Annotated in this window: 39 protein-coding genes, 1 tRNA gene and 1 riboswitch (1 of these 41 running past the window's edge); of the genes, 13 read left to right on the top strand and 27 right to left on the bottom strand. The window is 42.6% G+C overall.

Annotation, left to right across the window (positions count from 1 at the left end):
• Positions 1-464, top strand: partial view of a DUF4301 family protein gene (locus IH597_14180; GenBank protein MBE0663600.1) — the 3' portion only. It extends 1,090 nt beyond the left edge of the window; 464 of the gene's 1,554 nt are visible here — the last part of the coding sequence; the start codon falls outside the window, past its left edge; it ends in the stop codon at positions 462-464.
• Positions 465-552: 88 nt separating this feature from the next.
• Positions 553-774 (top strand): DUF1858 domain-containing protein, encoded by a 222-nt coding sequence (locus IH597_14185; protein ID MBE0663601.1) that lies wholly within the window; start codon positions 553-555, stop codon positions 772-774.
• On the opposite strand, the gene pdxH is transcribed toward IH597_14185, so the two are convergent.
• The 7 genes from pdxH to IH597_14220 all read right to left on the bottom strand — a co-directional run bounded on the left by pdxH (position 771) and on the right by IH597_14220 (position 7,412).
• Complete coding sequence (gene pdxH / locus IH597_14190) at positions 771-1,409, bottom strand: pyridoxamine 5'-phosphate oxidase (GenBank protein ID MBE0663602.1); 639 nt, start codon at positions 1,407-1,409, stop codon at positions 771-773. The genes IH597_14185 and pdxH overlap by 4 nt on opposite strands.
• Positions 1,410-1,708: 299 nt before the next feature.
• Positions 1,709-2,056, bottom strand: a complete 348-nt coding sequence (gene rplT, locus IH597_14195; protein MBE0663603.1) for a 50S ribosomal protein L20 — start codon at positions 2,054-2,056, stop codon at positions 1,709-1,711.
• A gap of 77 nt (positions 2,057-2,133) precedes the next feature.
• Positions 2,134-2,328: a 50S ribosomal protein L35 gene (rpmI, locus tag IH597_14200; GenBank protein ID MBE0663604.1), complete on the bottom strand. Its 195-nt coding sequence runs from the start codon at positions 2,326-2,328 to the stop codon at positions 2,134-2,136.
• A gap of 50 nt (positions 2,329-2,378) precedes the next feature.
• Positions 2,379-2,936, bottom strand: a complete 558-nt coding sequence (locus IH597_14205) for a translation initiation factor IF-3 (GenBank protein ID MBE0663605.1) — start codon at positions 2,934-2,936, stop codon at positions 2,379-2,381.
• Positions 2,937-2,968: 32 nt separating this feature from the next.
• On the bottom strand, positions 2,969-4,915 hold the full coding sequence (thrS, locus tag IH597_14210; protein ID MBE0663606.1) for a threonine--tRNA ligase: 1,947 nt from the start codon (positions 4,913-4,915) through the stop codon (positions 2,969-2,971).
• A 147-nt stretch (positions 4,916-5,062) separates the two neighbouring features.
• Positions 5,063-6,424, bottom strand: coding sequence for a 1-acyl-sn-glycerol-3-phosphate acyltransferase (locus IH597_14215; GenBank protein MBE0663607.1), 1,362 nt, complete (start codon positions 6,422-6,424; stop codon positions 5,063-5,065).
• A gap of 19 nt (positions 6,425-6,443) precedes the next feature.
• Positions 6,444-7,412 carry a bile acid:sodium symporter family protein gene (locus IH597_14220; GenBank protein MBE0663608.1) on the bottom strand — a complete coding sequence of 323 codons (969 nt, stop codon included), beginning with the start codon at positions 7,410-7,412 and terminating at the stop codon, positions 6,444-6,446.
• Between the two features lie 627 nt (positions 7,413-8,039).
• Between IH597_14220 and IH597_14225 the strand changes: the two genes are divergently transcribed.
• Both IH597_14225 and IH597_14230 read left to right on the top strand, forming a co-directional pair.
• Complete coding sequence (locus IH597_14225) at positions 8,040-9,635, top strand: T9SS type A sorting domain-containing protein (protein ID MBE0663609.1); 1,596 nt, start codon at positions 8,040-8,042, stop codon at positions 9,633-9,635.
• A 141-nt stretch (positions 9,636-9,776) separates the two neighbouring features.
• Positions 9,777-10,988 (top strand): helix-turn-helix transcriptional regulator, encoded by a 1,212-nt coding sequence (locus IH597_14230; protein ID MBE0663610.1) that lies wholly within the window; start codon positions 9,777-9,779, stop codon positions 10,986-10,988.
• 555 nt (positions 10,989-11,543) lie between these two features.
• Here IH597_14230 and IH597_14235 read toward each other — a convergent pair.
• The 6 genes from IH597_14235 to IH597_14260 all read right to left on the bottom strand — a co-directional run bounded on the left by IH597_14235 (position 11,544) and on the right by IH597_14260 (position 18,232).
• A complete protein-coding gene (locus tag IH597_14235; protein MBE0663611.1) occupies positions 11,544-12,467 on the bottom strand; it encodes a choice-of-anchor L domain-containing protein in 924 nt (307 codons plus the stop codon).
• Between the two features lie 271 nt (positions 12,468-12,738).
• Positions 12,739-13,794 carry a hypothetical protein gene (locus IH597_14240; protein MBE0663612.1) on the bottom strand — a complete coding sequence of 352 codons (1,056 nt, stop codon included), beginning with the start codon at positions 13,792-13,794 and terminating at the stop codon, positions 12,739-12,741.
• Positions 13,794-14,258, bottom strand: coding sequence for a hypothetical protein (locus tag IH597_14245; protein MBE0663613.1), 465 nt, complete (start codon positions 14,256-14,258; stop codon positions 13,794-13,796). The genes IH597_14240 and IH597_14245 overlap by 1 nt, the downstream gene beginning before the upstream one ends.
• A gap of 272 nt (positions 14,259-14,530) precedes the next feature.
• Positions 14,531-16,207, bottom strand: coding sequence for a hypothetical protein (locus tag IH597_14250; GenBank protein MBE0663614.1), 1,677 nt, complete (start codon positions 16,205-16,207; stop codon positions 14,531-14,533).
• A 37-nt stretch (positions 16,208-16,244) separates the two neighbouring features.
• Positions 16,245-16,670, bottom strand: a complete 426-nt coding sequence (locus tag IH597_14255) for a hypothetical protein (protein ID MBE0663615.1) — start codon at positions 16,668-16,670, stop codon at positions 16,245-16,247.
• A 290-nt stretch (positions 16,671-16,960) separates the two neighbouring features.
• Complete coding sequence (locus tag IH597_14260) at positions 16,961-18,232, bottom strand: hypothetical protein (protein ID MBE0663616.1); 1,272 nt, start codon at positions 18,230-18,232, stop codon at positions 16,961-16,963.
• Between the two features lie 284 nt (positions 18,233-18,516).
• Between IH597_14260 and IH597_14265 the strand changes: the two genes are divergently transcribed.
• A complete protein-coding gene (locus tag IH597_14265) occupies positions 18,517-19,563 on the top strand; it encodes a fibrobacter succinogenes major paralogous domain-containing protein (GenBank protein ID MBE0663617.1) in 1,047 nt (348 codons plus the stop codon).
• Positions 19,564-19,618: 55 nt separating this feature from the next.
• Here IH597_14265 and IH597_14270 read toward each other — a convergent pair.
• From IH597_14270 to IH597_14285, 4 genes are all read right to left on the bottom strand, one after another.
• Positions 19,619-19,692: transfer RNA gene (locus tag IH597_14270), tRNA-Arg, on the bottom strand.
• A 123-nt stretch (positions 19,693-19,815) separates the two neighbouring features.
• Positions 19,816-20,418 (bottom strand): thioredoxin family protein, encoded by a 603-nt coding sequence (locus tag IH597_14275; protein MBE0663618.1) that lies wholly within the window; start codon positions 20,416-20,418, stop codon positions 19,816-19,818.
• Positions 20,419-20,442: 24 nt separating this feature from the next.
• Complete coding sequence (locus IH597_14280) at positions 20,443-20,928, bottom strand: TlpA family protein disulfide reductase (protein MBE0663619.1); 486 nt, start codon at positions 20,926-20,928, stop codon at positions 20,443-20,445.
• Positions 20,929-21,024: 96 nt separating this feature from the next.
• Positions 21,025-22,668 (bottom strand): amidohydrolase, encoded by a 1,644-nt coding sequence (locus tag IH597_14285; protein MBE0663620.1) that lies wholly within the window; start codon positions 22,666-22,668, stop codon positions 21,025-21,027.
• Between the two features lie 189 nt (positions 22,669-22,857).
• Here IH597_14285 and IH597_14290 point away from each other — a divergent pair, with 189 nt between their 5' ends.
• Positions 22,858-23,385 (top strand): hypothetical protein, encoded by a 528-nt coding sequence (locus IH597_14290; protein ID MBE0663621.1) that lies wholly within the window; start codon positions 22,858-22,860, stop codon positions 23,383-23,385.
• 89 nt (positions 23,386-23,474) lie between these two features.
• Here IH597_14290 and IH597_14295 read toward each other — a convergent pair whose 3' ends face one another.
• Complete coding sequence (locus tag IH597_14295; GenBank protein ID MBE0663622.1) at positions 23,475-24,359, bottom strand: 4-hydroxy-3-methylbut-2-enyl diphosphate reductase; 885 nt, start codon at positions 24,357-24,359, stop codon at positions 23,475-23,477.
• Between the two features lie 218 nt (positions 24,360-24,577).
• Between IH597_14295 and IH597_14300 the strand changes: the two genes are divergently transcribed.
• Positions 24,578-25,111, top strand: coding sequence for a hypothetical protein (locus IH597_14300; protein ID MBE0663623.1), 534 nt, complete (start codon positions 24,578-24,580; stop codon positions 25,109-25,111).
• A 24-nt stretch (positions 25,112-25,135) separates the two neighbouring features.
• Here the strand turns inward: IH597_14300 and porQ are convergent, their stop codons facing one another.
• Positions 25,136-26,179 (bottom strand): type IX secretion system protein PorQ, encoded by a 1,044-nt coding sequence (porQ, locus tag IH597_14305; protein ID MBE0663624.1) that lies wholly within the window; start codon positions 26,177-26,179, stop codon positions 25,136-25,138.
• A gap of 180 nt (positions 26,180-26,359) precedes the next feature.
• Positions 26,360-26,488, top strand: a riboswitch (FMN riboswitch).
• Positions 26,489-26,593: 105 nt separating this feature from the next.
• Here porQ and IH597_14310 point away from each other — a divergent pair.
• The 3 genes from IH597_14310 (at position 26,594) to IH597_14320 (ending at position 31,540) form a co-directional block, all read left to right on the top strand.
• On the top strand, positions 26,594-29,161 hold the full coding sequence (locus IH597_14310; GenBank protein MBE0663625.1) for a TonB-dependent receptor: 2,568 nt from the start codon (positions 26,594-26,596) through the stop codon (positions 29,159-29,161).
• Positions 29,162-29,505: 344 nt separating this feature from the next.
• The gene (locus tag IH597_14315; GenBank protein MBE0663626.1) at positions 29,506-30,123 is read left to right on the top strand and encodes an ABC transporter ATP-binding protein; all 618 of its coding nucleotides are present in this window, start codon (positions 29,506-29,508) and stop codon (positions 30,121-30,123) included.
• On the top strand, positions 30,113-31,540 hold the full coding sequence (locus IH597_14320; GenBank protein MBE0663627.1) for an ABC transporter permease: 1,428 nt from the start codon (positions 30,113-30,115) through the stop codon (positions 31,538-31,540). The genes IH597_14315 and IH597_14320 overlap by 11 nt, the downstream gene beginning before the upstream one ends.
• 118 nt (positions 31,541-31,658) lie before the next feature.
• On the opposite strand, the gene gdhA is transcribed toward IH597_14320, so the two are convergent.
• From gdhA to rmuC, 5 genes are all read right to left on the bottom strand, one after another.
• Positions 31,659-32,996 carry an NADP-specific glutamate dehydrogenase gene (gene gdhA, locus IH597_14325; GenBank protein ID MBE0663628.1) on the bottom strand — a complete coding sequence of 446 codons (1,338 nt, stop codon included), beginning with the start codon at positions 32,994-32,996 and terminating at the stop codon, positions 31,659-31,661.
• A 172-nt stretch (positions 32,997-33,168) separates the two neighbouring features.
• Positions 33,169-35,088 carry a glycosyltransferase family 39 protein gene (locus IH597_14330; protein MBE0663629.1) on the bottom strand — a complete coding sequence of 640 codons (1,920 nt, stop codon included), beginning with the start codon at positions 35,086-35,088 and terminating at the stop codon, positions 33,169-33,171.
• Positions 35,089-35,137: 49 nt separating this feature from the next.
• Complete coding sequence (locus IH597_14335) at positions 35,138-37,849, bottom strand: hypothetical protein (protein ID MBE0663630.1); 2,712 nt, start codon at positions 37,847-37,849, stop codon at positions 35,138-35,140.
• Between the two features lie 18 nt (positions 37,850-37,867).
• On the bottom strand, positions 37,868-38,632 hold the full coding sequence (gene rlmB / locus IH597_14340; protein ID MBE0663631.1) for a 23S rRNA (guanosine(2251)-2'-O)-methyltransferase RlmB: 765 nt from the start codon (positions 38,630-38,632) through the stop codon (positions 37,868-37,870).
• Positions 38,595-39,983 (bottom strand): DNA recombination protein RmuC, encoded by a 1,389-nt coding sequence (rmuC, locus tag IH597_14345; protein ID MBE0663632.1) that lies wholly within the window; start codon positions 39,981-39,983, stop codon positions 38,595-38,597. Before rmuC ends, rlmB begins: the two co-directional genes overlap by 38 nt.
• Positions 39,984-40,366: 383 nt before the next feature.
• Here rmuC and recR point away from each other — a divergent pair, with 383 nt between their 5' ends.
• Positions 40,367-40,987, top strand: coding sequence for a recombination protein RecR (gene recR / locus IH597_14350; protein ID MBE0663633.1), 621 nt, complete (start codon positions 40,367-40,369; stop codon positions 40,985-40,987).
• 379 nt (positions 40,988-41,366) lie between these two features.
• Here recR and IH597_14355 read toward each other — a convergent pair whose 3' ends face one another.
• The 3 genes from IH597_14355 to IH597_14365 form a co-directional block, all read right to left on the bottom strand.
• On the bottom strand, positions 41,367-41,630 hold the full coding sequence (locus IH597_14355; GenBank protein MBE0663634.1) for a hypothetical protein: 264 nt from the start codon (positions 41,628-41,630) through the stop codon (positions 41,367-41,369).
• Positions 41,631-41,652: 22 nt separating this feature from the next.
• On the bottom strand, positions 41,653-43,053 hold the full coding sequence (gene glmM, locus IH597_14360; GenBank protein MBE0663635.1) for a phosphoglucosamine mutase: 1,401 nt from the start codon (positions 43,051-43,053) through the stop codon (positions 41,653-41,655).
• 118 nt (positions 43,054-43,171) lie between these two features.
• Positions 43,172-43,873, bottom strand: a complete 702-nt coding sequence (locus IH597_14365) for a Crp/Fnr family transcriptional regulator (protein ID MBE0663636.1) — start codon at positions 43,871-43,873, stop codon at positions 43,172-43,174.
• A gap of 227 nt (positions 43,874-44,100) precedes the next feature.
• On the opposite strand from IH597_14365, the gene IH597_14370 reads away from it, so the two are divergent.
• On the top strand, positions 44,101-47,541 hold the full coding sequence (locus IH597_14370; protein ID MBE0663637.1) for a T9SS type A sorting domain-containing protein: 3,441 nt from the start codon (positions 44,101-44,103) through the stop codon (positions 47,539-47,541).
• A 236-nt stretch (positions 47,542-47,777) separates the two neighbouring features.
• Positions 47,778-48,076: transposase (locus tag IH597_14375; protein MBE0663638.1), on the top strand; the 299-nt coding region annotated here is incomplete at its 3' end.

Raw genomic sequence — 48,076 nt, forward strand, 5'->3', positions numbered from 1 at the left:
GCAATAATAAAATAGAATTATTAAGGCGTAAATTGAACAGGCCCATACGGGTTTGCGGAATGGTGAAAAATGAAGGCGAACCCGGAGGCGGGCCTTTTTGGGTTTCGGACAAGGATGGAAACATTTCACTTCAAATTGTTGAGTCATCGCAGATTGATCTTGCTGATGAAGGTCAAAAACAAATATTCAGTAAATCCACACATTTTAACCCGGTTGACCTGGTTTGTAGCCTGAAAAACTACAAAGGCGAATCATTCAACCTTCCCGACTTTGTGGACCCGGCAACGGGGTTTATCTCAGAGAAATCAAAAGATGGCAAAAGACTTAAAGCACAGGAACTGCCTGGATTATGGAACGGCGCAATGGCCGATTGGATCACATTATTTGTGGAGGTTCCTGTGATAACTTTTAACCCGGTGAAGGTGATCAACGACTTGCTCAGAAAAGAGCATCTCGCTATTTAATTGAATAAGGCAAACGCTCTAAAGTTTTTCACAAGAATTTACAATGAAGGAATCTGTTATCCCTGAATTTGCAGGTAGTTAAATGCCTATGTTAATTCAAAGAGAAATAACCATTGAGGAATTAGTGGATCGTTTTCCAGGAACAATTCAATTTCTTTCTGATCATGGAATCCGCTGCATCCGTTGTGGGGAACCTATTTGGGGAACGCTCGAAGAAGCAGCCCTGGAAAAAGGGTTTAGTACAGAGAAAATTGATGAAATGCTTTTTCTCCTGAATGATTTTATTTCAAATGTAGATCGCCGGGATTAAGGAGCCAATCGTTCTTTTAGCCAAACTGAATCTTTCAGTCTATACTGAACACGATCGTGCAAACGATGCTCACGGCCCTGCCAGAATTCGAACAACACTGGCTTCAGGATGAAACCGCCCCAATACTCAGGCCGGGCAAGCGTTTGATTTTCATCTTCAATCATTCTTTTAAAATCTTCTTCTAACTTTTCCCGTGAGTTCAGTTTCGCGCTCTGGTGCGAAATAATAGCCCCTACCCTGCTTTCGAAAGGCCGGTTCAGGAAGTATTCATCCGAATATTCTTCTGTGGTTCTTGCAACCTTGCCTTCTATTCTTACCTGGCGCTGCAATTCATTCCAAAAAAACAGCATTCCGCCTTTGGCATTATTTGATAAGTGGATTCCTTTTCGACTGTAATAGTTTGTGAAAAATACAAAACCATCTGCTTCAATTGCTTTTAAAAGCATCATCCTTATTGAAGGCATTCCGTCCGGACTGGCTGTTGCAAAGGCCATCGCGTTTGGTTCCTGAATGCCGCTGTCAATCGCTTCGTTGAACCATAGACTGAATTGATCAAAAGGATCGGATGAAGTATTTGGTTCGGAAAGACTGAGAAGGCTGTATTCCTTGCGGAATTGTTCCATATCTTGATTCATAAAATGGTGCTGAATTTTAAACATCAACAATTTTAAGGGCTAAAGGTTGAGTCCACTCCGAAAAGTCGAAAATTGCTGATTTTTATCGTTTTTAACCCTTGATCCGCCGCGGCGGAGAAACGCTAAAAATCAGCAATTTGTGGAAGTCCCCTTTAGGGAACTTAGCGAAGCGATCTCACGAACGAAGTGAGTAATTTAGGGGCTTATTGACTTTTCAGAAGGGACTCAAGGTTGCCGCTTGCAACCAATAAAAAAGGCTACCGGTATACGATAGCCTTTAAATAGAAATTGTGGTAAAACTATTCCTTTACCTGCTCAACAATCACCTTGAATGCATCGGGATTGTTCATGGCTAAATCAGCCAGCACTTTGCGGTTGATATCAATATTCTTAGCTTTCATCCCTCCCATAAACTCTGAATAGCTCATACCGTGAGAACGCACTGCGGCGTTGATGCGGTTAATCCAAAGACTTCTGAAAGTCCTTTTCTTGTTCCGCCTGTCACGATAGGCATATTTCAAACCCTTTTCAAGAGAGTTTTTTGCAACTGTGTGAACGTTTTTACGTCGGCCAAACTGTCCTTTTGTTTGGTTTAGAACCTTTTTTCTGCGTGCCCTCGAGGCAACATGATTTACTGATCTTGGCATTTTTTCATTTTTTCACTTGAGCGCCCTCAATATTAATGAGGAACTTTACTGGCTGCAAGTAAGGTTAAACATAATTGTTATTTACAAAGCATGAGCTTTACATTTTTCTCATCTGCCGAATGAACGGTGGCTGAATAAGTAAGATTTCTCTTCCTCTTCGTCGTTTTCTTGGTCAGAATGTGACTTTTGTATGCATGCTTCCTCTTCACTTTACCGCTTCCTGTAAGGGTGAACCTCTTTTTGGCAGCGGATTTTGTCTTCATCTTCGGCATTACAAATCAATTGTTAAGTTACTATAAACGATATAATTATCAGAAGTTTATTATTTTTTTGGAGTCACAATCATTATCATGCGCTTTCCTTCAAGTTTTGGCAATTGTTCAACTTTTCCAATTTCTTCCAGTTCCTGTGCGAACCGCAACAACATCAGCTCTCCTTTATCCTTGTAAACGATTGTCCTGCCTTTGAAGAACACTTCAACCTTTACCTTGGCGCCTTCTTTTAAAAAGTTGGAGGCATGTTTGAGCTTGAAATCAAAGTCATGCTCGTCAGTATTGGGCCCCAAACGTATTTCCTTTACAACGATCTTGGCCGATTTGGCCTTCATTTCCTTTTGTTTCTTTTTGAGGTCGTAAAGAAATTTCCTGTAATCAATCACTTTGCATACAGGTGGATTGGCTGTAGGTGAAATCTCAACAAGATCAAGATCCTGGCTTCTTGCGATATCCAACGCTTCACGCAGGTTAAAAATTCCTGGTTCAACATTCTCGCCAACAACCCTCACCACTGGTGCAGTAATATACTGATTGATTTTGTGCGGGTCTTCCTGTCTTTTTCTTGGGGCAAATCCCCCTCTGGGGCGCTTAAACGGTGTTGCTATAACTTGGTCCTCCGTGTTAGTGAAACATATTTTTAAGAATTCATTGCAATATCAATTTCTTCCTGAACCATTGTAACAAAATCCTGAATTGAAAAAGTTCCCACATCGCCTTGTCCATGTTTACGTAACGACAATGACTGAGTGCTTTCTTCTTTTTCACCTACAATGATCATGTATGGAATTTTCTTTAACTCTGCGTCCCTGATCTTCTTACCGGTTTTCTCATTCCGGTCGTCAATTTGGGCGCGAATTTCGGAAATATTCAGTAATTCTAAAACTTTTTCAGCATAATTCTGATATTTTTCGCTGATTGGCAGAATGATAGCCTGTTCAGGTGCGAGCCACAACGGGAATCTACCTCCACAATGTTCAATTAAAACAGCAACAAAACGCTCCATGCTGCCAAATGGCGCCCGATGGATCATTACTGGCCGGTGTTTCTCGTTGTCACTTCCGGTGTATTCCATTTCGAACCGCTCAGGAAGATTATAGTCAACCTGAATTGTACCCAATTGCCAGCTTCTGCCCAGTGCATCTTTCACCATAAAGTCCATTTTTGGACCATAAAAAGCGGCTTCACCGTATTTTATAACAGTGTTGGCAAGTGCGCGCTCTTCGGCAACTTCAATAATGGCTCTTTCGGCTTTTTCCCAATTCTCTTCGCTGCCAATGTATTTTTCATGATTGTTAGGATCGCGCAATGAAATCTGAACAGTGAAATTTTCAAAGTCCAGCGCCTTGAAAATAATCATCACAATATCCATCACTCCTTTAAACTCATCTTTTACCTGGTCGGGACGGCAGAAGATGTGGGCATCATCCTGTGTGAACCCACGTACACGGGTAAGACCATGAAGTTCTCCACTTTGTTCGTAACGGTAAACGGTTCCAAACTCGGCATAGCGTATGGGCAAATCCTTGTATGAATGTGGCTTGCTCTTGTATATTTCGCAATGGTGGGGGCAGTTCATGGGTTTCAGAAAGAACTCTTCGCCAGGAATTGGAGTTTTGATTGGCTGAAATGAATCCTGTCCGTATTTTTCATAATGCCCCGAAGTTTTGTAAAGATCAATGTGGCCGATATGCGGTGTTATTACCTGTTCATAGCCGGCTTTGCGCTGCACTTTTTTGAGGAATTGTTCAAGTTTTTCCCGAAGGATAGCACCTTTGGGAAGCCAGAGCGGCAGCCCCTGCCCTACTTTCTGGGAGAAGGCAAACAATTCAAGTTCTTTCCCAACTTTTCTGTGATCGCGCTTTTTTGCTTCTTCAAGTAACTCAAGATATTCAGTGAGTTCTTTTTGTTTTGGGAATGTGATCCCGTAGATGCGTGTAAGTTGCTTACGGTTGATATCACCACGCCAGTAGGCTCCTGCAATATTGAGGAGTTTTACAGCTTTAATCGGGCTGGTGTCGGGCATATGAGGGCCACGGCACAAATCAGTGAAATGACCAGATTCATAAAAAGTAATCTCACCATCCTGTAATTCAGTGATCAGCTCTACTTTATACTCATCCTTTTTGGTTGTGAAATATTCAAGGGCTTCTGATTTTGAAACTTCGCGACGTTTATAAGTTTGCTTTTCTTTGGCCAACTCTAGCATTTTTTGCTCAATCTTTTCGAGATCATCGGCTGAAATGGTATAGTCCATGAAATCAATATCATAGTAGAAGCCATTTTCAATATCAGGCCCGATCCCAAACTTTACGCCAGGATAAAGCAGTTCAACTGCTTCAGCCAGGAGATGCGCTGATGAATGCCACATGGTTGCTTTACCTTCAGCATCATTCCACGTAAGGAGTTGCAGGGTAGCATTGGTATTGATGGGGCGTGTGGCATCCTGTACATCACCATTAACTTTGGCAGATAAAACATTGCGTGCCAGTCCTTCGCTGATGCTGGATGCAATTTCAAGGGCAGTGGTTCCTGAAGGATATTGCCTTACAGAATTATCGGGCAATGTTATATTAATTGTACTCATGAGATAGCTTTTCAAAAAGAGTTTGCAAAAGTAAGTAAATTTTTGCCAGGTATATCCCTGAACACTCAATTTTTACAATAGTTTTAGGTTAAATCACCACTTCAAAGGTTCACACTGCCTGACCATTGAATAATAATCACGCAAGAATTATTGCGAATGAGATTTGGATGAAAAGGAATAAGTTTCTACAATTCCGTCAAGTTGGTTCTTTAATTCATTAAATATCTGTTGTTTAAAAAGTTGCAAAGTGATAACTTTTAGTTTGACACAACAACTATAGAAAATTCTACGCCAGCGATATACAACGGCTAAACTCACAACCAAACTTACAAAGTAAATCACTGCATTTATATTGAATCCGAAAACAATACAGAAGCCAAGGGTTTGCAACAGGAAAAGTAACGGAAATGCTACAAGTCCAACCACCAGCCGTACAGAAGCGTGAAAGTCGCGGTCTTTGAACCGGGAACCCATATATTTTGACAAGCTAATGGGCAACGCCAGGTTAACAAAAGAGTAAACAAATAAAGGCAATGTCAGGAATAAGAAAAAGCTCTGAACCATGGTGAGGAATACGTTGGCATCAAGCTGTTCAATGTTTTTATGGCTGAGATTATTCTGATGTAACAGAACCTTCAGTTTCCTGGTCTTTTCAATCAAATCAAAATAGATTGGCAATTGATCTTCCCAAAGTTTATTAAGCTTAGTAATCAATGCTTTCTTCTTTTCGAAAATGTTGTATGCGTTGGAATGTCTTGTTGGTTTTCCTGTTTGATAGAAAGAGATAATGTCAGCAAGCAATAATACTTCATCATGATTTGCTTCATCCTTGAAATTAAGCATTACTGAATCAAGGCCTTCAGCAATATCATTCATAAGTGCATTATAAGCCAACGCAGGGTTTTCGCGGTATAATGCAAGATATGGTTCAACCGGTACAGGTTTTCCAAAACTCACCAACAGATTGCTACCAATGATTTTATAGTCTTCATAATCCAAACCAACGGGTACAATTTTGATTCCCAGATTATAGCCTGAAGCTTCTTCGGCCTGGAATGCGATCCGGGCAATACCTTTCTTTAATGGCCGCAAACGTTTTTTAGCCAAATGGCTACCTTCCGGAAGAATTACAAGGCCATTGCGATTATTAATAACATCCATGGTTTGCCTAAAGGTAGCGTCGTTCTGCTGGAGCGTTGAGAATCCATCGCGCATCCTGTAAACTGGAAGCATCTTTATAAAATTCAGTGCTTTGACCAGAAGCCTCCCGTTGAAGATATCACTTCGGGCAAGGAAAACTGGCTGCCAGTTCCAACTGCAAAGCACTGCCAATGCATCCATCAGGGCGTTTTGATGGTTCGGGGCAAATATCAACGGTTCTATAAGGTTTATACGTTCTTTCTCTATAAACCTGACCCGGTAATAGCACTTAAACGCGCAGTCAACATAATATTTTAAAAGGTGGTAAGCCAGCGACCACTTTTCAATCTTTTCTCTGTTAGCAGGCATAGCGGAGTCAGATCAGCGGTTAAATTGTTTCCAACTCCGGCAACGGTTTTTTCGACCAGAAATAGGCTATCAGCAAGCCTGATAAGATATGCCATATTCCCCACCACGCAGCAATAAATGCCATTCCTCCGAGTCCATCGAACAATCGCGGATTAAAGATCAGTACCAATGCGATCCCTGAATTCTGAATACCAGTTTCTATGGATAATGTTCGGCGGTCCTTTCGAGCAACTTTCCCTAATGAGGCAATTGAAAAACCAGTGAGCAACGCAAGTGCATTATGCAAGAGCACAATGAGCAAAATTAAATGAATGTACTTGAGAAAATAGCTGAAATTGGATGAAAATGCTGCCACAATAAAACCAAGAAACAGTAAAAGGGAAATTGTCCTGAAAGGTTTCATTATTTTCAGGGTTATCATCGGAAAACGATTTGCAAAGGCAATTCCGAGAACCACAGGAATCCCAAGCAGGATCACCACGGTTCGCAACATTTCAAGAGGATCAATACTGATGGGGATCACTAGGGTTGATGCTTCGGCGTACAGCCGACCCCATAGAGCAAAGTTAAAAGGGGTCATAAAAATTGCTGTAATAGTTGCAAATGCAGTTAATGTAATTGACAAGGCAACGTTTCCTTTGGCCATTGATGAAATAAAGTTTGAAATGTTGCCCCCCGGACAGGCTGCAACCAGTATCATTCCCATTGCAACGCTTGGAGTAGGCCTGATAAGAATAACCAGCAGAAAAGTGAGCGCTGGCAGTGCAATAAACTGAGAGAAAATACCCAACAGAACAGGTTTGGGTTTCGAAAAGAGAAGTTTAAAATGTTCAAGTTTGATGCCCAATGCTACACCAAACATGATAAAGGCTAAAGTAATGTTCATAAACAAGAGGCCTCCGGAACTGAAGTTTAGCCTCACCCAATCAAGGGTTTCAAGGCTTGCTTTAAGATGAAGTTCTGCGACCCGAAAACGACCTTCAACCATCTCAACACGTTGCCGTGAACTATAAACCCAGTCCTCGCCTGGCAATATTTCGACTGGTTGCCCTGAAATCTCAATTGCTTCCGAAGCCGGCATGCCAATTCGTAACATTCTGATTGCCTCATCGGGAAGGTGGATATGCTGCTCGTTCCGGAAACTGATCCTTCTGTCGCGGATTTCAGGATTGAGACGGATATCCGAAATTCTTTCTTCCACCACTACAACCTGATTATTGTTTGGGTAGAGCCACCTGCTAACGGATATAATCTCTTCAGGGTTACCGGCAACCGAAACGACTTCCTCGTTGCTCATTCCGGGCGTAAGTTTCTTTAAGCGCTGGTTCAGGTTATCGGCCTTAAGTAATTGAGGCATGAACACAAACAATGCTGCCATGATCACCAGCAATTGACCGGAGATCATCAATTTTCTGTTTTGCTTCATAAAGGGGTGATTTAATGAAGGCGTGAAAATATAAAAAATCCATCAGGTAATGTTCAAAAAAAGATTTTGATCGTATGCGAATAATTCCCGGGAAGGTCATACATTTGAACCGCTGAATCTGAAAGTTCATGATCCTGGATATTCGCCCGCATATTTCTGTTTCCATAACAACCTTCAAACCCCTTTTGTATGAACCACAGTATGGATTTCAAGTTTTTAAACATTTTTGTGCTACTTTTTTTTCTTTCCCCGTTATTCATTGATGCATCAACAGCATCAGAAATCCGCACTATGGGCGATACACTTTACATTGAAAGTGATATTCTGATCCCTGAAAATGATTCGTTGATTATTGACCCCGGAAAAATCGTTTTGTTTATGGGGCATTATTCTATTCATGTACAAGGTAAGCTGGTAGCGAGTGGAACCCAGTCCGATACTATTGTTTTCACTGTAGCAGATACCACGGGATTTTCGGACATACATAGTAATGCCGGCGGATGGAATGGAATAAGGTTCGAAGATACGCCTGCGACAAATGATAGTTCGTTGTTCGACTTTTGCCGGTTCGAATACGGGAAGGCTGTAGGCGATTCTGCCAACCGTTATGGCGGCGCTATCAGGCTGATCAATTTCAACAATGTCAGAATATCAAACTCTGAATTTTCAAATAACTATTCTTTTTTCTGGGGCGGAAGCGTTTACGCGCAAAAGGCAGATATAATAATTGATCATTGCCTGTTTACAAACAATTACAGCGGCAACGATAGCCTCGTTTATGGCTATGGTGGTGCCGTTTGTTTTGTGAGTTCTAACCCATTTATCAGCCATAGCAGGTTTAACAACAATACTTCAACTGGGATTGGAGGAGGAATTTCGTTTGAGTTTTCGAATCCCCGGATGATCAATTGCATTTTTGACCAGAATTACAGCGGCCTTGGTGGTGGGATAGGTTTCCTGCGTTGCAGCCCCGACCGTGGTATTGCCAATATTCTTGTTTATGATAATTTTGCGCAATTCTTTGGTGGGGGCATTGCTGTGGTTGCAGCTTCACCACTAATGACTAACCTTACTGTTTTCGGAAACTACGCTTCCATGGGTGGAGGGTATTATTGCAACGATTACTCCGATCCTAAGCTTTATAATAGCATACTGTGGGGCAATCTGAGTGCCGATGGTGTTTTTGGTTCTCAAGTCTGGATATGGGATGTTAATTCCGAGCCAGGATTTTATCACTGTAATATTGAATATGGACCCAGTCAATTTGGAGGAAGCACATTTATTGGGCAATACATAAACAATATCAGCAGCATCCCAGGATTGAGTAACCCACAGGACAACGATTTTTCACTGCTTCAATCAAGTCCGTGTATCAATTCGGGAACACCGGATACCGCAGGTTTGCTCCTACCTGATTTTGATCTTGCCATGAACCAGCGAATTATGCATACCATTATAGATATGGGCGCTTATGAGTATGATGGCCCATTGGGGAGTCCAATTCTAAAGATGTTGGTTTCTAAGGTAGAAGTCAGCCCAAATCCGGTGACTGATCATTCAAGGATAATTTTTCATACAGACCTGCCTGGAATAGTATCCATTTCAATTCGCTCAGCAAAAGGAGATGTAATTGAAACTTTCAATTTTCGTGCGAACCATTCTGGAAATCATCAGGTAGAACTAGGATCACTTATGAAGAATCAGGAAAACGTACCAGCAGGTATTTACTTCGTGGAAATCAGGACTAAAACCCAATCCGGATCAGCAAAAGTTCTGATCCAATAGGTTAGTTTAGAACCCAAAAACTAAGGCCAATCAGTGCAACTCCTGATAGGATCATAAATGACTTGGTCTGATTTGAAAATTCATTTTACGCTTTAACAAATCGGTTTTATATTTGTTGTCCAGATCAAAACCACCAGAAGCATGCTAACACAGAACAACATCATCATCATTCTCTATTCACTTCCAATTTATCAACTGCTTTTTTACACCATACAGCTCATATCATTTAAGAAGTCAAATCCTTCGCGAAAGTATCTTGGGTTATTATTGTTGACCATGACGCTGTTTTTATTGGTAAACGCTATCTACCATCTTGGCTACATTAACATGATGACGAAATTGTATTATCTGTATATACCGTTAATCATGGCCTTGCTACCGGTTTTTTATCTTTACATAAACTCACTCACAAATAAGAATTACGAGATACTTTGGTTCTCAAGATTTGTTTTATTTATCCCGCCTTTATTCGTCTTAGTGCTGAACCTTCTAACCTATGGCTTGCTTACTTCCCACCGACGGCAAATGTTTTTTAATGACGACCACACTATTTTCGGAGCTTCATTGGGTTCAGCAGGATTGCCATTGCTAGTTCTTTGGTTGAGCTTGCTGGTGTTGCTGGCTTTACAAATAATCCTTGCAGTTTCGAAATTCAGGTCGCTCATTGATACCGAAAAAGCGCTGATTAAGCAACAGCCTGGCTATCTTGCTCATTTGCAGTTTAAATGGTTAAATATAATTACAGCAAGCTTGCTGGTTTTTATTGTCGCCGGTGCATTGCAAATACTCCTTTCAGGTCCAAAGGATCTTCCATCTTCAGTTGCCTTTAACATACTCATGCTCATCAGTGGCGGTCTTGCCGGTTATTATGGCATGAAGCAGGATATTTTACTCACCGAGGTTGCCGGAGTTGGTTCAGTTGGCAGGCCAATCGTTCTCACAGCATCTAACAGCGAAAATATAAATGATACGCTGAACACCAATGAAAGGTCAGTTTCTGACGAAGAAGCAGAAGAAGTGATTAAAAAGGTTGAAACACTCTTTCAGAATGAGAAGCCATATCTTGATAAGCGATACAGCATAGATGATTTGTGTCGGCAAATAAACACACGCCGGAGTAAGGTTACGCCTGTTATTAATGAGGTAATAGGCAAGAATTTTCACAGCCTGATTAATGATTACCGGGTCAGAGAAGCCATACGCATAATGGAGACCGATGAATCGAACCTGACTATGGATACCATTGGCGATATGGTTGGATTTCACTCAAGGTCAACATTTTATGCATGTTTCAAGAAATATACCGGGCAAACACCTAAGGAATTTATCATCAGTGGTAAAACAGGTAGGTAGCAGATGTATTAATCCGGTTCCGGGTCTATCAGTTATTGTAATATAGTGTTGCAGTGATACAGTGATACAGTTCCAGAACCAATTGGTTCCCGTGATTTCGTTTCTTTAAAGGGGCAGTTTTGCTGTACTTGACCGCTGAAATCATCGTATAGAGCGCAGCTAACCAAATTGTTTCTCCCCTCTGCTTTCTCCTATCCCTAAGTCCCTAAGTCTCATCATATCATCATCTCACTTTCCCTATGTCTCTCATTCCCAAACCCTCCATCTCCATGCCATTTCTCGAACAACCAACATTGAGTCCACTCCGAAAAGTATATGTGCCCCTAAATTACTCACTTCGTTCGTGAGATCGCTTCGCTAAGTTTCCTAAAGGTGACTTCCACAAAGTGCTGATTTTTAGCGTTTCCCCTTTAGGGGTCAGGGGTCAAAAACGATAAAAATCAGCAATTTGTGACTTTTTGGAGTGGGCTCAACATTGTGTTCTAAAAAAAATGGCAATAAAAAAGCCGCTTCCATAACGAAAGCAGCCTTTTGGTTTGTTGGTTAATCTAAGTATCAAATCATCCTTCTGAAGCGGATAACTACAAAAGTGATCATAAGGAAAATACCTAAGTAGAGTGCCCAGTTAGAGATGGGAACTTCAGGATTTACGGTTGAGAAACTTTCAGCTTTAACGAATACCCAGGAATCCCAAACACTGTCACCAGCATCAGCTATGGCAATCCTGATGGTATTGGTCACCCCAGGTGTTACAACTGCTGTACCAGTTAATACGGTAGTCATAGCATCAGCTTCAATGTTATAAGCATTACCCATATTATCTCTGAAGTATTCACAGTTCATGCAAGGACCAGCAGAAAGACCTGGCCAATTACCATTGTTAACAGTGTTTATTGAAATCGGGGTGGCTGCACCAGGTATAAGGGCTATGTTTTGGCCGTTTACAAAAAATGCAAAAACATCATTAACATTAGAGTTTACATATTCATTGTACTCTTCCGAACCGAAAACGTACTGAATAAATACATTGTTTGCAGTTGGAACAAATTCGAATTGTAACCAGGTGGCATCAAAGGTAGGATTTCCAGATAAAGTCGTCAAATCGGCATCTCCGGGTAAGCCAAGGGATGCACTCGTGGAAGATGAGCTGTTTGGGCCTACAGCATTTGCAAGAGTTCCTGAGGACAGGATAATACCTGCATCAAATCCAAGGGCTACGCAGTCAGCACCACTGAAATTACCAATGGAAGCCACGGCAGCATTCCCAAGATTGGCCTGGTAAGTAACATTGCTGTATGAAACACCAGCACCCAAAAGGGAAGTTACCAATACGTCAACAGCTGCTGCATCAACGGCACCTGTAACTGAAATACAGCGACCCTGAATATCTTCCATAGTTTTAGCGGGACCAGCTTTACGCTCTTCAGCCACAGCCACTATCATAACGAAGCTTAATAAAATTGTCAGAATTTTTTTCATAAGTAAAAGTTTTTTGGTTCGTAATTGCAACAAAAATACATCCTCGAACTACTATGTCAATATAATGTGAGGGCAAAGATGTCCGATTAAAATTTATTTATACAAAATAAATGAAAACAAACGCATAACCTGCAATTTAAACCGCGGTTCAAGATGTCCGGAATAAGTTTATTAATACAATTCCTTGCTTAAAGTCTTAAATCGAGACATACAACTAATAAAAAAGCCACCTCATGTGAAGTGGCTTTTCGTCCCAATAATTGTATGAATACTACATCATCCTCTTAAAGCGGATAACTACAAAGGTGATCATAAGTAAAATACCAAGGTAAATCGCCCAATCTGAGAGGGGAACCAAAGGAGTACCAGTGCTAAAGCTTACCTGGCCGCCATAATAAGTATCTACCGAATTTGTTGCATACGCTCTTACATAATATGTCTGATCTGCAACGAGGCCTGTAAGCTGGCTCACAAAAGCACCGAACCCAGAGCCATCAACCGTAAAATTATCTGCAAGGGTGGGTACACCAGTTGTATTCCAGACAATTCCACGTGCTGTAATAGGTGGAGTATTTAATCCAGTGGCCACATTACCGCCTGACATTGCAGTAGGAGGAAAAATTGAAGTGACAGCAACAGTTGTGACAATTGGTTCACCAGGTGCTGAGGTACCGCCGGGTGCATTATCAAGCATGACCCATGGATCTAAAATTTGATCACTGATGTTAAATCCTGAAAACCCAACCCTATACAACCCAGCCGCAGGGGCTGTAAGAGTAATTGGATACCAGCCTGAACTGCCGTAATCGCCAACAACTATCGCATTTGGGTCGCCATAAGCGTTTGATGTTACTGAAAGAACATGTATTTCCTGATGCCCTGGGCCAGTAAACGAGGCAAAACAACCATCATTAAAAGGTGCGTAGTCAGTAGAAATAAAATTCCAGTACATTGTAACACTTTCTCCGGCTGCAAGCAGCACATCCTGATAGATCACAGAAAAGTTAGTTGTACTGGAAAACAGGCCATTGTTATGGGCCACCAGAGCGCCAGCGGTTAAGTTCAAAAGTATTTCCGCGCCAGCTCTGGCTGGACCTCCGGGAGGTATAATTCGCCCCATGTAATTGTCTGCAGGATTCACAATCCAGGCATTGTATGTAACTCCCGTTGAGGCTTCACTAAAACCAGCAGCAGTCCAACCTGTGATGTCGCCGGTCTCAAAACCCGGGTTTACAAGTTGCGCATTTGAATTAAAGGTAAATCCAAGCATGATAATCAGCACTGTAGCCAGGCTAAAGGTCTTTGTAATGTTTATTAGATTTTTCATTATTCTACTCCTTTCACATTAGCGTTTACAATCATCCATTCTGAACCTGTTTTTTGCAGGTCGGCTGTAATTGCTATAATCTCTGATTTGTTGGTAGCAGAGTTATAGTTGTAGAAATAATGACCTACCACCTTGGCGGTGTTTTGGTTCACCTCAATGCTTCTAAACATAAAGTAGCCGTTAGTTGCACTTCTCTGGAGGTTTTCCCTATCAGTAAGAACAATGGTTTTTCCTGGTGCAGAAATATCTGAGGGTACTGCAACCGGGAACTGTACGATGGTAACCTGCTTTGCATTATCGCCCGGAACCACTGGATAAAATTGCTGCAAATCAGGGAGATTGATGATTTTTTCAACAATCTGTGATTGATTGCCCTTTTGTGCCATTGTTTGCTGAGGCAGAAACATAGCTAACAAAAGCAATCCTGCAAATGCCATTGTTAAAATTTTTGCTTTTTCTTTCATAGTGTTTAAATATTAGTTGGTAATCGTGGCAAAAATATTCACACATCCTTATTTTTGATTATGAATCATCGAAAATCTTGTCCGTTTAAATTTTTTTTGTACTAAATAGATGACACCATGCCCAGAATGTGTTAATTAATTATCAATTTAAGATGTCCGGAATTATTTAATTTATACATTTTATTGTCAAAATTCTGTAATTAAAGTCCTCCGGTAAATTAAAAAAGCCACCTCATGTGAAGTGGCTTTTATTCAAATAATAAATGTCTGCACTAAATCATTCTTCTGAACCTAATAACTACAAAAGTAAGCATGAGTAATATGCCGAGATAAATTGCCCAATCAGAAAGAGGAACTGAAATAAGATCAGTCCAGGTAAATGATGCTGTATCGTTTAATGCACCAACAACAGCTACAATTGTATCAATACCCTGGTTTGGTCCGGCATAGCAGAAAGTTGCTATCCCGCTGGCATTGGTGAAGGCAAAGCCTGAACTTGCACTGTTTGGCCCGGTGATGTTAAAGTCAACCCTGACACCTGAAACCGGATCACCAAAATTATCAAGCAGGAGGGCTTCCCAACATTTGTTGGTGTTTACAGGGGCTGATCCTGTTTTTGGAGTGATTGTCAACGAAGTAACTGTGGCAACTGCACCAAAAGCCTGTCCGCCCAAGTAACCATAGGAATCGTAACTACCAAAACCATAAACCATCAGGCCAATAGGCAAAACACTGTTAACGGTATGAACACCGTTTGCAACAGGTACACGAGCTCCTGAAAAAGTGGTTCCGGGAATAACTGTCCAGGCGCCGGCGGCAACAGTAGCGCCATCAACCTGAACATTTCCGGTATTTGCTGTGGGTGAAGTAATATTCAAAAAGTTAATTGGAATATTTGATGTTCCGGCTGAAACAATATAACTGTTAAGGAATTGCTCATCGGGTGGTAAGAGTGTAAAGAAAGGGTCTGAAGTCACGCCATCAGCTCCACTACTCTTCGAATATTGTCCAACAAGAATCGGCTTGTTGGCAACTATCCTGTTATAGGAAGTGCTTGCAAGGCTTACTTCATGAAAAGCGCCTGCAGCCAGGTTGGCAACAACAGCACCATTAATAGTTACTTCAGTATTAGCTTCCTGCGCCATAATCCTGAAGATGTCTCCCCCGGTCCGTGTTGCAAGTGGTACGGTTACAAAACTTTGCCCCCAACCAGATGTTGGCACCATTTGCTGTACGATAAAATCGCAACAACAAGGTCCCACAGGAATATTTGTGCATTCAACGCTGCCAAATACACTTACAGGCTTATCCGAAACTACCCTGGAACCAGTGTAATCACCGCCGCCACCTGATGATCTTAATTGAAACACCTGGCCTTCATTAAGTACTATATTACCAGGAACTCCAGCAGTAAACCCACCGCCTGTGGCTGTTGGGGTTATCGTAATAGCTGTGTTATCTTCTGTAGCAACAATAGCCATTTGTGAAGGTGCAGCAGTGTGAACGTATGTCATTACATAGTAGCTTGTTCCCAGTGCATCAACCGGTAAGGCTAGATAGGCATCAGTAGTGGCAGCTTCCTGACTCATACCGTAAACAGTTACCGGGTTGTCAGAAGTGATGTGAATACCTTTATTTTCAACAACTCCATTGCTATTGATATCAACAGCTACCGGTAAGTTGATTGTTGCCAATGTGCCAGCTGGAATATTTACAGTTGTAGAAAATACGGGATTTACAATGTTTACATCTACGGTTGAATTCACTTCGGCAGTGATATACAATTGACGGGGATTGCTCTGATAAATGTTTTTTGGAAATGCAATCCAGAAATCAGTTCCCTGACTACTTTGAGCCTTCAGAACTGTTGGGTTCGATACGACTGCAAGCAAAGTTATAAATGATAACAACAGCAGACGTTTTACTGAAATGTAATAAGTATTTTTCATAAAAATTGTTTTAAAGTTTGTGAATGAATCTGTTTACTTAGCGTTGTGAAACACTTACAGCGATGTTGCTGAACTCAAACTTTTGCATTTCAACAACATGTGTTGGAGCCACTGCTGAAAGGAATACTACTAGTTCGCTGCTGTCGGAATCACCGCAACTGCTCGCCTGCATGGTTTTGCCCGCAGTAAGGGTAAGTTCTTTCTCACCTTCAAATGATTCAATGCTCCTGCCTATTGTTTTGTCCATAATGACTTCTCTCCAGCTTACCTGAACATCGTATTCATTTTTATTTACGATTTTCAGGAGAACAGCTTGTTGGCCATCACATTCACCTACTTTGTAATAGAACTCAACATTGCCTGTTGATTTGTCGAGTTTCCAGTCACTGGCATAGCTGTGACCGATGCTTCCCAGCAAAATAACGCAGGAAAGCATTAATTTAAAAAGATTTGCTTTTTTCATAAAACTTAAATTTTGGTTTGAATTAAAACTATTGCAAAAATATTTTCAGAATGTCTCATTATCAAAGAAACGCACATATAAATGTGTCCATATAAATTAAAATTAGACTAAATAATTGTATCTTGCTGAATATTAGCACTGTTATAGTTATGCAAATTTTGTCCGAATAAATATTTTTCGGACAAAATCATACATCTTTTTATTATCCCCCCGCTTTTTGCTTGCATTTAAGCATAAAAAAAGCCACCCTGGAAGAGGTGGCCTTTTGTATTTCGTATTGATGAATAAGATTACACCATCTTTCTAAACCGAATAATCACAAATGTAAGCATTAACACAATACCCAGATAGATTGCCCAATCAGATAATGGAACCTGGGAGATAGGGACGAAACTGTATTCGCCAGTACTGCAATTAAACGTTACAAAGTATGTATCAGAAGTTCCATCAAGGTTTACAGGAATGGGAATGTTTGGGCCATCCTGGTAGCCAAAGTCTGATGGAAAGCCATATGCACCCCAGTTGATTGCCCAATCACTGTTCAGACGAAACTTTACACTGATAATATCAGGCTCATCATATAGGTTCATTCCTATATCAACTGTAAGAACTCCAGTCCATATATTTGGATCGCTACCACTTTGGGTTAAAGCCAGATCTGGACCATCACCTCCCCAATCGTTGAATTCACCAACGAGGCTTACATCTCCATCACACCTGGGATCAACAATGACAACATCTTCATCGCATGCATCAAAAACATAGCGCTTGTAATTCAGATAGCTAACGCAGTCATTATTACCAAACGGGCCGTCATAGCAAACACCGGGGGCATCAAAGCGGCCTACTAAAGCATAATTGATGCCATCGCCTCTGTTTACTCCCACTGTTGCCGGATATCCGCCAAAACCACCTGAGCCTCCGGAAGCGCTACCTGTTGTCCATTCCATTTCTTCATAAGCAAAAGCAACATTATTGCCTACACCAATGAGCGGATCATTGCCATCGGTTATGATGACCTGGAAGGTGTTCAGTTTGTCAGTCTGATTAGAAAAATAGCCAACATGGTCATATATTACAGTCAGGCGGCCAGCTTCCAGTTTATGCCAGACCAAGCCGGTTCCAACTGAGCCAATTGCCCGGGTATCTACATCACCCCAAAAAGGAGCAATCATAATATAATCGTTTGAAGGAAAACCTTCTGGTGAATAAGAGTAATAAGATGATTCAAAGGAGAGGTTTCCATTATTATTTATAAAAATCTGGGTATAATCGGTTCCATAAAAACAAAATGTAAACCCAAGGTCGAATGGACCATATGAACCATCGTCATTGGGGTTCATTGTCTGAGTGAATGTTACATCTAAAGGAATAAAGAGTCCTTCATTACGATTTCCTTCAAATTCTTTGATTTCCGGAATAACTGTCGGGATAACAGTTTGATCAACTGGTTGAGGGAGCAGGCCGTCTCGTTTCATTTGATCGTAACCCGGGTCATTCGGGTTAATTTGTGCCAATAAAATAATAGGCAACATAAGCAGTAGCATAATTAGTTTTCTCATTGGATAATGGATTTAGTTAATAAATATTGGAACAAATTTAAGTGTAATTGATATTCAAGGCTAGAAAGAACATGAAAATTATGTCCGGAATAATTTTTCCGGACATAATTTTCCGGTTTTAATACTTTTAACTATTTAAAGCTGATAAACATTGTATTACTTGACTGGTTCAATATCGTGAACTATATTTGTAACGTAATTATCGTAACTTCTATAACACAAAAGATATTCAGATAATCGTGCCTGATAAATCACTGAGACCCCAAATCCCAAACAACGAAATAATGAATTACAAGCCTGTTCCTTTACTTGAGACAATATTCCTTGCAAGTATACTATTGTTTTTGCTCGTAAACTGCAAAAAGAATGAAACCGGGCCTCTGGCAGAGGTTTTAACTGCAGAGGAAGTGTTTCTGACCCAAACAAAAGTCATTAGCGGTGGCAATATAATTTCCGATGGTGGCTATCCGGTAACAGAACGGGGTGTTTGCTGGAGTAAAAAGCACAAACCAACAATTAAAGAAAATCGAACCAATGATGGCAGTGGAGTAGGTTCGTACGCCAGTGAAATTACGGGGCTGAGCATTGGTGTCAATTATTATATAAGGGCATATGCTATGACCGAGAAAGGTACGGCCTATGGTAGTGAAATTGTAATAATGGATCAAACCGGAACAAAAGGCAGTGTCGTTGATATTGATGGAAATACCTATAAAACAATTGGCATTGGAACCCAAATATGGATGGCTGAGAACCTTAAAGTGAGCAGGTATAGAACCGGTGATTACCTTTCTTATCCTGGTAATGATTTATGGTGGCGATCAATAACAACGGGTTGCTATGCCTGGTTCGACGATGATGAGGCATGGCAAAATGTTTACGGTGCTTTATATGATTGGTCTGCAGTAAGTGCAGCCAAAGGACTTTGTCCCGAAGGGTGGCGTATTCCAGATGATGTTGACTGGGATAAATTAGTGAATTATATTGGAGGTGATACAACTCAGGTTGGAATATTGCTGAAATCATGCAGACAGGTTGGATCGTCTCTGGGTGGTGAGTGCAATACCATCGAACATCCACGTTGGGATGAGAACCTCAGCAATAGCGGGACAGATCAGTTTGAATTTGGGGCACTTCCTGGAGGCTTTAGGCTGTTTGACGGCTCTTTTCCAAATTTTTTAGGTTCAAATGGGCAGTGGTGGACATCTGAAGAAGGAAGCAACAATGCTGAAGCAATTGCTTATGGACTCAGCAGTAGTAACAATAATCTGTTCCGGGATAAATACAATAAGAAATTTGGATTTTCAGTCCGGTGTGTGAAAGATGAATAAAACTGTGTTCTGTAAAACATAAAAAGGTTGCCGTTTATTGCAACCTTTTAGTTTGTGACTCCGAAAGGATTCAAACCTTTAACCTTCTGATCCGTAGTCAGATGCTCTATTCAATTGAGCTACGGAGCCATTTAGGGCTGCAAAAATACAACAATTGAGAAACCCTGCAATTTTCTACCCCGAATTTTTCCAGGAAAAACAAAACCGGTCGCATGAATTTCGCAACCGGTTTCATCATAAATTATTCGACAATTATTTCTTTGCTTTGATTGTACAGCCTATAGCCTTCGTGAAGTTGGGGTCTGGCTTTTTACCTGCCAACACAGCGTCAATGGCGTTTTCGAGAAATTTTTCTTCAACGGCACTTGCATCCTGGTAATTATCATCTATTGCACCGATATAGGACACTACAAGATTCTCGTCATTGCGCTCAAGAAGATATACGTGGGGTGTGCGGGTCGCACCGTAAGCCGGATAAACTTTCTGTCCTTCATCAAAAAGATAGGGGAAAGTGAACCCTTTGTCTTTGGAGCGTTCCTGCATTTTTTCGTATGAATCGGCAGGGGCAATTTCAGGATCATTAGGATTGATTGCAATCATCGGGAAACCTTTGGCTTTATATTTCTTGTCTATGGCAATCATCCGATCCTCATAAGCAACTGCATAAGGACAGTGGTTACATGTAAAGATTACTACAAAGCCTTTGGCATCCGGATAATCAGCCATGGAAACGTATTTGCCGTCAACATTTTTTAATTTGAAATCAGTTGCGTTATCGCCAACGTTATAGCCCTGGGCGTGTGCGAGGCTAAATGTAGCAACGAAGATAAATAGGGTCATTAATAGTGTTTTCATTTTCGTTAGGATTTAGGTTATTATTTATTTTTGATCAGATAAAGCCTTTTTAACAGCATCTTCAAGTTCGTCAAAGGAAAATGTTTGCTCATAAAAACTGCGATGATTTTTGTTGTAAATCAGTGTAGCCGGTAAAGCCCCCGACCATTTGTCGCTGACTTTCGGAATCCAGCTATTTGCCCTGGGATCGTTAAGCAAAATTACCTCAGACTTAATATCATTTTTCTTCACGAAAGGAATAACCCTTGCATCAAGCTGGTTCACAAAATCAAGACTAACGAGCAGAACCTTCACTCCCTTCCCGGCATATTCTTTACCGATTTGCTCAAAATATGGCATTTCCTTCACGCAGGGGGCACACCAGGTTGCCCAGAAGTTGATCACCCAGGTGTAGTCGTCGTCCATATGAAGCCGGGGTTCCAACTCCTGGAAATTTTTCACAGGAATAGCATTTTGAGCAGTCAGTATGAGCGAAGTTATTACCAATAAAATCAGCAGCAGGATTTTCATGTTCAACTTTTCGATAATAAACGCCAGCCACTGATGAAATGTTTAAAGAATGTAAGTTGCAACCAGTTTGTTATGATTTTTTTACAGATAAGCTTTTTATCTTTCAAACATTGATTTTCCTGCGATCCAAACGGCTTCAACTTTGGTTTTCAGTACCTCATGCTCTGACGCTTTCATGATATCACGGTCGAGCATGATAAAATCAGCCAATTTGCCCGGTTCGAGGCTGCCTTTTTCATTCTCTTCAAACGCAGCCCTGGCGGCCCAGATGGTCATGCTTTGCAGGGCCTGTGTGCGATCCAGCGCATCCTCCATCTGAAAACCATTTTCAGGAAAACCTTTATGATCCTTACGGAAAACGGCTGCATAAAAAGTCCAAAGCGGATAAATTTCCTCAACCGGGAAATCAGTTCCATTGGACAACCATCCATTTTGTGCCAATAGCTTTTGCTGGGCATAACTGTATTTTAAGCGCTCCTCTCCTACTCTGGAACCAGCCCAGTGCATATCGGAAGTGGCGTGGGTGGATTGAATAGAAGGAATTATGGAATACTGGCCAAACCTGTCAAAATCTTCGGGATGTACTACCTGGGCATGTTCAATACGCCAGCGCAGGTCATTTTTACCCTGGAGGAATTCGCTGTAAACATCTATGATCCGCCGGGTGGCTGCATCACCAATGGCGTGAATAATCATCTGGTAGCCATTTTCAATCGCAAGTTCACTGTATTTCTGCATTGTGGGTATATCATGTACCCAAATTCCCAATTGATCCGGAACATCGCTATAGGGTTCCAGCAAGCGCGCCCCTCTCGAACCCAATGCCCCGTCAGCATATAATTTAATGGATCTTACCGCGAGTTTATCAGTTTTATAAACGCCATTTTTTATAAAATAATCAATATTCTCATCAGTTGGATTCAGCATGGCATACACACGTATGTCGAGATCGCCTGATTGCTGCAAAGAGTCAATCAATGAGATGATTTCCTTGTCAAGACCTGCATCACAAACAGAAGTAAGGCCGGCTTTGATGCAATTATCCTGCGCTTCACGGAGAGCAGCCAGCATCTCTCTACGATCCAAAGGGGGAATGGCATCTTTGAAACGATCGGCGCTGTGTTCGAGAAAAACGCCAGCCAGTTTCCCTTCTTTATAAATAGCCTCGCCTTCAGGAAAACTGCTGTTGTTATCAATGGCAAGCCTGTTCATGGCTTCCTGGTTCGCAATAACCGCATGGCCATCCACACGGATCAAAACTACCGGAACATCAGGAAAAGCTTCTGAAAGGCTATGATGAGGGGGAAATTCCTCGCCTGGCCAGTTGTTCTGATCCCAGCCACGACCAACAAGCCAGGCGGTTGAATGCTTTTCGGTGTGGCGTTGCATGATTTGAATCACTTCCTCAAATGAAGAAGCATGACGCAGATCGGCGCGTTGCAATCCGGCAGCATATCCTGTAAAATGACTGTGTGCATCAATGAGTCCCGGATAAATAGGTTTGCTGCGGGCATCAAAACGGTTCGAAGTATGATACTGATCCGATATATCATTATCGCTGCCAACAGCAATGATAAGTCCATCTCGGATGGCCATGCTCTGTGCGACACTGAAATCTTTATCAACGGTATAAATATTGGCGTTATATACGATTAGATCAACGGTTTCGCGACCGTTAGTGCAGGATTGGTTCATAAAAGCGTAGATTAGAAGGATCGAAAAATATAATATTTTTTTCATACGTGATGGTTTCATTACTGCAGTCAGTAAGCTGAACAAAGGCAACAGCGCATTTGTTTACCCACAAATTATCAACATTCGCTGCGAAATTACAGCGAAATTTTCAAACACATGTTTTGAATGGCCAATGGTAAAGATCATTTTTTTACTTTTGCGCTTTGCTGAACTTAAACCTTTAAGACGATCAATATGAACAAAAGCATTTTCACCCCACAGTTTTTCCTGGTAAGCGGCATCATTATTCTGGCAGTTGTTTTACGTCTCATACCCCATTGGCCTAATTTCACACCTCTGGCAGCCATGGCGATTTTTGCAGGTACATATATGAAACGCAAAGAACTTGCTTTTGCTCTTCCTTTCTCAGCCTTGCTTGTCAGCGATATCTTAATTGGCTTCCACCAGACTATGTTTGCTGTGTATGCCGGTTTTGCCATCATCGTTCTGGTTGGTTTCTATCTACGACGCAATGTGAAGCTGCATACCGTAATTATGGCCTCGCTTGCCTCTTCCGTTGTTTTTTATTTGATTACCAATTTTGCTGTTTGGGCTTCGGGCATGGTAGGGTATCCAATGACCGGTGCCGGTTTGATCCAAAGCTATGTAGCTGCCATTCCTTTCTTTCGTAATGCACTGCTTGGCGACCTTTTCTATACTGCTGTTTTCTTCGGTAGTTTTTATTTTGCGACCCTCAGGTTTCCGGTATTGGCCAGGAAGTAGCAGTTGGCAGTGGCAGTGACAGTGGCAATTTTCTTTTGTAGACTTATTGCAACTGTCAGGTTTCCATTTCCAATCAAGAAACAAGTGATTCAGGCCTTCAGATTCAGGGAGGCGATAAAATCCATTACATCATTCATTTGCCGAACAGGTGTTGAAGTAGCACCGGTAATACCTATGCTATTCAAGTTTAAGAACCATTCCGGGTCAATGTCGTCCCGACTTTCGATGTGATAGGATCGTGGATTCGCATTACGGCAAACTTCAAAAAGAAATCGCCCATTTGAGCTTTCGTTACCACTTACAAAAAGTAATAATTCATTTTCAGCAGCAAATTTTTTCAGATGCTCAATGCGGTTCGAAACCTGCCGGCAAATTGTGTTGTGAATAAAAACATGAGATGTGTTCTCAGTGTTGACCTCTTTGAGGTAAGATTTGATCATAGCTGCCATCAGCTCAAAACCTTGCGGATCCATGGTTGTTTGAGCATACAAATGCACCGATTTTTGCGGATCAATTTGTTGAATGTCAACCTCGGTGGTAACTACAATTGCAGTTGCACCAGTTTGACCCACAAGTCCGTTAACCTCGGGATGGTTCTTTTTACCGTAAATCACTACCTGGCTGTTGGTTTCAGATGCAAGGTCATTCATAGCCTTTATATTTCCCTGCAGGTGTTTAACAATCGGGCAAGTGGCATCAATCAGTAATATGTTGTTTTGATAGGCGATTTCATAAGTGGAAGGTGGTTCGCCATGAGCCCGGATCAACACCTTGCAATTCCTGAGTTTTCCGAACTCTTCATAATCTATCACCTTCAAACCTTTGCTGCCTAATCGCTGAACTTCTTCCTTATTGTGCACAATATCGCCAAGACTGTATAATTGTCCATATTCTTCCAGCATAGCCTCAGCCTGTCCTATCGCATTTTTAACACCGAAACAATAACCGGCTTTGGGGTCAATGGTGGTTTGCATTTGCGTGTTCAGAATTTTGATTTGCAAAACTACGCAATCCTCTGCTACCATGTAATTACATAATTGATCAATCACCTTCCGCCACCCAGATGCATTTCATATCCTGATTTCTGGAAGGAAGAAAAAATAATCATATTAAAAAAATATGATGATTCAAGCTATTTGCCTTGCGCGTTGTTTTATTTTTGCAACAAGAAACCTTAAAATTTTGAATTGAGATGAAAAAACTAATTAAACCTTTATTCCTGATTATTGCAGCACTGATGATTTACTCGGGTTGCGATAAACTGGATGTTGACTTTGATGCCAACTTTAAAACCAACCTAAATGTAATTGTTCCAGCTGACGGCCTAAAAAACCTAACTGGTTATCCATTTTCTGAATCAGAATTTATTGATCCGATGGATGATTCGGATTTCGCGAAATACGCTGACAAGATTAAAGAAATAAAAGTTAAAGAACTAACCGCTGAAGTTACAAGTATCAATAAGCCTGTTTCATTGGTATCCTGTGATTTCTCAGTTTCTTCATCAGGTTATGTTCCGGAAAACTGGAGTTTTGAAAATGAGGATATATTTGTTGGGAAAGTTTTTACCCTTGCCAATACAAACGGTCAATGGGATAATGTGCAAACAATTCTCGATAATAAAGAGCAGTTCACTGTTTCAATGGCTGGTGAAACCGATCAGGATGATGTACAGTTTACCATTGAGGTGATTATCAAATCAGAGATTACAGCCAATCCGCTGTAGTTGATTCTTTTGCACATATAAATCTCAAAGGAATTCCGAAAGGTTGGTGCTAATGCTGATAAAGTTTGGCGATCCGACCAGGTGATATGCCTTGCGGGCATAGTTGAACTGAAATTTGGAGATACGAATACCAAAACCCCACGATAAACCAATAGTGGAAACCCTTGAATCTACCTTTAATTCCTGGCGGCGGCGATAGTCATAACCTAAACGTACGCTGAAATTTTTAGTTGGCAGAAACTCAGCGCCAAAAACTACATGGCGCATGGCCTGATCAAGGAATTCCATAAATTTATCATCCTTGATCTCTTCCCCGGTAAATGGGTCGGTTTTTACTTTTGTGGGATCATCATACGTGAGGTTCCATTTGTGTAGATGGGTGAGAAGAATCGAATACCTGAAAGGCATGTGCTCCAGTCGTTTGGAAAGTCCGAGTTGCAGGTCGAATGGCAAGGCTTCCCTATTGCCATTGTCGTAGCTTACCAACTGGGTGCCAATGTTGCGGGCGAGCAATGAAACCACCATCCCATTCTGCGACTGATAAGAACCTGCAACATCCACGGCAAGTCCAAACGAGCTGTAAGATTCAAGAGATGAAAAAATTGATTTAAAGTTAGCGCCTATGCTGAACGCTGAGTCAAGTTGCCTTCCCCAGCCAATGATCAATGCAGTTTCACCTGCCCTGAAATTTCCGGAGGTTTCACCTGCTTCATTGGCATAAGTAAACCTTCCATAATCAATGTATTGAACCGAACCAACAAAGGTTCCAAAATTTTCAAAGTTCCGTCCATAGGAAACTGTTCCGTAATTGATATCGTTGAAATAATCCACAAAATTCAAACTCAGGTTATTATTCATCCCTGATGTAATCAGCGAAGGGTTGGCTAATGCCAGGTTGATATCTGAATCCTTTATCGCAAGAAAATCTCCGCCCATAGCAGTGATTCGCGGCGAGGCCGGCAGGCTCAGAAATTTGTAGGTAGCATTGCCCCCAATCTGAGCAAACGTTACCTGCTGAATTCCTAACAAAAATAAACTGAGGATTGTTGGTAGTATGAGCTTTTTCACGGGGTATGAATGAGTGTTAACTGGTTTTAACAAATCAATAACGACATGCGGCTGCAAATATTATTATTTTTTCCAATCGCCTGAAACTATTCATCTGATGGCCCACCTGCATGCTGCTTTTAGAACAGTAATTAATCCAAAATGCAGACCTGATTTCTCAAACTTTCTATCTTTGCAGCGTATTTTCTTCAGGGCAGGGCGTAATCCCCGACCGGCGGTGAGAGTCCGCGACTCCTGTTACATAATAATGGGACTGATCTGGTGCAATTCCGGAACCGACAGTTAAAGTCTGGATGGAAGAAGAAAAGTATCTGAGAGTTACCAGGGAGCTCCCCTCTATTCTCACTGCTGTTGATGTATGCCCTGAAGACAATGTTTTCAGTTTTTTTTGTCTGACTCAAAATACTCAACGCAATGAGAATCTTTGCAATCTTTATCTTTTTCATACTTCAAGTCAAGTTCATAAACGCACAATCAGAAGTGCATGGCAAAGTCATTGATAACAAAAGCGGTTTAAATATCTCTGGTGCTTCAGCAATGGTTTCTAACGAGAAAACCGGCGCTATCAGCGATGCCAATGGAAGTTTCAGTCTGAACCTGAAGCCTGGAAAATACCTGCTTGTCTTCAATCATATTGCATACGAACCGAAAGAAGTACCAGTGAAACTTGATCCCAACCAAGTGCTGGATCTTGGTATCATTGGACTGGATGAGAGAATCATTGGTCTGGAAGAAATCAATGTAATAGCTTCAACGGCTACAGACAGACAAACACCTGTAGCTGCGACCAACCTGTCTGCCGCTTTGATTGAGCAACGTAATGGAAGCCAGGAATATCCTGAAATAATGAAACGTGTTCCCGGAGTCTATGCTACCAAATTCGGGGGAGGAATTGGTGATGCACGGGTCACAATAAGGGGTTTTCAACAGGAAAATGTTGCTTTGCTGCTGAATGGTGTGCCGGTGAGCAGTGTAGAAAACGGTTTGGTATACTGGTCGAACTGGGCAGGGCTTGCAGATGCCACGCAGAGCATTCAGGTTCAACGCGGCCTTGGCGCCTCCAAAGTTGCCGTTAATTCGGTAGGCGGAACCATCAATATAATTACAAGGACTACCGATGTTCGGCAAGGTGGTTCAATTACACAGGGTATTTCTGACTTCGGATTGAAGCGAACTATGCTCAGTCTTTCTTCAGGGCTGATGGACAATGGATTCGCTGTTCAGTTTCTTGGTTCACGAACCACCGGCAGTGGTTTTGCAGATGCAACGCATGTTGATGGCTGGGCTTACTATCTATCTATAAGTAAGAATCTGGGTTCTGAACATAAGCTTGTGTTTACAGCGCTTGGTTCGCCCGAGAGGCATGGACAAAGATCGTATGGTCTTACACAGGACGAGTATCTGAAATTCGGCAACAAATACAATCCCAACTGGGGAATGTTTAATGGCAAGGTGATCAGTGTAAATGAAAACTTCTACCACAAACCTCAAATGACGCTGAACCATTATTGGAATATTTCCGAAAAATCGTTTCTCGCAACATCTGCGTATTATTCTTTCGGGCATGGTGGTGGCCGGTTTACCGAGGCGTTTGATAACCTGCCGGCTTTTGCGATCCGGAAAAACAACCAGATTGACTGGGAGGCTATTCATGAACTTAATAGTACACACACCGATGAATTTACTACTTCCGGAGGCGAAACACTTAGTGGTTACAGCAAGGTTATTTTAACAAATTACCTGGCAACGCATTACTGGTATGGTATTCTGAGCAATTTCGACCATCAGATAAATGAAAATACAAAACTTACTGCCGGAGTGCATGTTCGTGATTTCAAATCCCGCCTTCGCGAAGAAATTGATGATTTAATGGGCGGACAATTCTGGATTGAAGATTATGCTTGGGCAATCGAAGGTCAGTCGGGAAGGCGAATGATAAAGAATACAGGCGATGTGATAAAGGTTGACAATGGAGCCCTGGTTAGTTATGCAAGCGCTTTTGGCCAACTTGAATATTCATACGACGCCGGAACAGCATTTCTTGCAGGAACCCTTTCAAACACCTGGTTTCAACGCGAAGATCGGTATAACTATGTTGAAAATATCCGGAGCCGGCAGGTAAGCCGACAAGGATTTGATATTAAAGCCGGAACTGTATTTAACCTGGACGTCATGCACCATATTTATGCAAACTCCGGTTATTATTCGCGGGAACCCTATTATAAGTTCGTGTTTGTGAATTTCTCGAACGCCATAGCCCGTGATCTTAAAAATGAGCGTATCGCAGCCGGTGAAATTGGCTATGGCTTTTCGAACCGCAACATTGCTTTGCGTATGAATGCCTACTCAACTTATTGGATGGACAAATCGCTGCTTTCAATGGAAAATGTGCAGCTCGTTGACTCCACCATGACCCGTGCCCTTGTGCGTGGATTGGATGCATGGCATAATGGGCTTGAACTGGAAGCGTATTCCGTTTCAGGCGAACGCTTTACTTATGGTGCTAGCGCATCCATCGGCCAATGGAAATGGCAGAATGATGTGATTGCAGAGTTGTACGACGATAACCAGGCTCCCGCGGGAACTACTGAAGTTTATGCCAAAGGGCTGTATGTAGGCGATGCCCCGCAAACTCAGATTTTCCTCACAGCTTCTTATAAAATCTGGGATGATCTTACCCTGGCAGCTGAGTGGGTGTATTACGACAGGCTTTATGCCAATTTCGATCCGGCAGGCCGTAACAATGCTGCTGACAGAAACCAGCCTTACAGGATTCCGGGTTATCATCTGACTGATCTGTTTGCCACCTACAGTTTTACGATTGGCAACATGCACGCACAGGCACACATGAACTGCTATAATTTGTTTGACAAGGAATCCATCACGCGGGGCGAAGACGGCGCCTCACATGATCTGGATACTTTTCGTGGATTCAGGACTTTCGACAGGAGTTTTCATTTATCGCTCAAGCTTTTGTTCTGATTAACAATCATTGAGTTTAGGTTCAGAAACAGTAGTGTCCGGTAAACTAGAAGGAGATTCCTCACCGCCGCGGCGGTGAGGAATCTCAAACCCATTTTGGAATATTATCATCATTTTTTAGTTGAATACTACTGGTTCAAAAATTGAACTGAACTCTTATTGTTGCCTTCTTAGCATTTTTTCTGGCCCAAATGAAGCGCTGTAAGCGGAACTTCCTACTTTTGTCCCGCAGGCAATAATTACATAAAACCAATATTGTGACACTTATACAAACGCTTAAACTTGGAAGGTCATACAAAAAAGGGCAAATCATCATTCCTGCGCTGCAAGATGTTTCATTTGCGATGCAGGAAGGTGAATTCCTTGCAATTGTAGGCAAATCAGGTTCCGGGAAATCTACCATTCTCAACCTTGTGGGTGCACTGGATAAAGCCACAACTGGCAGCATTTTCTTCAACGGAAAAGACCTGGCGCAAATGTCCAGATCAGAAATGGCAAATCACCGCCGATTCTCAGTAGGCATGATTTTTCAATCTTTTAATCTGATCCCTTCCTTCAATGCACTTCAAAATGTTGAGCTGGCTTTGACTTTCGGCGGAATGCCTCGAAGCAAAAGAAAAAACAAAGCAACTGAACTGCTGGTTAAAATGGGCCTTGAAAACCGGCTTACCCACCGCCCTGATGAACTTTCGGGTGGCGAAACCCAGCGTGTGGCAATTGCCAGGGCGCTTGCTAACAGTCCAGAGGTACTGCTTGCCGATGAGCCTACCGGCAACCTTGATAGTGAAACATCAGCCGAAATTATGGCATTGCTGATGGATTTGAACAAAAATCATAGCCTTTCAATTATACTTGTTACTCACGATCTTGAAACAGCAGAAAAAGTTTCTGACACAATCATCAGGTTAAAAGATGGCCGTATTGCCGAAACCATTCAAAAAAGGAGGGTCTATGAATCTTAATGATATGGTCATGCTGGGCTTTTCGAACCTGTGGCGAACAAAGCTTCGCACATTGCTCACAATCCTTGGCGTGGTGATCGGCATTGGCGCACTCACATCAATGGTTTCTTTTGGAACCGGTATGCAGAAAAATATAACCGATGCCTTTGCCAGCAACGATCTTTTTACAAGCATCACCGTAACACCTAGGCAAGTGGATTTTGAAAAGCTTGCTGCCGGCGATACCGGGCAAATGGCTGAAGCATTAAAAGATGAAGAAAAGCCCTTGACAGATTCAGTGCTGCAGGCAATTAAAGGAATTTCCGGTGTAGCGCTTGCATACCCAAATCTTGAATTCCCGGCACGGGTAAAATTCATGGGCGACTCTGCCAGTTTTACAATAAGTGCAATGCCTGCCGCCCTCAGTCAATATAAACCTTTCAACGAATTGCTTGCCGGATCGTTCTGCCCATCCGATTCATCAGATCTTATAGTCATTAGTGAGGAAGCATTGAGTTCGCACTTTAAGATCCGGCTGCTGAAAGATGGAAATGACAATACATTGACCCGAGCCGACTCGCTCCGTGGCGTCAGATTCATGCAAGCTGATTCCCTGATCGGAAAAAACATAAGCCTGGTTTCCATGTCCCTGAACCAGGCAAAAGTATCATCTGCGCTATTTAGTGTGATGCGTAACCAACCGCTGCTCCCATTTGATGAAACAATTACCGAACTCAAGGTGGGTGGCATACTTAAGCGCAAAGAGCAGTTTGCTTCAAACATGTTCAGCGGCAGCATGATCATTCCAGTTCGAACCGCTGAAAACATTCCACGACTTGGTTTTACGAGCGTTTGGGACTTGCTTGATGCCAGTAAAAAGGAAGGCACCTATGGCTCAATCCACGTCAGGCTTGAAGACATGAAACACATGGTAAGTGTAAAATCAAAACTCGAAGAAATGGAAGTGGGGGTATTTACAATTGCCGATCAGCTTCAGGAAATCAAACGTGCCTTTCTGATCATTAATTCGGCCCTGGGGGCCATTGGCGCGATTGCACTTATTGTTGCAGGGCTTGGCATCATCAACACTATGGTGATGTCAATTCTTGAGCGCACCCGTGAGATTGGGATCATTAAGGCCATTGGTGGAAGCGAGCAGGAAATAAGGATGATATTTTTTGTGGAAGCTTCAGTAATTGGCATTACAGGCGCTGCTGCAGGCCTGGTGCTGGGTTGGATCGTCACCCGCATCGCCAATCTGGTGATGAATGCCCAATTGATCCCCGAAGGTGTTGAACCTGTGAACCTGTTTTATTTCCCGCTCTGGCTCATTGCTGGTGCAATTGCTTTCTCGGTTCTGATCAGCCTGGCAGCCGCATTATACCCCGCATCGCGCGCTGCCCGTATTGACCCGGTGAGGGCGCTGAGGCACGATTGAATCTTCCATACGGACCTGTCAGCGTTCGCAGAACCTGACAGCGTCCAAATAAAAAAGAGCCGCTCCTTTCGGAACGACTCCAAACCACATTATTAACCAACCTTATAAAAACTATCTTTTAGATTACACCCTGGTCAATCATGGCGTTGGCAACTTTCATGAAGCCGGCTATATTTGCGCCTTTCACGTAGTTAACAAAACCATCGGGTTCACTGCCATACTTCACACATGAAGCATGGATATTGATCATAATTTCATGTAAGCGTTTTTCAACTTCTTCGGCAGTCCAGCTTAATTTCATTGCGTTCTGGCTCTGCTCAAGTCCTGAAGTACCTACGCCACCGGCATTTGCAGCTTTTCCGGGCCCAAAGAGTATTTTATTTTCAAGGAAAAATTCAACCGCTTCAGGTGTACTTGGCATATTGGCACCTTCTGAAACGGCAATCACACCATTTTTCACGAGTGTACGTGCATCGTTGCCATCCAGTTCATTTTGCGTTGCGCATGGGAGCGCTATATCGCACTTCACTTCCCAGGGGCGTTTTCCCTGATGGAATTGTGAGTTGGGGAATTCGTATGAATAAGGTTTGCAAATATCCTGATTCGAAGCACGCAATTCAAGCAGGTAATCTACTTTTTCGCCGGTGATACCTTCAGGATCATAGATGTAACCGTCGGGGCCTGAAATAGTAACTACTTTACCACCCAATTGATTGATCTTAATGATTGAACCCCATGAAACGTTGCCAAATCCGGAAACTGCAACCACTTTTCCTTCCAGAGTTTCACCCTTGGTTTTGAGCATTTCCTGACAGAAATATACGTTTCCAAATCCGGTGGCTTCAGGACGGATCAAACTGCCACCCCAGTTGCGGCCTTTGCCTGTGAGAACACCATGATGTTCGCAGGTGAGTTTTTTGTACATGCCATACAGGTAACCAATTTCACGGCCACCTACGCCGATATCGCCGGCAGGAATATCCATATCAGGTCCGATAATCTTCCAGAGTTCGAGCATAAAGCCCTGGCAGAAACGCATGATTTCATTGCTGGATTTTCCTTTTGGGTCAAAGTCTGAACCGCCCTTGGCTCCACCCATAGGCAGTGTGGTAAGACTGTTTTTAAAAATTTGCTCGAACCCAAGGAATTTCAAAATGCTGAGGTTCACACTTGGGTGAAAACGCAAACCGCCTTTGTAGGGTCCGATTGCATTGTTGAACTGGACTCTGTATCCAAGGTTAACATGTGTTTTTCCACTGTCATCTACCCAGGGAACTTTAAAAGCCAATACCCGGTCGGGCTCTACTAATCTTTCTATAAGATTGGCAGTTTCAAACTGAGGATTCTGATTGTAAATTTCCTCGATTGATTCCAATACCTCGCGAACTGCCTGCAGGTACTCAATTTCTCCGGGATGTTTTTTTTCCAGGTTTGCAATGATTTTTTCCAGGTCCATGGTTAAAATGTTTTAGAAAGTTTATTAAATGTGAACAGTGTAACAATGTTAACAAAATAACAATGCAAAATTACAATTTAAAGAATCATACCCAAGTATTTGATAAAAATTATTTTTGCAGCGCTGGTTCACAACATATCAAAGAGTGTAATATTTAAGCGGGCAAACAATCTCAGGGATCAAAAACTTCAATGTGAATATCATCAACAAAAAGATGCTCCTTGCCTGGGTTCCAAATATAGATTTTTAAGATGTCACGCGTAGATCTGAGCTCATTTACGGGAACAGTTAGAAAAACGGGGCTCCACTCATTTGGGACGGCGTAATTTGAAACCGAAGAAGCAACCCATGAATAAACAGGGGCATCCCATTGTTCAAGTGAGAAAACGATGAGCGCCTTGCTGCTTTCGAGCGGTGAATTGACCATTGCGCGGATTTTAACGGTACAGCCTTCTGTCATATTGATATCACCGGCTGGAACTTCAAAGGTTGGCCCGTATTCAATTTCAGGGTTCATAAGAATGCTATATTTACCCCGATAAACTTTGGAAGTATCAAGAGCTGAAACTGGTGCCCGCCAAAGGTCATCAGAATTAAAATTGCTTTGAATGCTGAATACAGGTTCAGGTTTGTCAATCGCAAAATCAGGGCTTTTCGAAAACAGTGTTATTGCCGATAGACCTTCATAATCTATATGATAGACTACAAACGGGTAATAAAACTCAATAAGGTCATGTGTTTCGTATGGAACCATTTTGGTCCAGGCATACACAAAATAGTTTGTTTGTGAGGAGGACAAAATGTTTTTCAGTTCAAAAATATCACGTCCTCCCCTGTTGTCATATTGCTTGAATTCAGGATTAGCATCGAAATGTTTCAGATAATATTCAATATAAAAAGAATTGTTAACACTTATTGCCCGTGTTATAGCAGCTTCACCATACTGCTTATCCCATTCCACGATGCGGGCAGCTACATCTTTAAACTCTCCGAAATGCTGTGTGCTGTAATACTTGTTGTGAATTACTGTCGAACCTAAAATAGCAAGTGCGAGCAAAGACAGCATCGCGAGCCTCTTAAAATCGAGGTTCCAGAAAGGAAATGAGAAAAGGAAAAACAACAGAAATGGAAACGAAAATATAACTACTGAATGCTGAAGCACCGGGTTCGCAAAGCGGGAGTAAAAGAAACCTGTGGCAATTGGAACAATAAACCAGATAATTGCAAGGAGCCTTAGGGTCCAATTCTTTTTGCTAAGCTTTTGGCTGCTTAAAAAGCCTGATAATGAAATGAAAGCTACCATCACCATCACCCAGACAGAATTGTTAAAAAGATAAGCAATGTGTTCCAGCAACCAGTCGTTTTCAGGCTTTCCGAGCCAGAGCCCTACGCCGCCAATGCTCAAATGGTTCAGGGTAATGTAAATATGCGGGGTAAAAAGTAATGCCGCAGCCAGGCCTGCACCAAGATAATAAAATCTGTTTTCCTTTCGAAGCAGGAAAAGTCCGCTGCAACCCATAACAAATGCTGTAAGAAAGCTGAAATAATGATTGTACATCATCGCTGCAGTGGCTACCGTATAGGCGATAGTATCAAAATATTTACGGTTTGACCCGGCATCAAAGTGAAAAATGACGCGTGTCCAGAAGTAGCCAGTCAGCATAGATAAGAACAGACCCGAACCGTATGGCCTTGCAATCTGGCTGTATAGGATCGGGAATTGAAGTAATGCAAGACAAACAGCCACAAACAAAGCACTGGTTTTTCCGAACCATAAACGGGCAGTTAAATAGCCAAACCAAACAGCAAGCACGCCCATCACCACAAAAGGAAAACGAAGGCTGGCTTCGCTGTCGCCAAACAGTTTCACCCAGTAATAAAGAAACACCTGTATTCCTCCGGGGTGACCATCAACATAAAAGCCTTTGTCAACCAAATCCTTGAAAGTGTCAAACTGAATCCTGACCAGGGCGCTCAGCTCATCATTTGAAAGTGAAAAATCTGCATAATGAATGAAGCGCAACACAGCAGCAGTGGCAATTATTGTGAGAATCAGCCAGAGATGAATTTTATATTGGTCTTTTTGTTCCATAGGCGCAAAAATATGGCTTTCCTGCTTAGAACCTGAGAGGTTTAACAATTCAAAGCCCGGTTTTTAGAGTTGTTGAAGCCGTTATGTTAAAGTTAGTTACCCTGAATATTTCATCCCTGGCTGAATTCCAGAAATACAGACGTAAAAAGTCATCTTCCAGCAGGCAGGAATCAACCGCTATTTCAAAAGCAAGCTTCTTCCACCTGTCTTTAAGCGTGAGCGAGTTAATATACTCGGCTTTATATTTTACCAGGCTGGAATCGCTGTAATGCGCTGCTACAAGCGAGACTTCCGGAAACCAGGAATCGCTCATAACTTCCGCTTCAATTATTAAGCTGAAAGGTTCGCAACCGGTAACTTCACTCAAAGAAATTTGCGAAGGCCCATAAAAGGGTGCATTTTTATCAAGCAAAACAGTATCGGTCAAGTGAGAAAGCAATTTCGCGGTTTGCACATCCGTCCGAACTTTTAATGGCAGGATTTGTCTGTCGTTCAGTGTTATAAATTCAATACAAAGGCTGTCAATAAACCACGTGCTGACTGGAGATTTATCCCAAAAATAAGTTAAGATTTCCTGATCCTCATCACTATAAAACGGCAATTCAGTTGTTAACTCAATTTGATTCCATTCTCCCGGGATCATAGACTCAAAAGCAATTTCACCGTAAAACAATGTCCGTTCTCCGGCAGTAATTGTGCTTACAAGCACTGCATCATGAATTTCCGTAAGTGTGAAAACTGAAGCCCTGACACGCATTGCCCGGTTGGGACCAGAAAAAAGGCTATCAACTGCTTGTCTGAATCCGGCGCCAAAAGGCTGCGATTGATTGATCATCGCAGATATTTTGGAATCATTTTCATGCATCCTGCCCAATTGTGGTAAAACGAATTCTTCGCTGCAATTTTCCATATTGCAGCAAAGTGTCGCTATTGATTGAATCGAATTTAGCGGCTGTTCGATCCATCCAAGATTAGCTTCTGGCAGCACTTCAACAAACATAGCCTTTGCTGCGCCGGTTCCAATGTTCAATGCAACTGGTGAAAATAGCGAAACCCTCACAGAATCGTTTTTGTCAAATACAAGCGGAAGGAACACAGCAATTTCAACCTGGTTTAATTTATCGCATTGCAAATTCCTCTCAATCCTGGAAATGTAATCGCTAACTTTTTCTCCACGCCTGTAAAAATCCATGCGGAGGCTCAGGCCGGCATCATGGCAACTCCAGACATCCAGGATGGTTTTAATAATCGTTTCATCACCAAATCCAAGATTTCCATAGGTTGCGGTAAACAAATGAGCGATGGAATTAGGTTCAAGCCGCTGTGTCGTAAGTTTGATATCATGAGATATGTCGTTACCGGCGACAGAATCTTTTTCAGGGAAGTTGAAAACAGTGGTGGTTTTTATGATCTTCCCGGGTATCATCACCGCCGTTTGTGGTGTGATCCTGAAGAAGTTGTTAACATAGCTTTGACATGTTACCGGTCCGGCAGGATACACCCAATGAACATGCTGATAAAACTGAAACAGGTTCAAAACAACCAGCAAGCCAATAATAATTTTCAAGGCAAACTGATAAATCCGGTTCTCAGATAAAGAGAATCCCATGAGCAAGGCTATTGCAAGCAATCCGTAAAAATCAATAAAAACCCTTTGCCCAAACTGTGATGTATAATGCCATACCCACCAACTGGATACCACATAGGTAATGGCAAGAAATGCAAACATAAAAGAAACAGCCCGAAAGATATTCGTCCTGGCCATTTGCACTACTCCCAGTAATGCAAGAAATGACAGGGGTGTATAAATCATCCAGCCCTTTTCAAAGCTCCAGAGTATATTGATGATCTGCGGGTTCAGGAAGTTGAAAGTTTCATCTCCGTATGAATAAACAAGGAAATAGCCAGTTTGCGCATACCACAACACCACCTGTAACGCAATGACCCCGCTTAACACAACCAGGGTTTTCAAAAAGAGAAATTTCTCTTTGAAAAGGAATACAACCGCTTCTGAGAACCTTGTAAAACTTCCGGTAAGAAGCGGCAGCGCTAAAACTATTAAGCCATTTTGTGGCCTGGTAATCAATACAAGTCCGAATGCAACTGCAGCGCCCAGGAAAAAAACAGTTTGCTTTTCATGGATCGCACGATAGGCTTGCAATAAAAACAGGTTCACAAGAAAGAACAGGTACACATGGGGCATAGTGCCTTCCACCACGGTATAATACACAAGGTTGGTTCCCAACGAAATCGCAACAAGCACCAATGAAATCAGGCTTTTTGTGGCTGAAAAATAGCCCAGCAATTTCTTTAGCAGCAGCAATCCCAGGCCTAAATAAAAATACACTGAGAAGCCAATAGCATACTGATAGATCATCGAATACCCATCCGCCATGCCAAAAAGCAAGGCAAGCAAATGTGCAATGAGGAAAAATGGCAGCATCAGGATAGCAATTCCTGTAAAAGTTTTGTTTACAGTTTCGCCACGGTACTGAAAACGAAACTCTTTAAAATACGTTGGGTTCTCATCTGATGCATAGTATGTTGATTCATAATACTCAACAAATCCATACTCAAGATCCTGGTAAATGAACAATGCAGGCAGGTAGGCATAATATCCTTTGCCGTCGTTGATGATCAACCGATCGTATTTATCGCCAGGACTTTTGAAAAGTAAAAAGAGGATGCCATACGCAAGCATGATGAACAGGATCACATAGCGATTGAAGATGGAGAGAATGGATGTTTGCGTTTTCAACATTGGGGGCCTGTGACAAAATCAGACTTTACGTTGCCTTGTTACCTCGTATAGGAACATCCCGGCCGCTACTGATACGTTGAGCGAGGCAAGTTGTCCCTGCATCGGAATCATGCCAACACCATCGCAAAGCTTGAGGTATTCAGGCGACACACCTGTATCCTCAGCGCCTAAAATGAGTGCAACCGGTTCGGTAAAATCGAAGTTCCAGAGCGGTTTATCGCTTTTTTCAGTGGCAGCAATAATCTTCAAACCACTTTGTTTAAGGTAATTGATCGTAGTTTTCAGGTTCATACTGCGAACTACAGGAATGTTCAACAATGCGCCAGATGAAGTTTTTATAGCATCGGAATTGATCTGTGCCGATCCTCTTGCCGGGATTACCAAGGCATCCACCCCGCAACATTCTGCGGTTCGGGCAATGGCGCCCATATTCCTTACATCGGTGATGCGGTCGAGCACGAGAATGAGCGGCACTGAGCCTGCTTCGTAAATCCATGGAATAATAGATTCAATATCCTGGTATTGTATCGGTGAAAGAAATGCTGCAATTCCCTGGTGGTTTCCCTGAACAATGCGGTTCATAGCTTCGGCTGGGAGAAATTGCATAGGTATTTCGCGTTCGTTCAGCACTTTCCTGAGACCCGGGATCCATTCGCCCTGCAGGTTGTTCTGTATGATCACCTTTTCAATGTCTTTGCCTGAATTCATTGCTTCGGTTACAGAATGCACACCATAAACAATCTGCTCAGACCGGCTGCGCCTCGGATAGTTCTTCTTCATCATCATTATCGGTAATTAGATATTGTGTAGGCAGTTTCTTTACAACCTTAACACCCAGCCTTCGGAGTTTATCGGCACGGCCAACGAGGTTGCCACTGCCGGAAATCAATTTTTTGTTAACCTCTTCATAGGTTTTCTGAACCGTGTTCAACTGATTGCCAAGCTTTTGCAGGTCTTCAATAAAGCCGACAAATTTATCATACAAACTGCCGCCTTGCCTTGCAATTTCCAACGCATTTTGTGTTTGCTTTTCCTGCTTCCAGATTGAGGAAACCGTTTTGAGCGTAGCCAGCAAAGTCGTTGGGCTCACAATCACAATTTTGCGTTCCCAGCCGTATGAAAACAATTCAGGATCACTTTGTAGGGCAGCGCTGAATGCAGACTCAACCGGGAGAAAAAGCAGCACAAAATCAGGGCTGTCAAAGGCGCTGGCAGTCTGGTAACCTTTCTCGCTCAATCCTTTAATATGACCCCGGATGGAATCAACATGCAGACGCATATAACGGGCTTTCTCCATCTCGTCTTCGCAGCGGATAAAATTTTCATAGGCCACCAGCGACACCTTGGAATCAATCACGAGATGTTTGTTTTCAGGGAGGCGCACAACCACATCGGGGCGGAGTAACTGGCCTTCTTCACCCCTGGTTGTCAACTGGGTTTCGAACTCAATGCCTTTAGTCAGGCCTGAGCGTTCAAGCACTCTTTCAAGCACTACTTCGCCCCAGTTGCCCTGTTTCTGCGAATCGCCTTTGAGAGCCCTGGTAAGGTTTTCGGCGTCTTCGCTCAGTTTGCGGTTCAAATCAACAAGATGTTTGACTTCCTCTTTTAAGCTGATTTTGTCATGCCGCTCCACATCATAGGCATCCTGAACCTTTTTTTCAAAAGATTGCAGCCGCTCTTTGAGAGGGCTGATCATATCGGTGAGGTTTTTTCCGCTTGCACTCATAAAATCCTGGCTGTGCTGCTTAAAAATCTTGTTGGCCAGGTTCTCGAACTCGAGTGTGAATTTTTGCTGCAAGCCGCTGAGTTCCTGTTTTTGGTTTTCGAACCTTTCCTGCATTTGTTCCTGAATGGCTTGCATGCGCGCCAGCATTGAATTTTTTTCGTTAAGCTGCTCGCGGCTTGCAACTAATTCAACAAGCAGCTTTTCATTTTCTTCGGTATGGTTCAGCACTCTTTGATCCAATACGGCAATTTGCCGGTCTTTTTCACTGAGCAGGTTTAGTTTTTCCTTTTCAAGATGTTGCAGTGTTTCTTCAAGTTGTTTTTGTTTTGCCCTGTGTTGCGAACCCAGCCAAAGGTATGCAACTATGAAACCAATAAGCAGGGCGGCAATGATGAGTAGGATTTCCATCAGTTATGATTTATGTTACGGCGTTGTGAACGTAACGGGCAAAAGTAACGAAATTATGCCTTTTGCAGATTTCTTGGTTGAGTCTATTTCTGAAGTTGTTTAATGCGGCTAAAGCCTCGCAACTTACTCTAATTTCAATGAGGCTGTCTCATAAGGTTGTATCTTGTCATCCTGAACGAAGTGAAGGATCTCTATATAATTGTAAAACAGATTCTTCGCTTCTCTCAGAATGACAAAAACGATAAAACCTAGAGCTTTGAGACATCAGTCATATAAGAACACAGAGATCCTGGCTTTAGCCACATTGTTGCAATTTTGATATGAGTTTTCAGACATGGTTCTTAGTTTAATCTGTACTTTTGCACGGTATCCTTTTTTACTTCATTGTGACCGAATACTCATCAAAAATATTGGAGCAGGCTGTAAACCAGCTTTCGAGATTGCCGGGCATCGGGCGTAAAACCGCCTTACGCCTTTGCCTGCATATCCTGAAAGGAGAAAATGGCGAGGCCAAACTATTAGGCGAAGCAATTATCAGGCTGCGCGACCAGGTTTGCTATTGCAAGACCTGTCATAATATCGCAGATGCTGAAACCTGCCAGATTTGTGCCGATCCTAGACGGGAGCAAACCGTGATTTGTGTTGTTGAGGATATCCGTGATGTCATGGCCATCGAAAACACCTCCCAATATCGTGGACTGTATCATGTACTGGGTGGAATCATCTCGCCTATCCAGGGAGTCGGCCCTTCTGACCTTAACATGTCATCACTTGTAAGCCGCATCGAAAAGGAAGGCATCAAAGAAATCATCATGGCTTTGCCGGCAACCATTGAAGGCGACACAACCAATTACTACATTTATAAAAAGATCAACCACTTCGGCACGCTGGTAACCACTATTGCCCGCGGCGTAGCAGTTGGCGACGATCTTGAATTTGCCGATGAGGTTACGCTGGGGCGCTCCATTCTGAACCGGACGCCGTTTGAGGGGATGGGGAAGTAGGTTTGGCGTTCAGCGTTCGACGTTTGGTTTTCAGTGTTCGGCGTTTGGTTTGAGGAAATTAAATTGAATGTTGAGGATAAGCTTCAATATTCCATCACACAACTCATTCTTAGCCCCGTTTTTTTGTTATTTTCGGTCAAACTTTGCCCCGACTTTTTCGCATTTTAGACTCAACTTTGCCCTGACTTTTTCACTTTACTTAGCTTAAAATAGTAATTATCAGAATGGAAAGATCAATTAGAGTAACATATTATCGCATGAGTGTGTGTTACTCAACGAAAAGGCAATGTGCAAACCTTAACCTGATTGCCCCAATGGCTTATGGTATTGCATGATAATGCAGGTGCGAAACCTTATTGCCCTGTAAAGCGTAGTTTTTCTAAGCCATTGCTGCGGCATCCGATTCATCAGCCCCGACATCGAAGATGGTCAGTTGCTTTTCGCTGATTTTGACCGGGTGTTTTTCAATTACTGGCCCGAACCGCTCAAGATAGACTTTGAGCGCTTTCTTGATCAACTTGTTTGAAGTAAGGTCGTGCTTTGCACAGTATCGTTGCAATGTGCTGAATTGGTTCGCACTGACCTTGAAGGTAATCTTCTTGAATTTGACTTTTTTCCTGCGCTTGCTTCGTTTTACAGGCATAGTATTCGGCGTTAGGTAGAGTTTATTCCGGTTCAGGCTTAATGGTTTCCCTGATATCATCAATGAGTTTGCGGGCCAGCACCTCAGCTTTGTGCATGGAGTCGCTCTCGGCATAAATGCGTATGATTGGCTCGGTGTTAGATTTCCTTAAGTGAACCCAGTCATTATCAAATTCAATTCTGATCCCGTCAATTGTATTTTTAGGCTGGTTGATATATTTTTTTTCGATCTTTTTCAAAACATCATCCAGGTTGATTGCATCATCCAATTGGATTTTGTTTTTAGAAATATGCAGGTCAGGAAAGGTGGAGCGCAGCGAGGAACAGCTTTTACCGGATTTAACAAGTTGCGTTAAGAAAAGCGCGATGCCCACCAATGCATCGCGGCCGTAATGCAATGTGGGATAGATAATGCCACCGTTTCCTTCACCACCTATAACGGCATTGTTAGCTTTCATCATTTCAACTACATTCACCTCGCCTACTGCCGATGCAAAATGACTGCCGCCATGCCTTTCGGTTACTATCTTCAAAGCATTTGATGAACTCAGGTTGGAAACAGTGTTTCCTTTCTGATGGCTGAGAACATAGTCAGTAACTGCAACCAATGTGTACTCTTCGCCAAACATATCGCCGTTTTCATCTACAATGGCCAGGCGATCCACATCAGGATCAACAACAAAACCAAGATGGGCATTGCTTTTCTTCACAATCGCCGAAATCTCAGAAAGGTTTTCGGGGATGGGCTCCGGATCGTGCGGGAAATGGCCATTGGGTTCGCAATACAATTCTATTATTTCCTGAACACCTAGTGCTCTGAGCAATTTTGGGATGGCAATGCCTCCGGTAGAGTTCACGGCATCCACAACGATTCTTAGCTTCGCTTGGCGGATGGTTGCTCCATCAACCAAAGGAAGTTTCAGTATGCTCTCAATATGTTGGTCAATGGTGTTTTCTTCGCGGCGGTACGAACCCAGATTGTTAATATCCGCAAATGAAAACCCGCCGGTTTCTGCCATGTCAATAATTTGCCGTCCTTCATATTCGTTCAGAAATTCACCCTTTTCGTTGAGCAACTTCAGCGCATTCCATTGCCGTGGGTTGTGGCTCGCAGTGATGATAATGCCACCTGAGGCATTCAGTGCTATTACGGTTACTTCAACTGTGGGGGTGGTGGAAAGGCCGGTATCAATCACGTCAACTCCTGCGGCTACCAGGGTTCCCAGCACCAGCCGTTCAACCATTTCGCCTGAAATGCGGGCGTCACGGCCCACAACTACTGATGGTTTTTTGCCTGGGTTGCGGCTCTGAATGAAAGCTGCATATGCAGCCGTATAATTGATTATATCAACAGGCGTAAGGCCCGCGCCTGGATTTCCGCCTATGGTTCCGCGGATGCCTGATATAGATTTAATGAGGGTCATATATGGGTTATAATGCGCAAAGATATTGATTTAGTTCTCAAATGCGCAGCTAAAAATGACAGCAAGATTTTGTTTAAAATGCGAAATGCAGGTAAAAATTCAACGCTTGCAAAGGTTTTTACCCGGTTCTGCTGATCCGTTTCAATGCTTCGGGATCAATAATCATCAAATCGCTATCAGTAATACGGATGAGACCTGCATTCTGAAAATCCCTTAATATCTTGATGGCGCTGTCCTTTGCCATACCCGAAAGGTCTGCCAGGTCCTGTTTTGAAAGGTACATACTGAACCTGGGTGTTTGAAATATTTCCTCAAAAAGGTATATCAATGTATCGGCCATCCGCCCGGGCATTTGTTTTTGGGTTAAAAAGATAAGACGATTATATACCGATAGGATACTCTTGCTAAAATCCTTCATCAATTCATTTGCGAAGGTTTTGTTTTCGTCAATCAGCTTTTTAAAGAGATCAACATCAATGAAACAAACGCTGCAATCAGTGAGGGCAGATAAAGTATAATGATGTAAGCGATCGAGGTAAATGCCGGGGCCTCCCACAAAATTGGTAGGTTTGATAATCCTGATGATCGCATTATGATTGTCCAGGCCTTCAAGGTAGAGTTTCGCAAAACCTGAATTAATTGACAGTACATGCGACATATAGGTACCCTGCTTCCGGATGGTTTCGCCCTTCTTATAAACGACTGTGATTTTATTATCCCTTACCAGCACAAGTTCCTCGTCGGTGAGAAAACAAAACAGTGGTGATTTCAGATCACAGTTCAGGCAGTTACGCTCCGGATTTTCACAATGGCCGCTCATTTACTGTTGGTGTAATTTTTTCAATAAGCCGAACAAAGTTACTTGAATAATTGAAAAGTGGAAATAATATTCATTTTAACACATATTTTTTCCTGATTTCGGAGGAAAAATTTCCTTTGTACAACAGCATCATTCCGCAAATGTTTCCTTGACCCACTCCAGACCCAAAGGTATTTTTGTACTAAAATTAAATCATTCCACTATTTCATGTTCAAAATCTGATTGTTATGAAAAAAATTACACGCCATAAGGCCAGCATGTCAGCTCTCATTCCCCGGATAATGCTATTGTCCGTATTGCTTTCAGGCAGTATTGCTATTGCACAAACACTCAATGTACAGTCATTTGACCTCGATGGTAATGGTGAAGTATATGTTTTTCAAGACTGTCCGCCTGTTTTTGATGAATTCCAAAATCATAATACCGTGTTATGGTTACAGGGAGGTACCACGTGGTTCGGACAAGCATATGATTACCTTGGCGGCTTGTCTTACCAGGCCAAAGTGAGCAATTGCGGCACCGTTAGCGCCAACAATTCCTCCCACCTGTTTCTTGATGGCGATGGCAGCCGGACAATTACGCTCGACTGGCAGAACTGGGCGAGTGTGTACTCCTTACTGGAGGTCCCATATTATGCAGAAGCTGACAATACATTCTGGTTTGATGTAGACGTTGAGATAGCTCCCGGGGGTGGGCTTAATCCAGGCGATCCCGTTACCCTGTACTTCTATTATTGGATTTTCGGTGCAGGTATTACAGATCATGAAGCCGGGATGGAAGATCCAATCTCAACCACCAATACTTTTACTTTTAGTGGCAATAACATACTGGGAGGAGGATTTAATTTTAATAACCCTCCCGGCCCTCAAGGTTGGAACCGGGTAAACCTTGCCGGAACCATGAACCTGAATGTTGGAGATGTAATACCATTAAATTTCTCCTCTTTTCATGACATTGAGATAAACCCTCCTGGCAAACCTTACATGGGCGGTTTCAGAGATTTTGCCAAAGCCAATATAAAGGGATATCTTGTTTTATCTTTTGATTCCCTTGCGATCCCACCTCAATTTCAACCAAATTATAATCCGAGGATTGAGTTCTCACTTGATATCGGATCAGATGCGGAACGCAGCGACCCTGCCCAAAATGGCAATGAAGTGTTTGACCCGGGCGATGCCTACCTGATGAGAGGGCCTTATATGCTTTCGCCATTTAACGGGGTAAAAGATGATGCCACCATTTTTGGTTTTGATCCAGCCCCTGATCCCAATGATGCTACAACTGCCGTTCCCTGCGGGGTGGGTCCTTATCAACCCGATATGTATTTTGAACTTGACGGGATGGACAATATGCAGGCTTCGCTGACGACACTTAATTATGGCCAGGGCCAGCCATCCATCGGCTATTTCAATGATAGCCTAATACTGATTGCCAATAATTTCCTGATTTCATACGACGATGACGGGATGGAAAACTGGTCAGTGAATTTTTCAGGTTTTCAATCAGTGCCTGTAAATTCGCAGTCGCCTTTGGGGTTTGATACCTATGGAAAAAGCTCCAGGGCTGATGAAGTGGTGGCTGTTGACCTGGATGCTTACAATATTCCATCGTTCCCTTTCACTCTCGACTCGCTCTGGACTGAAACGGATGTTCATCCAAATCTATTTCCAAATCCTGATCTACAGGAATCAGAAGATGACGATGTGAATGCGCTGAATTATTTCCCGAACCAGTATATTGACGGCTACTTTTATTTTAGCGTTGACAGCGAAGCTACTTTCAATCATCCGCTTGTTTTTGGCGCCTTGAACCCGGGTTCGATCTATCAATTGCTAAGCCCAGGTAATTTTGTGGAAGTAGTAAACCCGGTCATACATCTTGGATTGCAGGATAGTACCGACGTAAATGCATTTACATTTGGCTGGGTATGGGATATCAATAACCTAAGGCTGGGGCTGGCGCTATTGTTCAGTGTTGATGTTGATGACTGGACCACAACTCAGGACGAATCCGGTGGCAAGGACCCATCCATGATTTATTATTCCTTTCTTGATGGAACGCATCATGAGTTCATGGCTGCACCGCTGAAAGACAATATTGATGCCCTCACCATTGTACCTGGCTCATTCAATGGGTATATGCTACCGCCAGTTCCCGGATGCAATGCCCCAACATCGCTTACAGTAGCAGTGAGTTCAACTTTTGCTGACCTGATGTGGACAGAACCTGCCCCTCCCCCATCGAATGGTTATGAAATTGAATTGTATGATGTCAACAATGTGATCATTTATACTTCAACCGTTCCTGCAGGAACCAACCTTTATCATTTTGCAGGGTTGAATCCAAATTCAACTTATACGGCCGTTGTGCGATCCGATTGTGGTGGCGGACAGTATGCCGAGGATGCCATTACTTTTACAACCCAGCCGATTGACGGGGATTATGGCGATGCCCCAGAGGGTTCCATTGCCTATCCGGCCCTTGGTATATTTGGTAATTTCCCCACTTGCACCAGTCCTGGAATACCAGGCAGCTATATTGTACATGAAGTAAATCCGGCGCTATTGTTTGGCCCGGCCATAGACTATGAAACCGATGGCAATGCAGGCTTCTGTCCAAACTTTACTCCGAACCAGTATAATCAGGACGAATGCTACCAGGATACGGATGCAGGCCTCATTTTGCCTTTACCACATACTATTACCGGGCCTCCCGGTTCAGAAACTGTTGTGCCATGTATCCCGGGCAGTGTTCATGTGCCATGGAAAACCTGCCGGCTTGCAGTGTGGGGTGTGAGTGTTGACATGCACGTTGAAAACATGACAGGATCGGAAGCCTACTTTAACCTGCTGGCTGACTGGAACCAGGATGGAGAATGGACTGGATCAATGACCTGCCCGGATGGCAGCGTTGCACCGGAACATGCGGTGGTGAACTTTGCAATACCTGCGGGTTTCTCCGGCCCACTTTCGCAGCTCAACCCGCCTAAGTTTCGGATTGGCATGAATGAAGGTTATGTGTGGGTAAGGTTTACACTTACTGAAACACCAGTGCCTGCCGGATGGTATGGAGAAGGGATTTTCAGTACCGGCGAAACCGAAGATTACCTTATTGCGCTTGAAGATCCGAACCTGCAGGGTGATGTATACATTGATAATGTGACCTTCGCCAGCGGTTACGACGACTGCACCGAAGCCCAGGATGATATTGTAATGAGCAACTCTATGGTTGAAAGCGGTGCCAATGTTGTACTGGTGGCTGATAATTCGATCAGGATACTGCCGCTGACCCATATTGAAAGTGGGGCGCAATTCCTTGCCACCATTGATATTGACGGCAATTATTGCAGCAATTACAAGAGCCTGGTATTTGCCGATGACGATGAAATTGCTGATGAAATGCTTGCAATAGACAAGGCAGATTCACAACTGTTCAGGGTTTATCCCAATCCCACAACCGGCGCTTTCACCATCGAACTGTTCAATCATGACGAGCAATTCCGGATTTCTATTGAGGTGTTTGGTACATTGGGCGAAAGGATCATGGGCATAGCATCGCAGGGTGAGCTGCTCCATGCGCTTGATCTGAGCGGGAAACAACCGGGAATGTATTTTATCCGTGTTGTGAGAAATGATGAAATTGGGGTGGAGAAGCTGATATTGAGGTAGCAGGTTCGAAGTATTGATGTCAATTTGTTGATTGGTTAGTTGGTCAATTAGTGGAGTAATGGAGTGTTGGAGTGTTGGAGTGTTGGAGTGATGGATGGTTGGATAGTTGATTGGTTGAATGAGTGATTAATTGGAGTGATGGAGAAATGGAGTGATGGAGTGATGGAGTGGTGTAATAGTGAGATTTGTCTAGTCCTGAAATAGGTTTACACGAAAAGTAAACTAAAAACAGGATTATGAAGAGAAAAGTAAACTTTTATCCGGACGATTTTAAGTTGATAGTTGTTCAGGAGTATCTGACCACCGATATAAGCCTCGATGAAATTATGGCTAAACATGGGATTGGTGGAAGCAATTGTATTAACAATTGGATGCGTAAATTTGGCATGCGAGAACCAAGTCAGAAACAACTAAAACTTCAACGCCACATGTCAAACGAATCTGCAAAAACTGTCAGGGAAAAGATTCTTGAAAGCAAATTACATGCTTTGGAACAAGAACTTGAACATGAGAAGCTACGCAACGAAGCGCTCAA

This window comes from Bacteroidales bacterium (assembly GCA_014860575.1).
Classification (GTDB): Bacteria; Bacteroidota; Bacteroidia; order Bacteroidales; family JAAYJT01; genus JAAYJT01.

Bases quoted from the DNA above. Each gene is read 5' to 3' on its own strand.
- IH597_14185 (MBE0663601.1), top strand. From the start codon at position 553: ATGTTAATTCAAAGAGAAATAACCATTGAGGAATTAGTGGATCGTTTT.
- pdxH (MBE0663602.1), bottom strand. From the start codon at position 1,409: ATGAATCAAGATATGGAACAATTCCGCAAGGAATACAGCCTTCTCAGT.
- rplT (MBE0663603.1), bottom strand. From the start codon at position 2,056: ATGCCAAGATCAGTAAATCATGTTGCCTCGAGGGCACGCAGAAAAAAG.
- rpmI (MBE0663604.1), bottom strand. From the start codon at position 2,328: ATGCCGAAGATGAAGACAAAATCCGCTGCCAAAAAGAGGTTCACCCTT.
- thrS (MBE0663606.1), bottom strand. From the start codon at position 4,915: ATGAGTACAATTAATATAACATTGCCCGATAATTCTGTAAGGCAATAT.
- IH597_14215 (MBE0663607.1), bottom strand. From the start codon at position 6,424: ATGCCTGCTAACAGAGAAAAGATTGAAAAGTGGTCGCTGGCTTACCAC.
- IH597_14220 (MBE0663608.1), bottom strand. From the start codon at position 7,412: ATGGTTGAAGGTCGTTTTCGGGTCGCAGAACTTCATCTTAAAGCAAGC.
- IH597_14225 (MBE0663609.1), top strand. From the start codon at position 8,040: ATGAACCACAGTATGGATTTCAAGTTTTTAAACATTTTTGTGCTACTT.
- IH597_14230 (MBE0663610.1), top strand. From the start codon at position 9,777: ATGCTAACACAGAACAACATCATCATCATTCTCTATTCACTTCCAATT.
- IH597_14235 (MBE0663611.1), bottom strand. From the start codon at position 12,467: ATGAAAAAAATTCTGACAATTTTATTAAGCTTCGTTATGATAGTGGCT.
- IH597_14240 (MBE0663612.1), bottom strand. From the start codon at position 13,794: ATGAAAAATCTAATAAACATTACAAAGACCTTTAGCCTGGCTACAGTG.
- IH597_14245 (MBE0663613.1), bottom strand. From the start codon at position 14,258: ATGAAAGAAAAAGCAAAAATTTTAACAATGGCATTTGCAGGATTGCTT.
- IH597_14250 (MBE0663614.1), bottom strand. From the start codon at position 16,207: ATGAAAAATACTTATTACATTTCAGTAAAACGTCTGCTGTTGTTATCA.
- IH597_14255 (MBE0663615.1), bottom strand. From the start codon at position 16,670: ATGAAAAAAGCAAATCTTTTTAAATTAATGCTTTCCTGCGTTATTTTG.
- IH597_14260 (MBE0663616.1), bottom strand. From the start codon at position 18,232: ATGAGAAAACTAATTATGCTACTGCTTATGTTGCCTATTATTTTATTG.
- IH597_14265 (MBE0663617.1), top strand. From the start codon at position 18,517: ATGAATTACAAGCCTGTTCCTTTACTTGAGACAATATTCCTTGCAAGT.
- IH597_14275 (MBE0663618.1), bottom strand. From the start codon at position 20,418: ATGAAAACACTATTAATGACCCTATTTATCTTCGTTGCTACATTTAGC.
- IH597_14280 (MBE0663619.1), bottom strand. From the start codon at position 20,928: ATGAAAATCCTGCTGCTGATTTTATTGGTAATAACTTCGCTCATACTG.
- IH597_14285 (MBE0663620.1), bottom strand. From the start codon at position 22,668: ATGAAAAAAATATTATATTTTTCGATCCTTCTAATCTACGCTTTTATG.
- IH597_14290 (MBE0663621.1), top strand. From the start codon at position 22,858: ATGAACAAAAGCATTTTCACCCCACAGTTTTTCCTGGTAAGCGGCATC.
- IH597_14295 (MBE0663622.1), bottom strand. From the start codon at position 24,359: ATGCAAACCACCATTGACCCCAAAGCCGGTTATTGTTTCGGTGTTAAA.
- IH597_14300 (MBE0663623.1), top strand. From the start codon at position 24,578: ATGAAAAAACTAATTAAACCTTTATTCCTGATTATTGCAGCACTGATG.
- IH597_14310 (MBE0663625.1), top strand. From the start codon at position 26,594: ATGAGAATCTTTGCAATCTTTATCTTTTTCATACTTCAAGTCAAGTTC.
- IH597_14315 (MBE0663626.1), top strand. From the start codon at position 29,506: ATGCAGGAAGGTGAATTCCTTGCAATTGTAGGCAAATCAGGTTCCGGG.
- IH597_14320 (MBE0663627.1), top strand. From the start codon at position 30,113: ATGAATCTTAATGATATGGTCATGCTGGGCTTTTCGAACCTGTGGCGA.
- gdhA (MBE0663628.1), bottom strand. From the start codon at position 32,996: ATGGACCTGGAAAAAATCATTGCAAACCTGGAAAAAAAACATCCCGGA.
- IH597_14330 (MBE0663629.1), bottom strand. From the start codon at position 35,088: ATGGAACAAAAAGACCAATATAAAATTCATCTCTGGCTGATTCTCACA.
- IH597_14335 (MBE0663630.1), bottom strand. From the start codon at position 37,849: ATGTTGAAAACGCAAACATCCATTCTCTCCATCTTCAATCGCTATGTG.
- rlmB (MBE0663631.1), bottom strand. From the start codon at position 38,632: ATGATGAAGAAGAACTATCCGAGGCGCAGCCGGTCTGAGCAGATTGTT.
- rmuC (MBE0663632.1), bottom strand. From the start codon at position 39,983: ATGGAAATCCTACTCATCATTGCCGCCCTGCTTATTGGTTTCATAGTT.
- IH597_14355 (MBE0663634.1), bottom strand. From the start codon at position 41,630: ATGCCTGTAAAACGAAGCAAGCGCAGGAAAAAAGTCAAATTCAAGAAG.
- glmM (MBE0663635.1), bottom strand. From the start codon at position 43,053: ATGACCCTCATTAAATCTATATCAGGCATCCGCGGAACCATAGGCGGA.
- IH597_14365 (MBE0663636.1), bottom strand. From the start codon at position 43,873: ATGAGCGGCCATTGTGAAAATCCGGAGCGTAACTGCCTGAACTGTGAT.
- IH597_14370 (MBE0663637.1), top strand. From the start codon at position 44,101: ATGAAAAAAATTACACGCCATAAGGCCAGCATGTCAGCTCTCATTCCC.